Genomic DNA, 57063 nt, shown 5'->3' with positions numbered 1-57063 from the left:
GATCGACCTGCAACGGCTGCCGCTGCGCGCCATGCGCGGTGAACTCAAAGGCAATCTGTCGGCGCTGGAGATCGGCGCGGTATTGATCGACCTGGGCGAGGCCGGCAAATTCACCGGCAGCGGTACGGTGGCGCGCACCGCGGCCGACAAGGGAATCGGCACGGCCGGCTTTGCGCTGCACACCGACGGCATCGACTTGAAGCGCCTGCACAGCCGCATGAAGTCGACCAGGATCGCCGGCGACATCACCGTCGCCAACGAGGGCAGCACCCAGACCTTCACCACCAAGCTGGTGGAAGCGGGCATGCGCCTGGAAGCGAAAGCCACCCTGGCCGACAACGTGCTGAGGGTGGAGCAGGCGCGCCTGGCCGCCGGCGGCAGCAGCGTGAATGTGAACGGCAGCGCCAACCTCGGTGGCAAGCGCGAATTCAAGCTCGCCGCCAGCGCCGTCAAGTTCGATCCGTCCGCCTTCGGCGACTTGCCGAAAGCGGACATCAACGCCGACATCAACGCCGCCGGTGCTTTGTCGCCGGCGTGGAAAGTGGCGGCCGATTTTGCGCTGCGGCCAAGCCGCCTGTTCGACCAGCCGCTGTCGGGCAAAGGCAAGCTCAATGCCGACGCCACCCACATCAGCGGCGTGGCCGCCACGCTCGCACTGGGCAAGAACACGGCGGAACTGGCCGGCTCGTTCGGCGCAGCGGGCGAAAAACTCACCTGGAAGGTCAACGCCACCGACCTGGCGGCCGCGCGCAGCGATTTGTACGGTGCGCTGGCGGCCAACGGCGTCGTCACCGGCACCATGGCCGCGCCGCGCACCACTTTTGAAGTCGACGCGACCGGCCTTGGCTGGGTGGCGGCGGCGCGCAAGGCCAATAACAGCCTGCTGCACGCGACCGGCGAAGCATGGCTAGACAAAGGCGCGGTCGACCTCAAGGCGGCCGGCACGGCGCAGCGCTTCAATCCGGCCGCTTTCGGTTCGCCCCTGGCGGGCAGCATCAACGGCAGTTTTGATGTCACCGGCCGCTCCGGCCCCGACTGGCGCGGCAACCTGGATCTGGCCTTGCAGCCATCGACCCTGGCCAACTCGCCGTTCTGGGGCCACGCCAAGGTGGCGGCCGACGCAAAACACGTCTCGAACGCCGACGTCGACCTGCACGTGGGTCCGAACATCGTGGCCGCCAAGGGCAGCTTCGGCGCCGCGTCCGACAAGCTTGACTGGCGCATCGACGCGCCGCAACTGGCCGCGCTCGGCCCCGACTACGGCGGCGTGCTCAAAGGTTCCGGCACCGTCTCGGGCACGATGGCCGCGCCGGCCGTCAGCGCCGCGCTGGAAGGCCAGAACCTCAAGGTACTCGGCAAGCACCAGGTCAAGACCCTGCGCGCCAGCGCCACGCTTGGCAGCGGGCGCGGGCAGGACGATCCGCTGGTGAGCGACATTGCGATTACCGAGTACGTCAGCGGCGACACCCGCATCGACAGCGCGCACCTGCAAACGAGCGGCACGCGCGGCGCCCACGTGCTGCGCCTGGGCGCGCGCAGCGACGCGTTCGACGCCAACGGCGAGATCCGCGGCGGCTGGGCCAACAGCGCCTGGACCGGCACCGTGGCGGCGCTGCAAAACAAGGGCCGCTACGCATTCGCGCTGCAGGCGCCGGTCCCGCTGCGCATCGCGGTCGCTCCGGGCGACGGCGTGGCCGGCCTGGCCAGGCCGCAGCAGATCGGCATGAGCAACGCGGTGATCAAGCTTCCCAACGGCAGCGTGAGCGTCCAGTCGCTCGACAAGAACGGCCCGCACTGGACCAGCAAGGGCGTGGCCGCCGGCGTGCCGCTCACCTACCTGGCGCAATTCTCGCCCGGCATGCGCGACGCCATCAGCGGCAACCTGCTGCTTGGGGCCGACTGGTCGCTCGACATGCAGGCGCCGAATGGCGCCACGCCGGCCCTGAACGGCATGCTGCACGTGTTCCGCGAAAGCGGCGACGTGATCGCCGGCGCCGAAGTGCCGGTGGTGCTCGGACTGCGCACGCTCGACCTGCGCGCCGACGTCGCGAAAGGCGCGCTGCGCATGCAGGCCAGGGTCGACGGCACCCGCATCGGCCAGGCCAGCGTCGACGCCACCGCGCAAATGCTCGAAGGCCGGCTGGGTAACGCCAGCCCCCTGAAAATGACGGCCAACGCCGACATGGTCTCGATCGCGTGGCTGGCGCCGTTCACCGGGCAACCGGGGCTGGAACTGGACGGCGCGCTCAAACTCGCGCTGACCGGCGGCGGCACGGTCGGCACGCCGACCCTGAACGGCAGCGTCGATGGCGACAAGCTGGCGCTGCGCTGGGCCGAACAGGGCGTCAAGCTCAGTAACGGCCAGTTGCGCGCCAAGCTCACCGGCGACCAGCTGCTGCTGCAACGCCTCAGTTTCGACGGCGTGCAAGGCACGGCGCTGGCCGACGGCGCGGTGCGCTTTGCCGGCGGCGAAGCGACCATGCAGTTGAAACTGGTGGCCGACAAGCTCGAAATCCTGTCGCGTCCCGACCGCACCGTGGTCGTCAGCGGCCAGAGCACCCTGATCCGCGACGCCAAGCGCTTCTCGCTGGAAGGCAAATTCAAAGCCGACCGCGCGCTGATCGAACTGGCGCCGCAGGGCCGCCCCACCCTCTCGGACGACGTAATCGTGCTGGGACGGGCCGGGGTGGGCACGCCGGCGGTCAAGACCGAACCGAGCATGCCGCTGACGATGGACCTCGAAGCGGACCTGGGCAACGCCTTCCGCCTGCGCGGCATGGGCATCGACGCCGAACTGGCCGGATCGCTGCGCGTGCGCACCACCGGCGGGCGTCCGCCGCGCGCCAACGGATCGATCCGCGTGGCCAGCGGCACCTACAAGGCGTATGGGCAGAACCTGGACATCGAACGCGGCGTGCTGACCTTCAGCGGCCCGGCCGACAATCCGGCCCTGAACATCCGCGCGGTGCGGCGCCGCCCCGAGGGCGAGCAGCTCTCCGAGACCAACGTCGAAGCGGGCGTCGAAGTGCGCGGCTCGGCGCTGTCGCCGGTGGCCAAGCTGGTATCGACGCCGTCGGTGCCGGACAGCGAAAAACTGTCATGGCTGGTGCTGGGGCATGGGATGGAAGCGACGTCGGGCAACGAGGCGGGCCTGCTCAGCGCCGCCGCCGGCGCCCTGCTGGGCGGCTCGGGCAGCGGCGGCGGGTTCCAGTCGCGCCTGGCCAATTCGCTGGGCGTCGATGAACTGGGACTGTCGCAGGCCAAGGGGCTCGAAAGCACCGTGGTCACGGTCGGCAAGCGCATTTCGTCGCGCGCCTACCTCAGTTTCGAGCAGGGAGCGACGACCGCATCGAGCCTGGTCAAGATTCGCTACAAGCTCAATCCGCGCATCACCCTGCAGTTCCAGACCGGGACCAACACCGCGCTCGACGTGCTCTATTCGTGGGCCTTCGATTAAGGAGAGATGAGATGAACAAGGACTCGGCAAAGGTACGCTTTGTTTCGGACGATGAGCGGACGGCCTTGCCGCTGCCGCGCTTTGTGACCCGAACCACGCTCAAGGACCTGCTGGACGGGGAGCCGCTGGAGCCGGATGCGCCGGGCGTCGATGCGCCGGGCGTCGATGCGCCGCCCGGCGATCCGGCGGCGCCGCCAACGACGGCTTGAGGTCCCGCCGGATCAGAAAAAGGTGCTCGGCTTCGGGTCGGGCACCGGATCGTCGTCCTGCGGGTGCCTGGTGGGCGGATGATGCGGGTGGGGATTGTCGAACGGCTCGGGAGAGGGCTCGTCGACCGGCACCGGGTCCGGTGCGCGATGGGCTTCGATGGCTGCTGGGTTCATGGGGGTCGCTCCTGGTTGGTGGAGCGATGACATTATCACAAGCGTCGCGGCGGGGCCGTACGCTTGGACAGTCTACAAGGGGCCGCCATCAGCGGCCCCTTGTATCGTTTACGGCTTGGCGTTCTTGACGTACTTGTCGAGCCAGGAATTGGTCTCGTACAGCATGTGCATGATCGATTCGCGTGCGCGGTAGGCGTGGCTTTCGTTCGGCAGCATCACCAGGCGCGCCGTGCCGCCCAGGCCCTTCATGGCCTGGAACATGCGCTCGCTCTGCATCGGGAAAGTGCCCGAATTGTTATCCTGCTCGCCGTGGATCAGCAGCAGCGCATCCTTGATCTTGTCGGCGTTATTGAATGGCGACATGGCTTGATAAACGTCCCTGGCCTTCCAGAACTCGCGCTCTTCGGACTGGAAGCCGAACGGCGTGAGCGTGCGGTTGTAGGCGCCGCTGCGCGCCACGCCGGCCTTGAACAGGCGCGTATGCGCCAGCAAATTGCCGGTCATGAAAGCGCCGTACGAGTGCCCGCCGATGGCGATGCGGTGGCGCTCGGCCACGCCGCGCCGCACCACTTCCTCGACCGCCGCTTCGGCATTGGCGACCAGCTGCGGCAGGTAGCTGTCGTTCGGTTCGGCCTCGCCGGCGCCGACGATCGGCATCGACGGGTTATCGAGCACCGCATAGCCCATCGCCAGCATCGGCGCCGGCCCCCAGTAGCTGATGGCGTTGAAGCGGAATGGCGAACCGGTGGTCTGGCTGGCCGCGCTGGCGCTCTTGAAGTCTTGCGGATAGGCCCACATCAGCAGCGGCAGCGGGCCATCGCGCTTGGCTTCGTAATTCGGCGGCAGCATCAGGGTGGCGGTCAGGTCGACGCCATCGGCGCGCTTGTAGCGGATCTGCTCCTTCTGCACATCCTTTAGCTGCGGGGTCGGATGCGGGAAGTTGGTCAGCGCCGTCAGTTGCGCCGCGCCGCTGCGTTTCAGGTCGCGCACATAAAAGTTCGGGCGCTCGGTAGGCGACTCGCGCGTGGTCAACAGGCGCGAACCGTCGTCGCTGAGCACCGTGACAATGCTTTCGTAATACGGCGCCTCGCTCTGGAACAGGCGCTCCTTGGCCTTGCTGGTGAGGTTGAAGCGGTCCAGGAACGGGCGGTCGCCTTCGTTCGAGGCGCCGCTGCCGCCCAACAGGATGGTCGAATCGGCGCCGATCACGAGCCGCGGACGGCCGGCGGCGTCGGGCATGGTGACGGGCGAACCGGGATCGTTGTAGCGGTCTTCGGCGGAGTACGAAAACAGCAGCTCCGGCGCCACCGCCTGCTGTTCCGGGTGGATGCGCCAGATCTTGACGGCGCGCGTCTTGTACCAGCCCTCGCCCAGCAAGGCCACGTCGCCATTGCCCCACACGACCCGATCGTAGCGCGAACCGAGTTTGGCCAGCACGGCCGGCTCGCCAAGAAACGGCGCCGCGTGCGCATAGACGATGTCGCGCACTTCGGCGGCCTTGGCCGGGTCGCCGCCATCTTGCGCTTCGGCCCAGACCAGGGTGGCCGGGGCGTCGACGCGCCAGCTGACCTTGCGCACGCCGGCCGACACGGCGTCGTTCCCGGGCGGCAGGCCTTCTTCGAGCGGCTTGTTGACCACCAGGTGCACCTGCTTGCCGGTCAGGTCGCGCACGACGACCTGGCGCGGAAAGGCCGATGCCGGCACCACGTACGAAAAGGGGCGCTGCAGCACGGACGACAGCAGCAGCTTGCCGTTCGGCGCGACCGTGACGTCGGTGTACATGTCCGGGTTGCCGATCAGGCGCAGCTTGCCCGACAGGTCGACCAGCGCCAGTTGCGAGCTGGCGTAATGCTCGAACAGGCGCGCGTCTTCTTCATTTTTGAGCAGGTCCTGGTAGGTGCGCAGCTGGCGCGCGCCGACGCTCACCTGGCTGTCCTGCAGGATCGGCCCACCCGGTATGCCCGTCGCTTGCGGCGCCTTGCCGCGCCCGATCGGCTTGAAGTGCACCAGCAGGCCTTTGGCGTCCGGCATCCACGAAAACCCCGAGCCGGCCAGGTAGGACAGCGGCTGCGCGGTCAGGCGGCGGGCGATGCGGGTGTTGATATCGACCAGCCACAGTTCGACGCCGGAGGCGCCATCGCGGTCGGCATAGGTAACGTGGGTGAATGCCAGGTAGCGCTGGTCGGGCGACCAGGCCGTGTCGGCCAGGCGCAGCTGGCGCGGCAGGCCCATGATCTTGATTTCCTTCTGGGTCGCGATATCGAGCAGCTTGAGACCCGTGCCGAAACTGAAGCGGCTCGGCGAATAGGTGCGCGGATTGATGCGCAGGCCGGCCAGTTTGAGTTCGGGCTGCGCCACTTCGGCGATGCTGGGCAGGGCCGGAGTATCGACCATCATGGCCAGGTTACGCTGCGGGGACAGGCCCAGCGCCGGTGCGCGCGGCGCGTCGACAATGGCTTGCAATTGCGCCGGCGGCAGCTGGTACTGGGAATGCGCATTCGATGCGGCGGCGAGCAGGGACATGGTCAGCGGGACGATCGGGAGGCGGTGGCGCATGGAGGAGTCTCGGGTGTAGGCGATCCTCCATCTTGCGCACTACTGGCGGGCTTGTCAATCCGCTCTTATCCCGTATTTACGGGGCGTACGGTATGCAGGGCGGGTGGAGTCAAGGCGCTGCGACGGGCGTTTATAATGCGTGTTTCAGGACCGGATTCGCAAACGCCATGTCAATTACCACTATCGCACTGCTGGTGCTCGCCCCCTTCCTGGTGTGGCGCTTTTACCAGCGCCTCAAGGCCATGATGATGCGCCAGCGCTCGATCGTCTCGCGCCATTACACGGGCCTGGGCGTGTTCGCGGCCATGATCCTGGTGGCCGGGTCGGAGGTGATGTCGCGGCCGACGCTACTGGGATGGCTGGGAGTGGGCACGGCGGCCGGCATCGCTTACGGGATCTGGGGGCTGCGCCTGACCAAATTCGAAAACGACACCTGCTACTTCACGCCGAATGCGCGTTTGGGGATGGTCATTGCGATGCTGTTCTTCGCAAGGGTGATGTATATCGGGGTGGAGATTTATGCGAACCAGGGCAGCGGCGTGCCGACGCCGGGGTTCACCGACAGTTTCATCACCTTGCTGGCGCTGGGGCTGACGGCGGGGTATTTCGGGACCTATTCGGCGGGCTTGATCCGCTGGCGCCGGGCCTTGAAGAAGGCGATTAACGCGGCTTGAAAGCCACGTCGTTCCCGCCGAGGGCCGCCTTGGCGCGGGAACGACGGATCAACGGCTAGCGGCTAAAGAACTATACCGTCAGGCCACCACCGCCGGCGTCACGCGCCGCTGCAGCACGAAAATCGGCTGCGCCCACGGCATGTCTTTCTTCTTCTTGCTGGTAATGAGCGTCAACTCCGACGGGTCGTACACGTCCGTGTTGTGCGTCAGCGGCGTCGTCATCAGATACTGCGCCTCGGTGTTCTTGAGGAACTCACCCACCAGCTGAATGTTCCGGATATCCAGGTGGGCAAACGGTTCGTCGATGAACACGAACCCGCCCGATCCGTCTTCGGATTTGAGCAAACCAATCAGCAGCACCAGCGACTTCATCACCTGCTGCCCGCCCGACGCTTCGCCGTCGTTCATCCCGATCTGGTCCTTGCCGTCGAACTTGAAGCGCACATGCAGGCCGGCCTGCGACAGCTGCACGTCTTCGTTCTCCAGCTTGACCGGGTCTGCATGCACCTCGATCCCCGCCAGTTCCCCCAGCTCCTTGATGTTCTTGCTGTAGGTCTTGATGGTGTAGCGCAGCCGCTCGATATACGCGCCGCGCGCGTTCGCAGTCGCTTCGATCGCGCGGTTGTTCTGGTAACGGCGCTCGTCGGTCTCGGTCTGGCGGCCCTGCAACTGCTCGTTCAAGCGGTGATGCTGGTCGATGACCGTGGCATCGAGCTCCCAGTCGTCACGCGCCAGGCTGTGTTCGAGCGACGACACGCGCAGGTCGACCTGGTGCGCATTCTGATGTTCGGCCACCAGCGCGGCGCGCCGCGCCAGCCTGCGCCAGCCTTGCGGCAGATGGCGCCAGGCGCGCCGCAGTTCCAGCAGCGCGCGCGCATGGTCGGCGCGCTGTTCGATCTGGCGCTTGTGGCCGAGCCGCAGGCCGGCTTCGGCCTCCGACAGGGTCATGCGCGCGTTCTGCCACACCGTGTCGGCACGCGTGCGCGCCACCGTGGCCGCTTTGGTCAGCGCCTGCAGTTCGCCCAGGCGCGTGCCCACGTCCATGCGCTCGGCCTTGAGCGGCACGGTGCCGCGCAGGGCTTCGTCGAATTCGGCCTGGCGCGCCGCCAGTTCCTTGGCCGCGTCCACGCCGGCGATACGGGCCTTGAGCGCGCCCACTTCCGAGGCGAGTTTGCTGACGGTGATGGTGAGCGCGTCTTCCTGCGCTTCCAGCGCCGGCAGCGACTTTTGCAGCGCTTCCATACGCTGGCTGCGGCCGGCGGTGCCGAAGCGGTAGCGCGATACTTCGACGAACAGCGAACGTCCGCCGCGCCGTTCGCGGTGATACGCGTCCGGCGTGATCCACTCGGCGTCGCGGTGCAGCTTGAAGCCCTTCTCGACCGAGTCGACCCGTTCGATACGCTGCAGCTGGTCGATCAGCCATGGCGGAGCGGCGGCCGAAAAGCGCACCACCGACAGCAGGCTGTCATCTTTCGTCACGGGCGCCTTGATGCACTCGGGGACGATGAAGTGGCGATAGCGCTCCTTCTCGGCCAGCCTGTACGCGGCCGCCGCATCCTTGGGGCGTTCGAGCAGCACCACGGAGGCATACCCGCCCAGCACACCTTCGACCGCGCCCTGCCATTTGGGGTCGGTCACTTCCACGATATCGGACAGCATCGCGTGCGCAATGCCGTCGTCGCGCAGGGCGCGGCGCATGGCGCGCACGGCGTCCGGCTCGGGCATCGCGGTCTTGCCCTGCAAGGCAGAGATGGTCGACTTTTCGGTCAGGATGCGGCTGGCCAGGGCGTCGCGCGCCTGGCGCTGGCGCGTCAGTTCGGCCTCTTTCTGGTCAAGCTGGGCCGCCACTTCGGCGATGTCCGCCCCTGAATCGGCGGCCAGCTTTTGCAGGCGCTCCTTCTGTTCGAGCAGGCTGTCGAGCGGTTTGAGTTTGGCGTTCACTTGCGTGAGGCGGCTGCCCAGGGCGGTCGCTTCCTGCTCCAGCAAGGTCTCCTGCTGCTGCGCGTCCGACAGCGCCTTGGCCTGCGCGGCCAGCGCGTTGCGCTTTTCGATCAGCTGCGTGTCGGCTTGCGCCATCGGCTTGCGGGCTTCGCGCAGCGCGCGGCTGGCGTTGGCCGCCTTTTCGCGCGCTTCGTGATATTCGAGGCTCGGCAAAACTTCTTCCAGCAGATTGCGGCGCTCCTTGTGCAGGTCTTCCCACTGGTGGTAATTGGCCACGCGCAGGCGCAGGCCTTCCAGGTTGGTACGCGAGGCTTCCAACTCGGTTTCGAAGCGCTTCAGCTCCGTCTCGGTGTCGCGCTGATGGCGCTTGGCCTCGTCGTAGGCGTCCAGCACTTCCTTGTCGCCGAAGACCTGGAACACCAGGTCGAGCAGCTGGCGCGGCGCGTATTCGCACAGCTTGTCGGTTTCGCCCTGCTCCAGCGCCAGCACCTTGGCCATGGCCGGCGACAGGCCGGCGTTGTGCAGGCGCTTGCGGTAGTTCTCGACGCCGAGCCAGTCGGTGGCGTCGCTTACTTCCTCGATCTGGATATTCCCCGGACGCATAAGGTACTGGCGCTTCCAGTCGCCGCCGTTCTTTTCGATCTTGCAGAACAGGGTGACTTCATCGTCGCTGAAAAAACCGGAGCTGCGGAACGGACGGTTCGACAACTGGCGCCCCACCGCCTTGTTGTCGACCACCGAGCGAATCCAGGCGGTCTGCTGGCCGGAGTGGCGCGCGTAGTGCTTGTAGGTGCGGCCCATCGAGCAATCGAGGCCGAACAGGGTGCGCAGCGCGTCGAGCAAGGTGGTCTTGCCGGAGCCGTTCTGGCCGGCGATGGTGATGATCTTGGCGTCGAGCGGGATGTTCTTGATCCGTTGCCAGTAATCCCAGTGGACCAGTTCGAGCGATTTAATATGGAACATGGGCTAGCCTCAGGTTGGGGTATCGGCGGCGGGATCGATATCGGCCGCCGGCTCGATATGGACCGCCGAGACGGCGTCGGTAACCGCGTCGGCTACCGCGTCGGCATCGTTGGCAGCCTCGGTCACGAGCGGCTTGGGCACGGCCACCACCGGCGCGCGCTTGAAGACATCGGCCAGGGCGCCGTTGATGATGCGTTCCTTGAGCACGTCGGTATCCATCAGCAGGTCGAGCAGCGCGCCTTCGAGGATCACGTCGCCGCGCCGTTCGATGAAGCCCATGCGCGAGAGCGCGCCCAGGTTCATGTCCATGCGCGTCTTTTTACCGAGCTTGTCGCCGAAGTCCGACAGCAGCGCGGTGTACGAAATGCCGATCGAGGTGTCTTCGGCGCGTGGCAGCGGCTTGTCCTTGTCGAACAGGTCGTTCTGGTCGTCGGCGGCGTTCTGGTGGGTCTCCTGGCGTTCGCGCTTGGGCAGGATGATCTGCGCCCACAGCACCACCAGCAGCGCCACGCCGTCGCGCGTGAGGCCGAAGTTATTGTTTTGCCAGATGTCCTTGGCGCCGAAAATCTTCGGTTCCACGGCGCGGTGCAGCGCCAGCGTCACATGGTCGGCATACACGTTGTCCAGCAATTTGAGGCCCGATTCGAGCAGGCGTTTGTCGACTTCGGCGCGGAACAGTTCATCGGACAGCACGCGCTTGACCAGGCGGTCGTCGCGGCGCAGGGTCTGATGCGTCAGCAGGCGCGCAATCAGGATTTGGGAGTCGTCATTTATCATCGGCCGGGCCGCTTTCCAGATCAAGTGAGAGGGTGGCGATCGACATCGCGAATACGTGCGGGTCGTTCAGCCGCACCATCTCGTCGGTGGGCGTGAAGGTGATCGGCAGGCGCGCCAGCTGCGCCGTGGCGCCCTGCAGGCTCGCTTCGGCGGCGTCGCCCAGCAGCGGCAGCATCGAGGCGCGGTACGAGGCCACCGCAAAGCTGGCCGGCAGCAGCGAGTCCTGGATCGGCACCGTTTTCGGGCCGTGCTCCGAGAAGCTGGGGAAGTTGCCGAGGTTGGCAAAATCGGCCAGGCGCGCCAGCCAGTCATCGAGTTCGGCCTGGATCGCCGGACCGTCGTTAATCGTCAGCGGCGCGTCTTCGCCTTGCGGCAGGCCGGCCGGGCCGGTAGCCGCGCCGCGTTCGGCCAGCAGTTCGGTTTCGGCCACGTCGATCATTTCGGCCGGGGTGACGAACAGCGGCATCAGCGGACGGTCGATCGCGCCCTGCGCCAGGCTCGACAAGTCCTCGTGCGCCAGCAGCCAGCGCTTGACGTCAGTGGTCGACAGGCCGGATTGGCCCAGGTGCACGCGCTGGCGCTCGATCTGGTTCAAGGCGCGCGAGAACATGCCCTGCATGTTCAGCAGCGCGCTCTGGGCGCGGCCAATCGCTTGCGCGGCCTTGTGGGTGGCCGAATCGGCGCGTTCGTCGCTGGTGATGGCGCGCAGGATCTCGGAGCCCTTCTCGACCCAGTCGCAGGCCATGTGCCACTTCGCTTGCGAAGTACGCAGGCGGAATTCAGAACCGGAGGCGATCGCATCGCGAAATTCCTCGGTCAGTTCGACCAGGCGCCCGAGCAAGTGCTTGAGCTGGTCCACGGTGACGCCGCCCACGGCCTGGGCGCCGGCCACTTGCGAGAGCAAAAAGCCCATCTCGGCGTCGTCGTCGGCCTGGCCCATCGAGAGCAGGGTGTCGAGCGACGAGAGCACATTGCGCGCCATGGGCGTGACGCGGTACACGGCGGCCTGGGCGTCCCAGGCCAGCAGGCTGTGCGAACGCAGGCGGGTGAGCACCGTTTCCAGGCTTTCGGGCAACAGATAGGCCAGCTTCTGGTTGATGTCGGCCCGCGAAAACGCGGTAGTGCTGGTATCGGCGGCCAGTTCGCGCAGCACCAGCAGGCGGATCAATACGCCGTCGGCGCCGCCGTGGAACAGTGCGGTGAACGCTTGCAGGGTCGGTTGCGCCCGCTTCAAATGAAAGACTTGCTCGATCTCGTCAGCCGAAATGCCGGCCTGGAAATGCGCCTGCAAAGAGTCGTGGTCGTCTTGCCCTAAAGTCAGTGGTTCTGCAGCCACGCCTGCCGTTGTTTCCATCATCGTGTTCCGGTACCAGTTTCTTGCTTCCGGCTAAGGTCTGCCGTTGGGGGCGTCAGTATATCAGTTAAGCCAAGGCAATCTGTCCAAATGTACCAACCCGGTTTGCAATCTTGTTTCACAATTGCAAGAAGTATTGAAACTAAAGTAATATCACAACATTAAGAGGAGATATGTGTGAATCACGAAGAGTTGCAACGGGTAACAGCTTTGCCCGAGTATTTGCCGGCTCCGCAGGTGGAAAAGGAACTCGCTTCCCTGCTGCGCTCGTTCAGGCACGGGATGCCGGACGCGCAGGAAAAGCTGTTGATGATGGAAGCACTGGCACAACTTGCTGACAGGCAATGGCAAACCTTTGAAATTCTGCCGCATGCGGCCCGGAAGCGCCTGAGTGCGTTTGCGATTGGCGTGTGGGAGCGGCGTTCGCTGGCGTCGACCGCGCTGCTGATCAGCATTATTCGCACCTTGGGGCTGTCCGATGCGCTGGCGTTCGCCACCTCGCTCGATCCCCAGACTTTGGCACCCATCATCGCCGCCGAACTGCACGACGCGCTCGCCGAGTTCGGCGACACCGTCGACAATCCGTACACCCAGATCAAACAACGCTAACACCGCCGGTGTCAGGTCTGACATTCGGACACGACCTGAGCAATACCGCCGGTGTCAGGTCTGACATTCGGACACAAGCACGGCTGTAGCAGCCCCCGGTGTAAGGCCTGACATTCGGAGCCGGCCAGAAAAAGGCACAAGCTGAGCATTCAGGCACGAGCTGAGCGGGCAAACAGCGGCAAGGCCAGCGCCGCGCAAGCCGCTCCAACCAGCCACACGCCAGCGCATTGATGTGGGGAATCGCCGACGCGGTCGCGAAACACACCACGAACACGCTGGTATTGGCCATCCCCAACGCCGTGCCCGCCTTGTGCGCGCCCGCCAGGGTGACCAGTTCGGCATAAGCAACGCCGTGCCACGCCGACACGCACACGCCGCTGACGGCCAGCGCCACCAGCATCGCTGCGAGCACCAGCGGCCCGTCCGCCAAGGTGCGCGCGAGCAGCCAGGATAACAATCCCAGCATGACGAAGCAGAACAGGCTGATCCAGGTGGCGGCGCGCAGGAACCCGGCGCGGTTGCCGTGGCGGTCGGTCCAGCGGTCGCTCCAGACGCGCATGGCCATCGCGCCGCATTGCAGGCCGACCAGCGCGCCGGTGGTGGCGCCCACGCCGGCATGCAGCACGTCGTGCAAAAACACGGTGCCGAAGGTGAGGATGCCGAATTGCGGGGCGCACAGAATGCCGATGGCGGCCACCATCGCTCACAGCCGGGCACGGTCCGGCGACGGCGCGGCCTCGGCGGCGGCAACGGCATTCACGACGGTGGCGCTGGCCTCCGGATCGCGCAGCCAGGTCCAGGTGAGCAACAGGCTGATGGCGCAGCACGCCGACAACAGGCCGTAGACCGCCGCAAAGCCCGCCTCGCGCGCCAGGGTCGGCAGGATCAGCGCGCCGACCGCGCCGCCCAGCGGGACCGCCGTCTGGCGGATGCACATCGCCATGCCGCGCTCGGCGCTGCTGAACCAGACCATCACCGCGCGCCCGCTCGACCCGTTGACGCTGCCGCCCAGCATGCCGACCAGCAACAGGCCGGCGCCGACCAGCCCCAGCCCGGGAACGCCGTGCTCGCCTGGGGCGCCCCACAGCGCCATCAACAGCAGCGCCAGCGCGGTCGCGCCTAGTCCGGTGAGCAACACCTTGCGGTCGCCCCAGCGGTCGGTCAGCACGCCCCACGGAAATTCACTGCAGGCGATGCCCAGGCCCATCGCGCCCAACGCCAGGCCGAGCGCATCATGACGACGGCGGCGGGAATGCCGGAAAAGGCGGCGGCGAAACTGGCGTTGGCGGCAACGCCGACGCTCAATACTTTCCAGCGATGGCGATCGGGCGCGGCAGGGGTGGCGATGGCAGACAACATGGCTCCTTGAGAAATGGGAGACTTGATTGTCGGCCGGCCCGACTGTTTTGAATATCAGATAATATGGCAGCCATCGTGCCATAAAACAGGACAATCAATGCGGCTGCTGAATTTTGATTTGGATACCCTGCGCACCTTTGCCACCGGGATCGACCTCGGCAGTTACGCGAAGGCGGCGGCGCAGCTGGGACGCTCCACCTCGGCTGTCAGCGCCCAGTTGAAGAAGCTGGAAGACCAGGCGGGCGCCGTGCTGTTTCGCAAGGCGGGACGCGGCCTGGCGCTCACCGACGCCGGCACGACCCTGCTGGCCTACGCGCGCCGCCTGCTGGAAATCAACGATGAGGCCGCGCTGGCCCTGCGCAGCGCCGGCCTGGCGGGCGAAGTGCGGCTGGGTTTGCAGGAAGATGTGGGCGAAGCCTTGCTTGCGCATGTGCTTGGACAATTTATCCGCAGCCATCCCAATGCGCGGATCGAGGTATGCGTGGCGCGCAGCGCGCAATTGCAGCGGCGCGTGGCGGCCGGCCAGCTCGACCTGGCAATTACGTGGGACACGGCGCCGGCCGCGCTGGCCGGCGAACGGCTGGCCACCCTGCCGCTGCACTGGATCGGGCTGGCCGGGTCCGATCCACTGCTTGCCGCCGGAGACCAGCCGTTGCCGCTGGTACTGCTGGAAGCGCCGTGCGCGCTGCGCGACATCGCCGCCGAAGCCATGGACCGGGACGGCATCCGCTGGCGCTGTGCCTTGTCCAGCGCCAGCCTGTCTGCGCTGTGGGCGGCCTCGGCTGCGGGGCTGGGGATGACCATCCGCACGCGCATCGGGCTGCCATCGACCCTGGCGCTGCTCGATCCGGTAGCTGGCAAGCTGCCGGCGTTGCCAAGCATCAGCCTGACCATGCACCGGTTGGCGGGCGACGAGAATGCCTTGAGCACGCTGCTGGCGGAGTTGCTGCGGCAAGCGGTGCGCGAGCTGGCAGAGCCGGCCCGCCAGCAACTGCGCACGGTCTAGTCTGTACCTGTCCGGGCCGGGCCTGTACGGGCCGGGCCTGTACGGGCCGGGCCTGTACGGGCCGGGCCTGTACGGGCCGGGCCTGTCCGGGCCGGGCCTGTCCGGGCCGGGCCTGTCCGGGCCGGGCCTGTCCGTGTGTGGCCTGTCCAGCCCGTGTCCGAATGTCAGACCTGACACCGGCCAGGACAGTCGAGCCCGTGTCCGAATGTCAGACCTGACACCGGCTATTTTTTGTTGATCTTGTCGACCGTCTGCTCGATGAACTCGCCTTCTTCATCGCTGTAGCGCAATTGGACGGGATACCAGTCGTGACCCGGCGCCAGCCACAGGTCGACGGTCTGGTCCTTGTCGCCGGGGGGCGGCGCCTTGGACAGGTGCACCGCCTCGACTTCACCAAGGCCGGTGGCAATCTTCTCGCGCTTGACCACTTTGAACGACCACGGCTGCGCATCCTTGCGCCCCGCTACGAACAGGCGCCATTCCGATCCGGGCGTAAACTTCTCCGGCTGGGCCCGCGCCAGCGCCGCCAGCTGCCACTGCGCGCTCAGGCGATCCTGCTCGCCACCGAGCAAGGGGTAGGTTTCCTTGCCCGCACTGAAAGTCAAGGTCTTGGCGCCACGGTCGAAAGTCGCCGTGGTCGCTTCCTTGCGGAAGCGCTTCTCGACAAACTGCGCCGGCGCAATGCCGTAGGTGTCGACCGTACCTTCGCTGCGGGTCTCGAGGATCTTGCCCAGCATTTGCGCTTTCGTCTCGTTGACGAGGCTGTACTTGCCTTCGCCCGCGCGCCAGGTCACCTCGGCCTCGCCGCTCAGGGCCAGCCCTTTCTGGCGCGCCTTGAGCGTGTAGTGCAGGTCTGCCGATGGCGCCAGGTTGAACGGGCGCAGCGCTGCTTCATGTTCGGCGGCAAAAATGCCGGCGCAGGCGCTGGCCAGCACGGCGCCGCCCAGCAGTTGTGTCAATAATGGTCGCATATCAGTTTCCTAAATCAGTGATGAGAATCTTGCGGATGGTCTGGGTCGTGACCGAGCCGTTCGATTCGGTATTGCGGATCTGCACCGGATACCAGTTGTGCGCTGGCGCCAGCCAGATATCCAGGCGCGAGTTGTAAGCCCCCGGACGCGGCGGACGGGCAAGGTGCCAGGTCGCCAGCGGCCCCATCGGGGTGTTGATGTTGTCCTGCCCGACCAGCACGAAGCCGAACGGGTTGGCGTCTTTTTCTTCGCCGACGAACAGTTCGACGCCGCTGGCGAACTGGGCGCTGTCGGCGCGTCCGATGGCGGCCAGCTGCATCAGGAAGGTCGCCTTGTCCTGGGCGCCGGGTACCATCGGATAGCTGCGCTCGGAAGCCGAAAAGGTGATCTTGCCATCCGGTCCGCCGAAATGGGTGGCCGTCTGGCTTTTGCCGCGCCGCTTTTCGGTGGTGATGCGCGGCACGATGCCGCCTGCGCCGACCGTGCCTTCGCTGTTCAGGAGCACCAGGTTGAGGCGTGCAAGCAGTACGCTCACGCTCGCTTCCATGGACAGCTTGTAGGCGCCCGCGGCTTGCTTCCACGAAATGGTCGACAGCCCGGACCAGGTGCCACCGTCGCGGTCGGTACGGGCCACGTCGAAGTTCAGCTCGGCCGATGGCGGCAGGCTGACCTTGAGCGCGGGCTTGACCGGCTCGGGCGGCGGCACCTCGGCCACCGGTGGCGGCTCGGGCGGCTCGGGCGGCTCGGAAGCCGGTGCCACGGCGGGCGCCACCTCGGCAGCGCTCGCCTGGTTGGGCGCCGCTGCCGCATCGGCAGTCTCGCCAGCACCGTCGGCCGGGCCGGCGTCGGCCTCGGCGCTTGCCTCGGGCAGCGGCGCGGCGGGCAGCGGCAGCGCCTTGGGGGCCGGACGCGGACGCGCTGGCGCCGGCTTCGGCGGCGGCTTCGGGGGCGGAACCGGCGCGGGTGCGCGCAGCAGCGCGACGATGGTCACCGGGTCTGGCGCGGGCGCGGGCCTGTCAAGCGGCACCAGTCCGATGCGCGCGCCGACAAAGTCGATCGCCAGGACATGCAACAGGACTGTCGCCGCGCCGATCACCAGGGCGCGGCGCCGTTGGGATAGGAAGGAGGCGATCGTCATGGCCACAGTTTAACGTGTCTGGCGCTTTTCCCGCTGACACCGCCCCGTGCGCGCTTTGCACCTCGCACAACTAGCTTTGATAGGATGATAATTATCTGCTACGCTCAGGCTTCTACTTTACGGAGACTTCCATGCTGAAACCACCCATGCCCAACATCCCCGGTGTCGGCGCCGTGACCGACACGCTGGACTTCGTCAAGAATTTGTGGGGAAGCATGGCCGTGCCGGGGATGAACTTCCCCAACATGGCCATGCCGCCCGTCTCGCTCGACGAGCTGGACAAGAAAATCGCCGACCTGAAAGCCGTTGAGGCCTGGCTCAACATCAATGTATCGATGCTGCGCGGCACCATCCAAACGATGGAAGTGCAGCGCGGCACGATCGCCACCCTGAAATCGATGGGTGCGACCCTGGCGGCGGCCGTCAAGCAGCCGGGTGCGGATGAAAAATCGGTGCTGGCGGCGGCGCCATTCGCGTCGGCATTTTTCAGCCAGCCGGCCCCGGCACCCGCCAAGGCACCTGCGCCCGAGCCCGCCAAGGAACAGAAGGACGCACCGCCAGTCAACGCGCTGAACAATCCCGTGGCGTGGTGGAACATGCTGCAGGAACAGTTTAATCAGGCGGTAACGACGGCGATGACGCCGGAACCGGGCGCCGACAAGGCCGGCCAGGCGGGAGATGCTGCAGGAAAATCGGCGACGCAAGCGTCGGATGGCGCGACCAATGCGAATCCAGCCGAGCCGGAGAGTGCGACCAGGGCCGCATCGCGCCGCGCCAAGCCGAAAAGCGACGCTTAGGTTAAAGGCGCTTTCTTAAAGAAGCGTCATTATCACGAAAAACCGTCAGTCCCGTTAACCTCAAAACCGTCATTTCTGCCAGTGGCAGGAATGACGGTTTTGAGGGTATTAGCTGCGCTATCAAACCAGCGCTTGCGCCAGTGGCTCAATGCTGAAAGACAGCACTTACGCCAGCCGCTGAATCCTGATCGCGTCGATCAAGCCATCTTCCTGGCGTTTGATGGTCGAAATGGTAATCAAACCATCTTCCGCCATCTGTTTGACTTGCTCATGCACAGCCTGGAACGAGGGCACGGTATCGCCCTTGGCGGCCACTGGCCGAATCCATGCACTGCTGCCTACACGCATTTTTTCATAGACTTCATTTGCGATGTCGCGCATGTACGTCCCTTTCTTCTTGAATGCGGAAACTTCCGCGCAGTGAGCAGTTTATCACCAGCAAGCGTCGGGGCAATGGCAAACGTGCAAACGGCTCAGGCTGGATCAATGCCATCGGCCCGATCGGCCGCTCCCGGCGCCAGTGCGGCGAGCTGTTCCATGAGCTGGGCGAAGCGCTGTTGCCCGGGCAGAATTTTGTCGACGTGAAGCAACACCTCGGTCGCCTCGGCCGCCAGTTCGGCGTCGAAGCCGTGCTGTTGCATGTGCGAAATCAGGATTTGCGCCGAGTTGAACAGGATGCGCAGGTTGTTCGGCAAACTCAGGCGCGCGCTGCGCATCCAGGCCACCGCCTCGGGCAATTTGCCGGTTTTCCATAGCGACACTCCCTGATTCATCAGGTCGCTCGCTTCTTTCTTCGACGACCGGATCAGCGCCAGCCCCTCGTCGCTCATGTGGGCGCGGTCGAAGATTTTTTGCACGTCGTCGAGCAGTTGCAGGTTGTCGTGATTGTTCTTGATCACGTAACACAGCAGCTCGACCGGGGAATCGCGGTGCCCGACAGAAAACAGCAAGGTCGCCAGTTCCAGGCAGGTGGGCGTATCCGGGCGCTCGGGATTGGCGACCAGCAGCTCGTCGAGCTCGTCGCCAGCCTGGCGCGCGCGCTGGAAGTCGCCGCTCTCGTGGTGGACCATGCCTTCGGTAATCTTGCAGCGCAGCTGGACTTGCTCGCCGGCAAACTCGCGCTGGGCCAGCACCAGCAACTGCATCGCTTCCTTGGTTTCCAGCTTGAGCCCGCAGACCCGCGCCAGGCCGAGGTAGGCGTCCACCGTTTTCATGACGGAATATTCGCCGATCGAAATGCACTTGCGGAACGCCTTCTCAGCCATCGGCACATTGCCCAGCTTGAGCGATACCTGCCCCAGCGAGCGCTGGCGCATCACCGAATTGGGCGACAGCTTGGCGGCGCGCTCAAGCACGGCGCAGGCTTCTTCCATCTGCCCCATGTTCTGGTAAGTGAGCGCCAACTGATCGTAAGCGTCAATGTAGTAGCGGTTCTCCGAAATGACGCCCTGGAACATCTGGCGCGCCTGCTCGTACTCGCCATTGGCCATGCGGATCCTGGCCAGGCCCGACTTGGCCCACTGGTAATCGCGCTCTTGCAGCACGCGCTCGTAGGCTTCGCGCGCTTTTTCCGGCTCGCCACTTTTAAGCATCAGGCGCGCTTTCATGCGCAACAATTCCATTTCGTGCACCTTGTTGGCCGCGATCTGGGTATCGCACATCCTGGCGGCGCGCAGGTAATCCTTTTCGGCAAATGCCTGGTCGATCTGCTTGAACACCTGTTTCTTCTGCCACACGCGGTTCAAGCGGGTCAGCAGCACGCCCTCGGTGATCGGCTTGATCAGGTAGGCATCGGGCTGGTGCTCGGCCGCGCCCATCACGGACTCGACGCTTTTCTCGGCCGACACCATCAGCCAGACGCTGCTCGGCAGCAGCAAATTGCGCACGCGCGCCTCTTCCAGCACTTGCTGGCCGTTCTTGCCCTCGCCCAGGTTGTAGTCGCACAGCACCACATCGTAGCGGATGCGCGCCAGCATGGCGATGGCTTCGCCGCCGCTCGACGCCTGGTCGATATTCTTGGCGCCCAGGTTGCGCAAGCTTTCGCGCAGCAACTGGCGGATGCCGATGAAGTCATCCACCACCAGGTAATTCTTGCTGGCCCAGTCGACCAGGTCGATGCTGGTGGCCAGGTTGGCGGTGGGCTTGGGATCGACGATCATGGCAGGCTCAGCACAAAGCAGGCGCCGCCGTACGCGCCGCCGTTTTCCAGGCGCAGGCGGCCGCTGCGCTGGCGGTGTTTGTGCATTTTGGCGACTTCGCTGGAGAAATACAGGCCCAGGCCTGTGCTGTTGGTCAAGAAGTTCACGCCGGCGCTGGCGCCGTGCATGGCCGACACACCGGCCTCCAGCATGGCGTTTGAATAGCCGCCGCCATTGTCTTCGATGCGGATGTCCAGGTCGCCGTCGACCACCTCGATGGCGAGGCGGATCGTGTCTTTGGTGTAATGGATGGCATTGTTGATCGCATGCCCGAGCACGCCGACGATCAGGTCTTCGTCCACATGCCAGACCAGCTCGGGGTCGGCCTGCGTTTCGAGCTTGATGTGGCGCGAGTCGAGCAGCACGCGGCTCGCGCCCGCCACCTGCGCCACCAGGTCGCCCATCGCCAGCGGCTGCATGTCGAACGGATAGGCAGGTTTGCCGACCTGCTTGTACAAGGCCAGCAGCTGGATCAGGTTGTCGTTGAGGCGCTTGGTCTGGTACAGCATGTGCGCCATCTGCGGATAGGCGGCCTCGCTCGCGCTGGTGGGCGCGGCTTGCGCGAGCAGGGTTTCCAGCGTGCCGCTCAGCACGCTGACGGAGTTTTTCATATCGTGCGCGGTGGACGCAAGAAACAGAAACAGCTCGTTCGACTCGGGCGCATCGTCCATCGTGATCGGCTCCAGCCACGCTGGGCGCGGCGATTGCTTGCAAAAAGTTGCTACATACCAATTATAACCGGATGACAAGACGCCCGGTTCGCTATCCTACCTCGCCGCGGCGCCGGTCGCGCAACAGGAAGCGGGCCGGATCGAGCGCCGCGACCAGGTCGGCTTCGAGCGGCAGCGGCTCGCCATTGAGTTGCGCGGCCAGCAGTTCGGCCGCCAGCGGCGCCCAGGTCAGCCCGCGCGAGGCGTAGCCCAGCAGACCATACACGCCGTCGTGGCGCGGCACGTCGCGCAGGCGTTCGATGCGGCCGGCCGCGTCCGGGTCGGGCAAGGCGCCCACCAGCGGCATGCGGTCCGGCGCCACACAGCGAAAGCCCACGCGCCCGAGCAGCGGCGCGTCGCGCCCCAGTGCGGGGTCGCCCAGCATGGTGCGGATCTTGGCCAGGTTCTCGTCCTGGCTGGCCTGGCGCAGGGACGGGTCGGCATCGTCGTCGTAGCTGGCGCCCAGGCTGTGCAGGCCGCCGACGGCGGGGGTCAGGTAGGCTTCGCGACAGAGCACGAAGGGCAGCGCTGGCGCGCCAGCTTCGGCAAGATGGGTGACCTGGCCGCGCACGGCGGCCAGGGGCAGGCCGGCCGCCAGCGGCACGCTGGCCGCGCCGGTGCCGTTGGCCAGCACCAGCACCGGCGCTTGCGCCAGCACCTCGCCGGCGGCGTCGATGGCGCACCAGTCGGCGCCGCGTTTGCCGAGCGTGACGGTGCCGGCGCCGAAGTGCCGTACCAGTGACTCGCCGCAGGCGGTGAGCATGGCGCCGCAGGCGCTGGCGGGACGCATCCAGCCGCCCTGGCGGAACAGCCAGGCGCCATCCGGTGCGGACGCGCCAAGCAGTTCGGTTGCGGCGGGCGCTTCCAGCCATTCGGCAAAATCGGGCGGATACGCGCGGCCTGCCGCGATCGCGCGCTGTACCTCGGCGTGGGCGGCGTCGCGCGCCAGTTGCAGCACGCCGCAGCGGGCGCTGGCGATGCCGTTTTCGCCGATGCGGTCCCAGTAGGCTTGCGCATACAGGAAGGCCGCGCGCGACAGGCGCGTCATGAGGTTGTCGTCCCTGGACAGCAGCGGCATGCTGATGCCGGCCCGGTTGCCCGACGCTTCCTGTGCGGGCTGCGCGTGGCGTTCGATCAAGGTCACCTTCCAGCCGCGCGCGCACAGGCGCTCGCAGGCGGCGGCACCGGCCAGGCCGGCGCCGATCACGATGGCATGGCGCGCACGCGGCGCGGCTGCCTCGGCCTGCGGGCGGCGGCTGGCGTAGACGGCGCGCTGCACGCCGGGTTCCCAGGCAAAGCCGGCGTGCGCCAGGGATTCCATCTGCGTGTGCGTCAGGCCCTCGGCGTCGAGCAGCGCGCCGGGTGCGGCCAGCTTGCCCAGCGCGTGCGCGAAGCGGGTGCCGGCGTCACGGACGTCGTGCAGCCAGATCGCGTCGAGCCGCGCAGTCAGTTGTTCGAGCGCGCTATCGAGCGGCGCGGTGAGCAGGTCGAGCGTGACCGCGTCTTCAATCTGCGGAATGCGCCGGTAGCCGGGCAGCGCGTCATTGGCCAGCGCGATGTAATGCAGGCGCGCGGGCCGCTGCGGGTCGTTGCGCCAGGCGTGCAGCGTCTTTTGAAAGGCCGCGCCGTCGCCGTAGGCGGCATCGAAAATGACGAAATGGGCGCGTTCGCTCCAGATGGTTTGCCAGTTCATGCGCGCCGCTTCGCTTGGCGGAAGCAGTTGGCGGCATGGTCGTCGATCATACCGATGCCCTGCATGTAGGCGTACACGATGGTCGAACCGACGAACTTGAAGCCGCGCTGAAGCAGGTCTTTCGAGAGCCGGTCCGACAGCTCGGTCCTGGCCGGCGAGCGTTCGTCGGCGCTGTAGTGGTTGACGATCGGCTGGCCGTCGACAAACCCCCAAAGGTAGGCGTCGAGCGAACTGCCCTCGGCGCGCAGGCGCAGGTAGGCTTGGGCGTTGGTGATGGCGGCGGCCACTTTGAGCTTGTTGCGCACGATGCCGGGATTGGCCAGCAGCTCGGCCACCTTGGCGGCATCGTAGCGGGCGATTTTTTCGGCATCCCAGTGATCGAACGCGAGGCGGTAGCCATCGCGCTTGTTCAAGATGGTCTCCCAGCTCAGGCCCGCCTGCGCGCCTTCGAGATTGAGCATTTCGAACAGCGTGTTCTCGTCGTGGCAAGGCACGCCCCACTCGTGGTCGTGGTAATCGAGATAGCGTTGATTGGCCGTGTTGGCCCAGGAGCAGCGTTCAATAGTCATGACATCAGTATAGTTCAACGCGGCAGGCTTAGCACCTTCGCCAGCACATCGATGCCGTGCACGATCTGCGCCGGCGTCAGCGACGAAAACCCCAGCAGCAGCCCGGGCGCGAATGCGCACGCGGGCGTGGCCAGGCGGTTCGCATAATAGGCCAGCGCGCGCGTTTCGATGCCCTGCTCCAGCGCGCGCGCCACCACCGCCGCTTCATCGTGGCCGCGCAGGAAATGCACGGCCAGATCGAGGCCGGCGTCGGACGGGCCGGTCATCACCGTCTCGCCCAGCCGCGCGGCGATGGCGTCCAGCAGCGCTGCGCGCCGTTCGCCGTAGGCGTCGCGCGTGCGCCGGATATGGCGGCCAAAATGGCCGTCCGCCATGAAGTCGGCCAGCACCATCTGCGGCACGATGGCCGTGTGGCGGTCCATCACCGCCTTGGCGCGCACCACCGGCTCCACCAGCGCCGGCGGCGCCACGATGTAGCCGAGGCGCAGGCCGGGGAACAGCACCTTCGACAAGGTGCCGACGTACAGCACGCAGCCGGCGCGGTCCAGGCTTTGCAGGGAGGCCAGCGGCGGGCCGGTGTAGCGGTACTCGCTGTCGTAGTCGTCTTCGATGATCCAGGCGCGTTTGGCGGCGGCCCAGCGCAGCAGCTCCAGGCGGCGCTGCAAACTCATGGTCACGCCCAGCGGCAGCTGGTGCGAGGGCGTGGCCAGCACCATGCGCGCGTCGGGGTAATGCGCAATGCCGTAGGCGACGTCCATGCCGTCGGCCGTCACCGGCACCGTGCACACCCTGGCGCCGGCGGCGAACAGCGGCGCGCTGGCGCCCTGGTAGCCGGGCGACTCGGCCCAGACGGCGTCGCCGGGCGCGAGCAGCAGTTGCGAGAGCAGGAACAGGCCCTGTTGCGAGCCGGAGGTGATGACCACCTGTTCGGGCGTGCAGTTCACGCCGCGCGAGGCGCGCAGGTAGACGCACAGCAGCTCGCGCAGCGGCGCGTAGCCGGCCGGGTCGCTGTAGCCCATGTGGTAGTCGGGATGGCGCCAGCGCCGCCCCTCAAGCCGGCTCCATACATCGAACGGAAACAGGTCGAGCGACGGCATGCTGACGCGGAAAGGGCGCAGTTTGCCTTGATGGAAGCCGACGCTTTCCATGGCCGTGGCGTAGGCCTCGCCGCGCGCGGAGAGGGGGCGCATGGGCGCCTGCGGGGCCCCGATGGCTTGCGGGCCGGGCGCGGCCTGGGCCAGGTGCTCGCTGATGTAGGTGCCCTTGCCGACGGCGCCACTGAGGTAGCCTTCGGCGCTGAGCTGGTCGTAGGCGTTGAGCACCGTCTGGCGCGACACCGACAGCAGGCGCGCCAGTTCGCGCGTGGGCGGCAGCTGCATGCCGGCGCCGAGCGTGCCGCGCAGGATGGCGTCCTTGATCTGCGCGTAGAGCTGGCGGAACAGGGGGTCTTGCGTGCCGCGCGCGAGGGGCAAGGCGGAGAGGATGTCGGCAACGAGCATGGCGATCTCAAAATTGGTCTTCACATAATCGCGCGAATTGGATATTTGAGCAAGCCAAAGTGGCGCATAAGATGAACGCTATCCCGTCATTCCCGCGCAGGCGGGAATCCAAGGCATCTGCGATCCGCCGTGAACTTGGGTTCCCGCCTGCGCGGGAACGACGCGGCGGTTGACATGTCCCTCTGGAGAAGAAATGCAGCAATTCGAAGCACAACTGGCCTGGCAGCGCGGTGCGCAGCCATTCCTGGACAAGCGCTACAGCCGCGCCCACGCGTGGACCTTCGACGGCGGCCTGCGGGTACCCGCCTCCTCCTCGCCGCTGTCGGTCGCGCTGCCGATGTCCGACCCCGCCGCCGTCGATCCAGAAGAAGCGCTGGTCGCCGCCGTGTCGAGCTGCCACATGCTGTTCTTCCTCGCGCTGGCCGCCAGCGCCGGCCACGTGGTGGACGACTACCGTGACCACGCCCTCGGCACCATGAGCAAAAACGCCGACGGCAAGATGGCGATGACCCGCATCGTGCTGCGTCCCGCGATCGGCTTCGCCGACGGCACCGGTCCCGATTGCGCCCAGCTCGACGCCCTGCACCACGCCGCCCACGCGCAGTGCTACATCGCCAATTCGATCAAGGCCGACGTGGTGGTCGAAGGGAGCGCATAAGATGTACGGACCTTCCTGTTTCGACGAGATCCGCCCCGCCCTGCTGCATGGCCTGATCGACGCTCACCCGCTGGGCGCCGTCGTCACGCACGGCGACGCCGGCCTGGACGCCAACCACATCCCGTTCGTGATCGACCCTGCGGATGCCGGCGCGGAAGCCGACGCACCGTTCGGCATCCTGCGCGCCCACGTGGCGCGCGCCAATCCGCTCTGGCGCCACGAGGGCGAGACGCTGGTGGTGTTCCAGGGTCCGTCGGCCTACATCACGCCGGCACTGTACGAAGACAAGAAGATCAACGGCAAAGTGGTCCCGACCTACAACTACGCCGTGGTGCACGCGCACGGCACACTGCGCGCCATCGAAGACCCGGCGTGGATACTCGCGCTGCTGGCGCGCCTGACCGCGCGCCACGAAGCGGCGCAGGCGGCGCCATGGACCATGGACGACGCCCCGCCCGGCTTCATCGAACGGCTGGTGAAGATGATCGTCGGGATCGAGATTCCGGTCACGCGCATGCACGGCAAATGGAAGGTCAGCCAGAACCGCTCGCAGAACGACCATCAAACGGTCATGGCGGCCATGGATGCGCCGATGGCGCAGGCGATGCGGCGCCGCACCGAAGCCTGACAGCCCGCTAGCGCGGCGTGACTTTGTCGGACGAGAGCACCAGGCGCCGCGTCTTGGCGCCGGCGCCGACCTGCACCTCGTCGATATTGGTCACCAGGCGGGCCTCGCCATCGGTCAGCGCCTGGTCCAGATGGTGGATCAGGCGCGCGAAAACGCCCTCGTGCCGCGTGTCGGGTGTGCTGTAGATGCCGGCCCAGGCATTGCGCCCGGAGCGCTTGACCAGGTACAGGCCCTGGTCGGCCAGCTCCACCACTTCGGACCACGACAGCAGGCGTGGTTCTTCCGGCACGAACGGAAAGCACGCAAACCCGATCGAGCAGGTCTTGCGCACGGCCGTCCCGTCGGGCAGCACGAAGTCGCGGTTGGCGACAGCCTGGCGAATCCGTTCCGCCACCACTTTCGCGTCGTCGCGGTGCGTGGCGCGCGCCAGCACCAGGAATTCTTCGCCGCCCCAGCGGATCAGGTAATCGGACTCGCGGAACACTTCGCGCAGGCGCTCCTGCATCTGCACCAGCACCGCGTCGCCGGCCGCGTGGCCGTGCAGGTCGTTGACCTGCTTGAAGTGGTCCAGGTCGACCATGAAAAACACCAGGTCCTTGCCGGGCGCGTTTTCGCGCTCGACGGCGCCGTTGCGCAGCGGGTCGTCGTAGCCGCGCAGGCTCATGACGACATCCGCATCGACGTGCTGCAAGAAGAAACGGCGGTTGCGCAGGCCCGTCAGCTGGTCGGTCAGGCTCACTTCTTCCAGCGCCTTGTAGGCTTGCTCGAGTTCGAGGTTCTTCTCCAGCAGCTGGGCCTGGGTCGCGCTCAGGGCCTTGAGCGTGGCCGCCACCTGCAGATAGGCGCCGGCGTTGTCGAGGGCGATGGCGCCGTACGCGCACAGGGTACGGAAAATCAGCCGCTCCCGTTCGCGGTAGGCGTTCGCCTGCAGCGACTGCACCGTCATCACGCCCAGCACCCGGTCGCCAATCAGCAGCGGCGCAAACAGCAGGCTCAGTGTCGGCAGGGTGCCGGGGATCAGGTTCGGCATGTCGTCGCCGGCGTTCAGGTCGAGCACGATCTCGCGCCGCTCGCGCACGCAGCGCGCCGAATTGGCGTGTTCGTCGGTGAGCGAATAGCGCGTGGGCGGCAGCGCCTTGCCCGCTTCCACGCCGAACGCGCAGCGCAGCGAACTGCCGTCCGGATCGATCAGGAAGATGGAAAAGTGGGTCGCATCGAGCAGCCCGTGCACATGGCGGTCGAGCGCGCGGAACACGGCGGCGGCGTCGAGGTGGGTGGTGATCTCCTGTCCGATGGCCGACAAGTGTTCGAGCGTGGCGCTGGTCTGCTGCAGCACCTCGGCGCGCTTGGCTTCGGCGGCGGCCAGCTGGCGGTGATGCTCGCCTTCGGTCTTGGCGCGTTCGGTCTGGTACTGCACCTGCATGGCGACCGCGCGGTTGGTCGCTTCCTGGCTGTGGGTCTTGTCGCGCGCGGCGCCGGCGCGCAGCGCGATCTCGTAGGCTTGCGGGTAGTCGCCCACGCTGGCGTATTCGCGCGCCACCGCGTCATACAGGTCGCCCGGCACGGTGTAGCCGTCGATGGTGGCCGCCACCGCCATGGCCTGCCGCAGGTAATGCAGCGCGGGGCTGGGCGCCTCCAGCGGGATGGGACCGGGCAAGCGGTGGCGCGCGTGAATCTCGGCCAGCACCTTGAGCGCGGCGATCTGGTTGTACGAGTCGCCGTGTTCGCGCGCCAGCGCCAGCGCGGCGGCGGCCTTGTCGAGCGCATCGTGCGGGCGGTTCATGTGCGACAGCGCGTGCGCCTGGCCGCGCCGCGCGCCGCTTTGAAAGTCGGCCTGGTGCAGCGCTTCGCCGCGCGCTTCCAGGCGCGCGAAGCTCGCCAGCGCCGCCGCATAATCGCCGCCGTCGAGCGCCAGGTCGCCTTCGTATTCGAGCGCGATGGCGTAGGCGCGCGAGCCCGACATGGGCGCCAGCGTGGCCAGCGCTTCGTGCAGCAGTTCCAGCGCCGCTTCGCGCTGGCCCAGCTGGCGCAAGGTTTCGGCGGTCTGCATCAGGGCCAGGCCAATGCTCATCGGCCAGCCGGTGGGCCGCGCCAGGTCCAGCCCGCGCTGCATCCATTCGAGCGCGGCGTGGTGCGCATTGAGGCTGGTGAAGGCGTTGCCGATGTTGGTGGCGACGTTGATCGCGCGCCGCACCTGGCCGGTGGCCAGCGCCGCCTCGAAGGTGTTCATCAAGAGGCCGATGGCGCGCCCGAAGTCGCTGGCCTGGAAGGCGGCGGTGCCGAGGTAGTCGTTGATCCAGCCGGCGGCGGCCGGGTGCAGGCCTTTTTCGGCCGGGTCGAAGCGCTTGCCCCAGCGTTCATTGGCCGAGTGCAGGTTGCGGAACACCGCGAACAGGGCGGCGGCGGCGTCGATCACGTCGGCGCGCAAACGGTCGCCGGCGCGCCAGACGTCATGCGCGGCGCCCGCCAGTTCGGCGTCGCTGGCGGCGGCGTTGCCGCGATCGACCTCGATCCAGGCGCGCAGCCAGCGCGCGTCGGCGCTGCCGATCGAGTCGTCCTGGCGGTGGAATTCGGCCCAGGCCGTGTCGGCCAGGGCGCGCGCGGCGTCGAGCTGGCCGGCCAGCCAGGCCGCTTCGCCGTCGATCAGCTGGCAGCGCGCCTGTTCCAGGCGGCGTTCCGGTTCGGGGAGCAGCGCCAGCAGCGGTGCGGCGTCAAGCGACAGGGCGCGCGCGCGCACAGGGTCGCGCTGGCGCAGGTGCCAGGCCAGCGCCAGCATCGGCTTCAGGCGCGCGAGGCCATACTGGGAAGACAGCTCCTCTTCCAGTTGCGCCAGTTCCTGCTCCACTGCAAACATTTCTAGCAATCGAAACCCCTGAATTTGCCGCCACATCGTCGATGGACTCGCCCGTTATTATTTCACAAACAGGCTTCCAGAAGTCAGAAATGTTTCATATCAGCAACGACACGGCCGCCGAAAAGCTCAGGAAGGACAGTGCGGTCGAGACCAGGATGATGCGCGCCACCCTGCCGGTGTCGGCGCCGAAGCGCTCGGTCAGCAGCGCCACGTTGCTGGCACTGGGCAGGCAGGCGACCAGCACCAGGACCGTCAGGGCGGCCGGGTCGATGGGAACGCCCAGCTTGACGGCGGCGTGCCCGATGGCAAGCAGCAGCAGCGGGTGGATCAGCAGCTTGATCAGCGCAATCGGGACAAAATCGGCCAGCGCGGTGGCGCCGCTGGCATTCATCTGCGAGCGCGCCAGCACCGCGCCGATGGTGAACAGGGCCACCGGCGAGGCGGCGTCGGCCAGCAGGCCGATGGTGTTCGTCAACGGTTTGGGCAGCACCAGGCCAATGCCGGATGCCAGCGCCCCCAGCAGGATCGACCAGGGCATGGGGTTGCGCAGCATGCCTTTCAAGGCATTGCGCAGGGCGGCGGCACTGCTCTGCCCGCCAGACGGGCCGAGACGCGACAGGGCGATGCACAGCGAGGTCGTGATCACCAGGTCGACCACCAGCGCCACGATCACCGGCCCGGACGAGCGCGGCCCGAGCAGGGCGAGCAGGAGCGGCACACCCATGAAGCCGGTGTTGGGAAACGCCGCCACCAGCGCCCCGAAAGCGCCATCGTTCCAGCCGGCGCGGCGCACGGTGACCAGCATGGCCAGGCCCACCGTCGCCAGCGCGCACAGCAGGTAGACGCCGAACAGCCCCGCATCGAGCAGCTGCGTCAGCGGCGTGGTCGAGCCGAAGCGGTATAGCAGGCACGGCAGCGCAAAATACAGGACGAAGCTGTTCAGGCCCGGAATGGCCAGTTGCGGCAGCAGATGACGCCGCACGGCAAGGTAGCCGCACAGGACCAGTGCGAAAAACGGAAAGGTAATGGCGAGAATGGCGAGCATGAACGGTCATTGTAGCGTGACCGCTCAGCTCGTGCCCGCCGCCCCTCCGCCGCCGATACCGGCGGCGTGCCGTGCGCGCATGCCTGCCGCGTTGCATGCCTGCCGCGTTGTTTACTGGCCGGACTTCTCCGTCGCCGTGCCCGAACTGCCCATGGCCTTGTTTTTGCCGTGCAGTTCTTGCGCCGCATTCAGATGCTGCTCGACGGTCGGTGTCATGCGCGTAAGCAGCGCCTTGATATCGGGATCTTTGGCGCGGCCCTGCGCCTTGGTCAACATGCTGTGGGTTTTCTTGTGCTCGGCCACGCCGGCCTGCGCCATGTAGGCGCGGTCGAAGGCATCGCCGGACAGCGCGGCCAGCTTGTCGGCCCGGGCCTGGTGCGCGCGGTCCAGCGTGGATGGCAAGGTGACGCCCTTGGTCTGCGCCAGTTGCCGCACCTCGCCCAGCGCCTTGGTATGGTCGTCGATCATTTGCTGCGCATACTTTTTGATGTCATCGTTCTGGCTCTTGGTTTGCGCCGTGCGCGCCGATTCGATCTCGGCCATGTTGGCCATGGCAAGGTCGGTGACGATCTTGCGGTCGGCGCTGGCGAGCGCTGCCGTGCCGGTGGCGGTGGCGGTGCCGGCCTGTCCGCTGGCGCCCTGGCTGCCGGACTGCGTCGCGCCGGTCTGGGCATGGACGGCGACGCTGGCGCACAGCGCGGCGGCAGCGCACATGCCGATGAATCCTGGTTTCTTGTTGAACATGTCGATCTCCTGATGAGGTTGGGGTTGGCACCCGCGCGCGGATGCCTGTCCCTTTTGGACCGTGCCCCGCCCCCGCAAGTTCAACCAAATCCGCGTCCGCAAAAGAAAACACCGCCGGCAAGCGGCAGTGTCGGTCTGCGGCGAAACCGGATCAGCCCTGGTACATCCTGGCGTACTTGAGACCGTAATAGATGACAAACAGGTAGCAGGCGGCCGGCACCAGGAACGACAGCTGCACGCCGAACGCATCGGCCAGCACGCTTTGCGCCAGCGGCACCAGTGCGCCGCCGACGATGGCCATGCACAGGATGCTCGATCCCTGCCCCGTGAACTTGCCCAGCTTGTGCAGCGCCATGCTGAAAATGGTCGGGAACATGATCGAGTTGCACAGGCCGACCAGCAGGATCGCCCACATCGCCGTCATGCCGCTGCCGAACACGGCCACCATGATCAGCGCGATCGAGCAGGCCGCGTTGAAGGCCAGCGCCCGGCCCGGACTGACGTAGCGCATCGCCGCAAAGCCGATGAAGCGGCCCAGCATGGCGCCGCCGCCGTAGATGGTGACGTATTTGGCGGCGGTGTCGGCGCTGAAGCCGGCGATGTGTTTTTCGCCCATGAAGTTGATCAGGAAGCTGCCGATGCTCACTTCCGCCCCCACATACAAGAAGATCCCCACCGCGCCGAGCACCAGGTGGCGGTAGCCGGCGGCCGAGGTCTTGTCGTCGGTATGGGCGATGTCGGCGCCGGCCCCGGTGTCGGCAATCGCCGGCAGGCGCGCCAGCGCGAAGAACGCCGCCAGCGCCAGCAGCACCGCCGCCATCACCAGGTAAGGCACCTGCACGGTGGCCGCTTCCTGCGCGCGGTAAGCCAGCTGCCCGGCGGCCGGCAGTTTTTTCAGCGCGTCCGCACTGAGTACGGCGCTCGACAAAATCAGCAGCGCGCCCAGATACGGCGCCACGGTGGCGCCGAGCGAATTGAAGGCCTGGGTGAGCGTGAGGCGGCTCGATGCGGTGGCCGGATCGCCCAGCACCGTGACATACGGATTGGCCGCCACCTGCAGCACCGTGATGCCCGAAGCGAGCACGAACAGCGACAGCAGGAACAGAGCATAGCCGGCGTTCGAGGCCGGATAAAACATCGCGCAGCCGATGGCGGCGATCACCAGGCCGGCCACGACGCCCTTCTGGTAGCCGATTTTCTTGATCAGGATCCCGGCCGGCAGCGACACGATGAAATAGGCACCGAAGAAGCACAGCTGCACCAGCATGGCTTGCAGGTAGCTCAGTTCATACACCGACTTCAGATGGGGAATCAGCACTTCGTTCATGGAGGTCAGCAAACCCCACATGAAGAACAGGATGGTAATGATGATGAGCGGGCCGGTATGGCCCTGCTGCGCGCCGTGCGCCTGCGGCACGGGCCTGGCTGTCAATACGTGTTGCATGCTACTCCTTAATGGTGATCAAGCCCCCTTTCATCTGTTCCGACAACATCGCCGGCACACCGAGGAACGCGGGAGACTTTTGCGCGACCGGATACGTGGGTATCCAGGCCGCGCAAACGCCGGCCATGGCCTTGCGGACCGGCGCCTGTCCGCAAGCGGACAAGCGAGGTTCGGCCGGGCCGTGTACGTACGCGCGGCACCGCCGCGCAGCCGGAATGATACCCGACGCGCCGCACACGGCTGCGCGAGCGGCCACTTCTGGCGTGCGCCCGGATGGCGCCCGCCCCGACCCGATCCGCATGCGCGGGCGCCGGTTCGGGGGGACGCCGGCACTCACTTCAGGTCGGCGCACTTGAGCGCATCCTTCTCGAGCGCGGCGCCGCCGGCCACCTCGATATTGGCAAAGGCCGCGTTAAAGGCCGCGTCGCTGGCCACCGCGAACGGGGTTTGCACCTTGGCCAGGTCGGCGCCTTTGGCCGTGAAGCAGGCCAGCGGAATCCTGACGGTCTGCTTGGCCTTGCCCACCAGGCCCTTGAACACCGCCGTCAGGTCGAGCGCTGCGCCGTCCATCGACACCAGTACCTTGCCGGCCGGCGCGCTGGTGACGATGGTATCGAACTGCAGCGCCCCATCCTTCGTCGCAAACGCCGGCAAGGCAATCGCCTTGGAACCATGCGCTTCGAGGCGCGCCGGACCGCTCCAGAAGACGTTCTTGGCATCCTGCTGGGTGTTGACCTGGGAGGTCTCGATCTTCACGCCGGGCTGGGTGACGGTCTTGTTCAAGTCGGCGCCGAGCGCGCTGCGCTGCTCGCCCGCCACCACGTACAGCGGCCAGGTGGCGCGGTCCGACTGGTTGAATACCGGGTACAGGTTGGTCACGCCGCAGCCGCCGTCGGCATAGCTGGCGTCGAGCTGGCCGACCTTGTGTTTGCTGGCGTAGGTCAGGCCGTAGCCGGTCTTGAACAGCGGCGCGTAATCGGCGTCGCCCACGTTCACCGTCGCCTGGCAGATCGATTTGGGCCACGAGAACGACAGCTTGCCCTTGAAGCCATGGGTTCCCTTGAACAGCACATCGGCCACGCCCTTGCCTTCCGAGCCAGGCAGCCAGGCGGCGACAAAACTGTCGGACAGATTCATCAGGTCATTTGTATACAACGCGCGGCCCGCGACCAGCACCGTGACCACCGGCTTGCCCTTGCCGGCGACGGCTTTCAGCACGGCCAGGTCTTCCGGATGGCGTCCGCTGTGGCGCAAGGTGCCGGACGGGCCGATATCGCCGCCGAACTCCGCGTACGGGGTTTCGCCGATGACCGCCACCACGGTATCGAAGGCGGCCACGTCGACGCCCTCGCCGGTGGCGCTGTAGCTCACGTTGGCGGCGCCGGCGGCGTCCTTGATGCCGGCCAGGATGGTCTCGCCGTTGGGGAAGTCGCTGTTCTTGTTGTCGGTGCCGTGCCAGGTCAGCGACCAGCCGCCGGTTTGCAGCGACAGGTCGTCGGCGCTTTTACCGACCACCAGGATCTTCTTGCCGCGTGCGAGCGGCAGCGCGCCGCCGTCGTTCTTGAGCAGCACCAGCGACTCGCGCACCATCTGGCGCGCCAGCGCGCGCGCCTGCAGCGCGTCAAGCTTGCCGGCGTATTTGCCGGACGACGGCTTGTGTCCGAACAGGCCCGCGCGCAGCTTCACGCGCAGGATGCGGGTGACGGCGTCGTCGATGCGCGCCATCGGAATCTCGCCCGCTTCCACCTGCTTGATGGTGTTGGCGATGAAGGCTTTCCAGTCGTTCGGCACCATGACCATGTCGATGCCGGCGTTGATCGCCTGGGCGCAGCTGTCGTTGCGGCAGCCCTTGACCTGGCCGATGCCGTCCCAGTCGCTCACCACCAGGCCGTCGAAGCCCATGTTGGTCTTGAGGATATCCGTCAGCAGCACTTTGCTGCCGTGGACCTTGCCGTGATCAAGGCCGGTCGACACGTCGACCCAGCTGTTGAACGAGGCCATGACCGTCTGCGCACCGGCGTCCAGCGCGCTGTAGTAGCCGGCGCCGTGGATATTCATCATCTGCGCGGGCGTCGCCTTTGTGACGCCCTGGTCCTTGCCCTGGTCGGTGCCGCCGTCGCCCATGAAGTGCTTGGCGGTGGCGACCACGTTGGCGTCGTCGCGGAATTTGCCCTGCATGCCGCGCACGTACTCGGCGGCGTAGCTGTTGACCAGCGCCGGATCTTCCGAAAAGCTCTCGTAGGTGCGGCCCCAGCGATCGTCGCGCGTGACCGCGACCGTCGGTGCGAACACCCAGTTAATGCCGGTCGCGCGCACTGCCTTGCCGACCGCCTCGCCCATTTGCAGCGCGAGCTTCTTGTTATGCGCCGCGCCCAGGCCGATATTGTGCGGGAACAGAGTCGCGCCGTAGACGTTGCTGTTGCCGTGCATGGCGTCGATGCCCCAGATGACCGGCACCTTGACTTTCATGTCGGTGTTCATCGAAGCGTCGTAGAACTTGTCGGCCAGCGCCACCCACTCGGCCGGGGTGGCGTACTTGTTCCCGTTCGGCCAGCTGCCGCCGCCGTTCAATACGGAGCCGATGTAGAACTCGCGCACCTGGTCGGGCGTGATGGCCTTGATTTCGGGCTGGGTCATCTGGCCGACTTTTTGCGCGAGCGTCATGCCGGCCACGATGCCGGCCACTTTGGCTTCGAGCGCGGCGTCCGGGGCGACGGCGCTGCGTACGCGCGGCCAGTCGGTCAGGGTTTGGGGAGCGGCGCCGGCGTGGCTGGCGTGCAGCAGCGCGATGGCTGCGATAAGACAGGATTGCTTGATCATGGTGTCAGTGCGAAAAAGTGGAAATGCCTGGCGGTGGAAACCGGTACCAGGGTCCGTTCTGCTGCTGCCAGAAGTTGGAAACGCTCCCAACCGAAGATCAATAGTGCGATGATGAAGGAATTTTGTCAATCATAAGATTGCGTAAATCGGCGGCCAGGCCGCCCCGGCCTACTCCGCGCGGCGCTTGGCCGGCTTGCCCAGCGAGGCCCGCGCGGTGACGCTGATCGCAAACTCGCGCGCCACCGGATGCGTGCTGCCGTAGCAGCGATTGAGCAGCGCATTGAGCCCGTTCAGGGTCACGTCGCGCCATGGAATGTGCACCGACGTCAGGCGCGGCGCCGAAAACTGCGCGCTCGGCGTATCGTCGTAGCCGAGCACCGAGACGTCGCCCGGCACCGACAGCCCCGCGTCCTGGAAGTACGACAAGGCGCCGACCGCCATTTCGTCATTGGCGCAAAACAGGGCCGTGAACGTGTGCCCGGACGCGACCAGTTCGGCCGCCGCGTCCCACCCGCCCTGAGGCGAAAAGTCGCTCTCGGCCACCCACATCTTGTCGGTGGCGATGCCGTTGCGCTCCAACTCGCCCATGAAGCCGGCGATGCGCTCGACGTTGTCGGGCGAGGTCGATGGCCCGGCGATCACGGCGATCTTGCGGTGGCGGTGCTCCAGCAGCGCGCGCGCCGCCGCGATGCCGCCCTGCGTGTGGTCGGCCGAAAAGCACTGTTCGGGAATGCTCTCGTGACTGTGCCCCAGCACCACCACGCGCGACTGCTTGGGTCCGAGCGCGGCGATGTCGTCGTCGGTCAGGAGATTGGTCAGCAAGATCAGGCCGTCGCAACCGCGCTCCATCAGGAAGTCGATGCCTTCGATGGCCTGGCGCCGCGCATCGCCCGAGCCGACCCCGAACGCGACCACCATGTGCAGGCCGGCCGCGCGCAGCGCCGTGTCGATCGACTGCAGGATGGGGGTGTAGAAGGTGCCCTTGAGGACCGGAATGTACACGCCGATCATTTGCGAGGTGCCCGACAACAGCGAGCGCGCCGCGTGCGACGGCCGGAAATCGAGTTCCGCGATGGCTTTCCTGACCCGTTCGAGCGTCGCCGGCGAGACCGAGCCCTTGCCGCTGACCACGCGCGACGCGGTTCCCAGGCCTACGCCGGCAAGGCGTGCTACGTCTTTGATATTGGCCACGGCATCCTTTGCTTGTTCAATTCAAGACCATCAGTTTAGTAAATACAGCGGAAGCATACCGCAAACGGCGAATTATGCATGGCCCGCGCCCGCCTTTCCAGTCCGAATTGCAGTCCCAGTGCCAGTCCCGATCACAGGCGCTGTTCGCTGGCCTTGTCGAACAGCGACACGCGCGCCGCGTCGACCGCGAAGCGCACCGTCTCGCCCAGCGCGAACACGCGCGTGTCGTTGACGATGGCCGAAAGCTGCTGGCCGGCGGTGGCGACCCACACGATCTGGTGGTTGCCCATCGGTTCGACCAGCGCCACCTTGCCTTCGAGCGCGCCGTCGTCGGCGATGCGAATGTGTTCGGGGCGGATGCCCAGCACCAGCGCCTGGCCCGCCGCCGCCCCTGCCGCGCCGCCTTCCAGGCGAAAGCCGTTGCCGGCAAAGCAGCCATCCAGGTCGAGCGCGCCGTCGATGAAATTCATCGACGGCGAACCGAGAAAGCCGGCCACGAACAGGTTGGCCGGCCGTTCGTAGACGTCGGCCGGGGCGCCGATCTGCTGGATTTTACCGGCGCGCATGACCACGATGCGGGTGGCCAGGGTCATCGCCTCGACCTGGTCGTGGGTCACGTAGATCATGGTCGAGCGCAGGTTCTGGTGCAGCAGTTTGAGTTCGCGCCGCAGTTCGGCGCGCAGCTTGGCGTCCAGGTTCGAGAGCGGTTCGTCGAACAGGAACACGCCCGCTTCGCGCACCAGCGCGCGCCCGATCGCCACGCGCTGGCGCTGCCCGCCCGACAGCTGCGCCGGTTTGCGCGCCAGCAGCGGCCCCAGATGCAGCATGTCGGCGGCGCGCTTGACGCGGCGCGCAATCTCCGCCTTGGGCGTGCCGTTGATGCGCAGCCCGAACGACATGTTCTTTTCCACCGTCATGGTCGGATACAGCGCGTACGACTGGAACACCATGCCGATGTGGCGCTCGCTCGGGTCGGCATCGGTCATGTCTTCGCCGCCGATTTCCACCGTGCCGGCGCTGACGTCGATCAGCCCGGCGATGCTGTGCAACAGGGTCGATTTTCCGCAGCCGGAAGGCCCCAGCAGCACCAGGAATTCGCCCTCCTCCACCGCCAGGTCGAGGTCCTTGATAATCTCGTTGCCACCCAGGGTGATGCACAGCTTGCGGATACAGACATTCGACATGGATTACCCTTTTACCGCGCCGGCGGCGATTCCGCGCACGAACCAGCGCCCTGAGATGAAATAGATCGCCAGCGGCACCAGCGATGTGAGGATGGTGGCGGCCATGTTGACGTTGTACAGGCGCGTGCCGGTGGTGGTGTTGATCACGTTATTGAGCTGCACCGTCATCGGCGCGTTGTCGCGCCCCGCGAACACCAGTCCCAGGATGTAATCGTTCCACACGCCGGTGACCTGCATGATGGCGGCGACCACGATGATCGGCAGCGACATCGGCAGCATCACCCAGGCGAAGATGCGAAAGAAGCCGCCGCCGTCGATGCGCGCGGCCTGGAACAGTTCGTGCGGCACGGCCGCGTAGTAGTTCCGGAACAGCAGGGTCATCACCGGCATGGCGAAGATCATGTGCACCAGCACGATGCCCGGCAGCGACCCGAACACCCCGAACGCGGCCAGCACCCGCACCAGCGGATAGATCATCACCTGCAGCGGGATGAAGGCGCCGATCATCAGTATCCCGAACAGCAGCGAGGCGCCGCGCGGCTTCCAGAACGAGAGCGCATAGCCGTTCAAGGCGCCGAGCAGGATCGGCAGAATGGTGCTCGGCACGGTGATCGCCACCGAATTCCAGAAGCCGCCGCGGATGCCTTCGCACGAGGCGCCGGTGCAGGCGCCGCTCCAGGCGCTGCGCCACGGCTCGAAGGTGATCTGCAGCGGCAGCGCGAAGATGTTCCCGAGCCGGATTTCTTCCATCGGCTTGACCGAGGTAACCAGCATCACGTACAGCGGCAGCAGGAAGAACAGCGCGGCGGTGAGCAGAAAGGCATAGATGCCGACGCGCGCCGGGTTGACGAATTTGTACGAGGAGCGGCGCTTCATGCACGCCCCTTGCGGCTGCGCGCATACGCGTACGGCACCAGCATGGCCAGCACCGGCACCAGCAGCACCACCGCGCCGGCCGAGGCCAGGGCGATGTTGGCGCGCCCGAACAGGTGGTCCATGATGAACTTGGCCGGCACTTCGCTGGCCGTGCCGGGACCGCCCTGGGTCATGGCGACGACCGCGTCGAACAGCTTGACCACGGCGGTCGTGAGCAGCAGCAGCACGGTGGCGATGGTCGGCCACATCATCGGCAGCACGATCGACAGGTACACGCGCCAGGCGGGAATGCCGTCGAGCCGCGCGGCCTTCCAGATTTCGCCGTCGATACCGCGCAGGCCGGCCAGCATCATCGCCATCACCAGGCCGGAGGCCTGCCACACGGTGGCGATGACCACCGTGTACATGACCATGTCCTGGTCGACGATCCAGTCGAACGAAAAACCGGCGAACCCGAACTGGTGCGCGGCTTGTTCGATGCCGTTGCCGGGCGTGAGCATCCATTGCCAGACCAGGCCCGTGGCGACGAACGACATCGCGTACGGATACAGGAAGATCGTGCGCAGCACGCCTTCGCCGGTCACGTTCTGGTCGATGAACACGGCCAGCAGGAAGCCGATCACCAGGCAGGCGCCGATGAACAGCACGCCGTACAGGGCCAGGTTATTGAGCGAGAGCAGCCAGCGTTCGTTCTCGAACAGGCGCGTGTACTGCGCCATGCCGACCAAGGTATCGGACGGGAAGCTGCGCGAGTTGGTCAGCGAAATGCGCAGCGACCAGAGCACCGTGCCGAGGTAGCCGACGATGACGGTCAGCGCCATCGGCAGCAGCGCGGCGAACGGGGTGACTTGCCTGGCGAATCTGTGAACCCGGGGATGGCGGTGGCGCATGGGGTCAGCGCTTCAAGGCGGCGGCGATGTTCTTCTGCGCCTTTTCGACCGGCATGGCGGTGTTCCAGTAGGCGGTCAGCACATCGACCAGCGCGCCGTTCTGGTCGGGCGTGAGGTATACCTCGCCGTTGCCGACGTGGCGCGTGCGGTCTTTCATCACCGTCATCGCGGCCTGGGTGCAGGCGTCGAGCGCGGAGGCGTCGACATCGGTGCGCACCGGCAGCGAGCCCTTGACCCGGTTGAAGGCGGCCAGCGTGCTTGGTGCGGTCATCACGCCGCCCAGCAGCTTTTGCGCCTTGAGCGTGTCGCCGCTGGCGCTCTTCGGGAAGATGAAGGCGTCGCCCTGGATCAGGAACGGGGCCTTGGGGCCGAAGCCGGTGATGCAGCCGTATTCCTTGCCGGCGGTGAGTCTGGCGGCGTTGAATTCGCCCTTGACCCAGTCGCCCATGATCTGCACGCCGGCCTTGTTATTGACCAGCAGCGCGCTGGCGTCGTTCCAGTTGCGCCCGGGCGAACCGGGATCGACGTAGGATTTCAGGCGCTTGAAGGCGACCAGCACCTGCCTGAACGGCTCGGAGGCGATGGCGCGCTGGTCGCGCTCGCGGAACACGCTCAGGTACAGATCCTTGCCGCCCACATTGGCCAGCACCGCCATGAAGACGATGTTCTCCTGCCACGACTGGCCGCCGTGCGCCAGCGGAATCAAACCGGCCGCCTTGAGCTTGTCGAGCGCGGCGAACAGTTCGTCCATGCTGGCCGGCTCCCTGGCGATGCCGGCTTTCGCAAACGCCGCCTTCGAGTACCAGATCCAGGTCGGCATGTGGACGTTCAGCGGCACCGCGTAGTAGTGGCCCTTGACCTTGATCACGTCGCGGATCGGCGCCGGCAGGGTCGTGTCCCAGCGCTCCCTGGCGGCGATGTCGTCGACGTTATTGAGCATGCCCTGTTCGACGATGTCGAGGAACTGCATGGAGGCGTTGAACTGGGCGGCGGTGGGCGGATTGCCGCCGACGATGCGGTTGACCGCCACCGCGCGCGCCTGTTCGTTGCCGGCGACGGCGGTATCGACCCAGACCCCGCCGGCGGCGCGGTAGGCGTCGGCGATGGTCTTGACGGCGGCCGATTCGCCGCCCGAGGTCCACCAGTGAATGACCTCGGCGCGGGGCGCGCCAGCCCGGGGCGCGCCGGCCGTGGGTGCCCCCGCGTGCGCCGTGGCGCAGGCGCCCAGCGCAAGCGCTGCCGCCAACGCCAGCTTGTGTGCTCTGTGCATCCTGTCTCCTTGTGTGCGGATCTGTGTCCGCTGGCCGGGATAACGTTAAATTGGAAACGTTACCATCTCGGGCACACGAATATAACACCCATCGATTTTCAGTGTCAACGAAATAACATCGTGCCGGAAAACCAAAAGGAGCGGATGAAAAATACGCCGCCGCATCGACGCATTGTTAACGTTTTGCAACAGTCAAATGCGCCGGCGGAGGTTTAGCGGAAGGTCGGACCGGCCGAATGGATGATGTCGCGCCAGGACGACGGCGCCGCCGGCGGCGCGCCAGGCACCATCAGGGGCACGCTGACCATGTCCGATTCGGCATCGGCGTCGCGCAAGGGCGACGGCAGCGCGGGAGCGGCGGCTTGCACGGCCGGCTCCGGCGCAGGGACGGCGGCGGCGGGAGCAGGTGCGGGAGCGGGAGCAGGTGCCGGCGGCGCTGCGGGGACGGGAGCGGGAGCGGGTGCCGCTGCGCGCGCCAGCGGCGCGGCAGGCGCGCGTACTGGCGGCACCGGGGTGGCGGGCAGATTGGTATAGGCTTCGTCGCTGACCCCGGAGCGCACCATGCCGCGCCGGTACGGGGTCGTGAGGACGCGCCCGGTCACGTCGAGCGGCACGCCACCCGAGGCCAGGTAAATTGCGGCTTGGTGTACCGATACGGTGTCCTTGAGAAGGATTGCCTTCTCAACCGTCGCGGCCATTGCATGATTCTTGCGTCGCTCTTCCATTGCTGCTCCCTTTCGGCAACAATATACAGCCCGATGGAATTCAACGCAATCCTTGCCGCCGACTTCCCGGGGTCAGCTCGTCCGGCGCCGTCCTAGGCGCTTGACTTGGCGATCCACTGGCGCACGCTGTCGCGCTGCCACTGCGCCGCGCACCAGGCTGTGAGCCGTTGCGGCACCGGGTCGCCGTTCAAGATCAGGCGGTTGAGCATCAGCGCCAGCTCGGTGTCGGCGATGCTCCATTGGCCGAACAGATGCTCTCCCTTGACCAGTTGATCGGCAATCGCGATCAGGCGCTCGGCCGCAGCCTGTGCGGCCTGCGTCAGCGGCGTGACCACCGGCGCATAAAACACCACCTCGGTCGAACGCTCGGCGCGCAGGGCCATCAGGTCGCTGCGCAACCAGGCCATGACCTGGCGCGCCCTGGCGCGCTGTTCCACTCCGGCCGGCAGCACGGCCGCGTAGGCCGGCGGCGGAAAGGCTTCTTCCAGGTATTCGACGATGGCGCTCGACTCGGCCAGCGCCAGCTCGCCGTGCACCAGCAGCGGCACGCGTCCAGTCAAGCCCAGGTCGCGGAACGGGGCCTGCTTGTGCTCGCCCTTGTCCAGGTCGACCGTGCGCAGCGTGAACGGCAGCTTTTTCTCGGCCAGGGTCTGGAACGCCGACAGCGCCCACGGGCTGGTGAAACGGCTGTCGACGTACAGGGTCAATTCTTGCATGAGTGGCTCCGGGGCAAAATGGGTTGGAAAGTCAGCCGCTCATCTTATAGTAGAACTTGCAACGTTGCCGGCACCCCATCAGAAGTGGTAGGCCACCCGTACCATCGGCGTCTTGGCACGGTAGCCTTTGCCGCCCGTGGTGGCTGCGGTATTGCCGAATTTGTTGTTCCAGTACTGGTATTCGAGGCCGACGCGGAAGGTGCGCTTCTTGTAGCCCATGGCGGCGCCGGCGTCGAACATGAGCTGCATGTCGATGTTGGTTTCGGCACCGGTGTCAGCCCCGGTTTCGCTCTTGCCCTTGGAGGCGATGACGTTGGCGTAGCCTTCGAAGGCCCACAGGGTGCCGACCGGGATGCCCCAGCTGGCGGCGAGCATCGGATGCAGGTCGTAGGTAGTGCGTCCGCGCACGTTGGAGACCGGCGGAAAGGCGCCGCTCGGCGCGTTGCTCTCGCGTAGCAGCAACAGGCTGGTCGACAGAAAACCGGGCACGTCCCACATCAAGGTGGGGCCGGCCACCAGCATCTGCTTGCGCGAGTTGTAGCCGACGTCGTTCTTGGTGTTCCAGTCGAAGCCGAGCGTCGCACCAAGCCCGCTGACCGGGCCGAACTTGATGGGGGCGCCGCGCAGCTTGCCAATGTCGAGCGTGTGGCGGTAGACCACGTAGGCTTCCTGGGCGCCGTCGGTCTGCTTGAGCGAGGCCGGGTCCTTGCTGTCGGAAACGAGCATGTCGAGATTGAAGAAATTGCGGCCGTACTGGTAGCCGCTGGCGTGGGTCAGCGCGAACACGTGCTTGCCGATGTTCTGGCTGTTGAATGGTTCGCGAAAGCGCTCGCCGGTGCGCCAGCTGATCGCGGTGTCGCTCCAGTCGGCCGCCTGGGCGGCGCCGCCGGCGACACTGGCCGCCGCGAGAAAGCACGCCGCGGGCAGGCGGCGCAGGTTGGTTGCGGTCATTGTCATTCCCCGGTTGAAGTCAAAGGTTGAAGTCGAAAAGCGGGCGGCGTTCAAAACGCTTCCCAGTCGTCGCCGGCGGGGGCGGACTTGGCTGGCGCTTTGGCGGCCGGTCTGGCGGCCGGTGTGGCGAGCGGCCTGGCGCCAGGTTTGGCGGCCGGGCGCGCCGCGCCGCGGGTGGCCGGCGCCGCTCGCGCGGCGGCGGCGCGCGCGGCTGGCGCCACGCTCTCGTCGAGCTTGAACACGCTGACCACCTCGGCCAGGGTCGCGGCCTGGTCCTGCAGCGACTTGGCGGCCGCGGCCGCTTCTTCCACCAGCGCGGCGTTCTGCTGGGTGGCGTCGTCCATGGCGCTGATCGAATGGTTGATCTGGCCGATGCCCTGGCTCTGCTCGAAACTGGCGGCGGCGATTTCGCTCATCAGGTCGGCCACCTGCTGCACCGAGGTGACGATCTGGTGCATGGTGACGCCGGCTTCGTCCACCAGCCTGCTGCCGGCATCGACCTTGGCCACCGAGTCGTCGATCAGGGTCTTGATTTCCTTGGCGGCGGCGGCCGAGCGCTGGGCCAGGTTGCGCACTTCGGACGCGACCACGGCAAAGCCTCGGCCCTGCTCGCCGGCGCGCGCCGCTTCCACGGCGGCATTCAGCGCCAGGATGTTGGTCTGGAAAGCGATGCCGTCGATGACGCCGATAATGTCGACGATCTTGCGCGAACTGTCGGTAATCGATCCCATCGTGCTGACCACCTGCCCGACCACCTGGCCGCCCTTGACGGCGTGCGAGGAAGCCGACACGACCAGCTGGTTGGCCTGGCTGGCGTTTTCGGCATTCTGCTTCACGGTCGAGGTCATCTGCTCCATGGCGGCGGCGGTTTCTTCCAGGCTCGACGCTTGCGCTTCGGTGCGGCCCGACAAGTCCATATTCCCGGCCGCGATTTCGCTCGACGCGGCGGCGATGGTTTCGGTGCTGCCGCGCACCTGGCTGATGGTCAGGTTGAGCGACGAGACGAAGCGGTTGAAGGCGTCGGCCAGTTCGCCCACCTCGTCGCCGCTCTCGACCGGCATCCGCCGGCTCAGGTCGCCATTGCCGCTGGCGATATCGCTCAGCATGGCGCTAGCGCGCGCCACCGGGCCGGCGATCGCGCGGCTGATCAGGAAGATGCCGAACAGGCCGATGCCGCCGCCGACCAGGGCCGCCGCCAGGGCCGAAATGGTGGCGTCGCGCGCGACGTTGCCCAGCACTTCGGCTTGCGGCACTTCGGCCACCACATACATGTTCAGTTCCGGCACATACGACGAGGCCAGGATGCGCGCGCCGCCCGCGCCGGTGCCGGCGGCATGCGCGAAGCGCGCGCCGCCCAGCAGGGTCTTGCCCAGTTGTTCGCTATAGCCGGGCAAGTCCTTGAGGAAGTGCTTGCCGTCGGCCAGGGCGGCGTCGCGGTGCACCAGCACGGTGCCGTTGGCACTGACCAGCGACACGAACCCGGTCTGGCCGACCTTGTAGGCGCGGATGGTGTCGGCCAGCGCCGCCACCGACAGGCCGACTCCGGCCACGCCCAGCTTGCCCGGCCCGGCGTCGGCACGCACATTGATGAACAACATGATGTCGGACGCGCCTTCCTTGTTCAGCACCAGGGAGTAGGGCTTGCCTTCGGCCAGGAAGCCGTGGAACCACTGGTCGTTGCCGCCCTCCTTGTCCACGGTGCGGGTCAGGCCCTGCTCGCTCATGTACTTGCCGGTCGCCTTCGAGACCCAGAATACGGTGACGGCCTTGTTCTTGGCCTTGACGCTCCCGGCGTAGGCCTTCCAGGCATCGATGCCGGTCTCGGGCAGGCCCTCGCCTTCCCAGGCGTGAATGTAGGTGTTGTTGGCCAGCGCCAGCGAGGCGCCCAGCGGCACCGAAATCTGGCGCAGCACGTCGTTGCGGATCTCGCCCACCAGCGACGGCAGTTCCTGCCCGACGACCCGTTCGCGGATCGCGCGGCTGGTCATGGTGACGCTCAGGGTGGAGGAAATGACAACGAACAACAGCAGGCAGGCTGCCATGCTCAGCATGAGTTTTTTCTGGATCGAGAGATGGCGCAGCAAGGTCAAGGCAGTGTCCTTTCGGTGACAGGCAGTCACAACACAAGAACATATTCCTGCCTGCCTTGCGCTGGGTCAAGACCAAACGCAATCGGGCGTGCTATCGCCCCGCGGAAGTGTTGCGTGCCTGTCGCAAGCTGGACAAACACACAATCTTTCAGCCTGCGCCGAGGTAGATGAATTTGAACAGGAACAATGCCGCGATCACCCACACGGCCGCCTTGACGTCGCGCGCGCGCCCGGTCAGCAGCTTGAGCACGGCGTAGGAAATGAAACCGAAAGCCACGCCGGTGGCGATCGAATACGTGAACGGCATGGCCAGCGCGGTGATCGCGGCGGGCACGCTTTCGGTGGTGTCGTTCCAGTCGATCTCGCCCAGTTCGCGCAGCATCAGGCAGGCCACGTACAGCAGCGCCGGGGCGGTGGCGTAGGCCGGCACCACCGCCGCCAGCGGCGACAGGAACAGGCAGCCGAGGAACAGGATGGCGACCGCCACCGCGGTCAGGCCGGTGCGTCCGCCGGCCTGGACCCCGGCCGCGCTTTCGATGTAGGCCGTGGTGCTCGAGGTGCCCAGGGCGGCCCCGGCCACGATGGCGCAGCTGTCGGCCATCAGGGCCTTGTTCATGCGCGCCATCTTGCCGTCGACCAGCAGGCCGGCGCGGCTGGCCACGCCCATCAGGGTGCCGGTGGCGTCGAACAGTTCGACCAGGAAGAACACCAGCACCACGTTCAAGATCCCGACCGAGAGCGCACCCATGATGTCGAGCTTGAACAGGGTGGGCGCCAGCGACGGCGGGACCGACACCAGGCCGCCGAACTTGTTACCGGCGAAGAAAAAACTGAGCAAGGTGACCAGCAGGATGCCGATCAGGATCGCGCCTTTGACCTTGAGTTTGTCGAGCGCGACGATGGCGAAAAATCCGATGATCGCCAGCAAGGCCGGGGCCGAATGCAAGTCGCCCATGGTGACCATGGTGTCCTTGTTGGCCACCACGATGCCGGCATTGTGCAGCGCGATCAGGCCGAGGAACAGGCCGATCCCCACCGCGATGGCGATCCGGATCGAGGCCGGAATGCCGTTGATGATCATTTCGCGCAGGCGAAACAGGCTCACCAGCAAGAACAGGCAGCCGGAAATGAACACCGCGCCCAGCGCCACCTCCCACGACAAGCCCATCTGCTTGACCACGATGAAGGCGAAATAGGCGTTCAAGCCCATCCCCGGCGCCAGCGCGATCGGATAGTTGGCGTACAGGCCCATGATCAGGCTGCCGATGGCGGCGGCCAGGCAGGTGGCCACGAACACGGCATCGGTCGGCATGCCGGCGCTGCCGAGGATCGAGGGGTTGACGAAGATGATGTAGGCCATCGTCAGGAACGTGGTCAGCCCGGCCAGCAGCTCGGTGCGGACGTCGGTTCCGTGCTCCTTGAGTTTGAAATGGTTTTCAAGAAAGGACAAGATGGTCTCCTGGTGTAGTTGCATGATAAATAGTACAGCCGGTTAGTGCAGCCGGTTTACTGCCGGGGGCCATATCGTACCCGCTAGCAGCCATTCGCATGCAAAGTGCATGGCAAGCGCCGCCGTGTGTCGTGGGCTGACGCAAATACAACAGTTCAATTGTTGCATCAACGCAAATTTGCCTTAAACTAAAGCGCCCTTGCCAAGAACGCTATTAATTTGCGCAACGTTGGGCGCGCGACCATGATGCTGCGCGGCCGTATCCGGAGTCCCCCTCAGCAGTTTGCCCCTTACAGAACAGAAGGAAAAGGATCACGCATGAAACTTAGCCATATCGGATTCGCAGCGGCCACGCTGTGCCTCGCCAGCGCCACGTTCGCGGCCGACACCATCAAGATCGGCGCGCTGTTGCCGCTGACGGGCGGCTCGGCCCCGCTGGGCCTGGCGGTACGCGACGGCCAGCGCCTCGCGGTGGCCAACATCAATGCCCGGGGCGGCGTGATGGGGCGCAATCTGGAACTGGTCGAGCTGAACGACGAAAGCAAACCCGAACTGGCGGAGAAGAACATGCAGTCGCTGCTGGCCAAGGGCGTGGTGGCCTGTTCCTGCGGCGTGAACACGGGCGTGGTGCTGGCCTACCAGCCGGCGATGCAGAAAGCCAAGCTGCCGAATATCGTGCCGGCCTCGGCCGGCACCAAACTGACCAAGGCTTTCCAGAACGCGCCGGAAGGCAATTTCACCTTCCGCGTGCAAGCGTCGGACACCTTGCAGGCGCAGATGATGGTCGACTATGCGGTCAAGAAGGGCCACAAGAAAATCGCGCTGCTGCACGACACCACGCCCTACGGCACCGGCGGGCACGACGACATGGTCAAGCAGTTGCTCACCCATGATGTGAAAGCGGTGTCGGTTGGCAGCTTCAAGATCGGCGACGCCGATATGTCGGCCCAGCTGGCCAAGGCCAGGGAAGCGGGTGCGACCGTGCTCCTGGTGTACGGCATCGGCACCGAGCAGGGCCATATCGCCGCCAGCGGCGCCAAGCTGGGCATGCAGCTGCCGATCATCGGCTCATGGGCCAACGCCACCGATTCCTTCCTCAACGTGGCCGCCGCCCATGCCGAGGGAGCGATCTCGCCGCAGACCTTCGTGGAAGGCGCCACCTCGACGGCCGGGCGCGAATTCGAAGCGGCCTACCGCAGCCAGTACAAGCGCGCGCGCATGACCAACCCGACCGCCGTGGCCGGCGGGCACGACTCGATCCTGCTGCTGGCCGCCGCCATCCGCCAGGCCAACAGCACCGACGGCGCCAAGATCAAGGCCGCGCTGGAACGGCTGGGCACCACGGTGCCGGGCGCGATTGCCACCTACAACAAGCCGTTCTCGGAAGATGATCACGAAGGCATCAACCTGAGCAGCGCAGTGATGGCAATCTGGAAAAAAGGCGCGATCGTGCGCGCGCCGCTGTAACGCTGGCGAAGCGCTCAGGAGGCTGGCCGGCCCAGCTGCGCCAGCGCCTGGGCGGTGCCGTTGAACAGGTCCAGGTCGACCGCGCCGGCAATACCGTCCACCTTGCCGGTTTGCGCGTGCTGCCAGATGGCGTAGCCGCTCACGCCGTGCGGCAGGACGGGCGCGGCGGCGCTGGTGTACTCGGCGATCCAGAGCGGATAGGCGCACAGCGCGGCGCTGCCGGCCAGGTTGCTGTTCCAGAACGAGAGCGAGGAATAGATCAGCGGTGTGCAGCCGAGCGCCTGTTGGACCTCGCTCAGCCATGACAGCGCAGCGCTGTCGATGGCCGCGCATTGCATGCCGCAGGCGGTTTCGACATCGAGCATGGGTGGCAGGTCGCCTGCTTGCACCGGACCGAGCACGCTCAGGAAATGGCGCGCCTGCTCGCCCGCATCCACATCCGCATGCAGGAAGTGATACGCCCCGCGCGCGATGCCGGCGGCGCGCATGGCCGGGTAGTTGGCGCTGAACAGGGGATCGGTGACGCTGCCGCCTTCACTGGCCTTGGCGTAGGCAAACGCAATGCCCTGCTGCGCGACCGTGGGCCAGTCGATCTTGCCCTGGAAATGCGAGACGTCGATCCCCTTCAAGAAGGCGTTGCTCATGCGTGGCTTCCTTTCTGGAGCCGCGCACGGCGCCGTTGGTGAGATGGCTCGGAGAGTGCCGCAAGGTAAGGAACAGCGCGCGCAAGCGCGTGTATCGCTGATGCCTTTTTCAGATTACCACGCCTTCCACCAATGCACCAATGACGCCGATGTTCGCGCAAGCGCGTCTAGCCAGGCGTCTTGTCGTCACCAAACACAGCCGCCAGACCGGGCGCGTCGAGACTGCGCGCGAACCATAGTTCAAGCTCGTCCTTCGCGGCCTGGGAGATACGCTGCGCCGCCGGCGTCGGCAAGTCGCCGAAGCGATTGCGCAGCAGGGCGCCGATCATCTTGCGCAGGGCGATGACCTGGCCGTCAGCCATGCCTTCCTTCCTGCCTTCTTCCTTGACTGCTTCCTTCGCCTTCTCCGTGATTTTCTCAAAATGAGCCAGGGCTTTTTGATAGCCCACCTCTTGCATCTGCTCGTCCCAGGTCAATGTTGACAGGTCGACGTCCATGTCACCCTCCTCTGCAGTATCCAGGTTAAACAATTGGGTATTGTCAGTCTTACGCGCCAGCAGCGCTTTCCACCACGCCCAGACCGAGGTCCGCAGGCTGGTCAGGGGCGTGTCCCTGAACCAGGTCTTCAGCGCCGGCACATGCGTCGTTAAGACATCGGGGAACGACGAAAGTTCAATCCGGAACAGCAGCGCCAGCAAATCGCCATTCGCGTCGAGCGCCGCCCGGTCCAGGCGGCGCTGGTCGATCAGCGCGTAGCGCTGGGACGGCTGCAAGGGCGCCAGCTCGGCGGTCGGCGCGATCAGCAACCCGCTCAGATCGCGGGGCGCGTTCCAGGGCGGCGCGCCGTTGTAGAACACCAGCGGCAGCACCGGCGGCAAACGCAATTGTGGTGACAGTTCATGGCGCTTGACCAGGTCCTGGCACAGCAAGCCGACGTAGGTCTGCATGCGCAGCGCCATGCAGTGGTCCACGCCGGACTGGAATTCGAGCAGGATGACCACGTCGTGGACCTGCTCGCCGAGCCGCACGCGCCAGACGACGTCGCCCTGGCGCGCCGACGGCCGCTCGCTCACATAGTCCGCATTGACCCGTTCGAGGGCCGACAGGGCGACGCCGTCAAGCAGGGTGAAGGAAGTAAAGCCCGTGATCAGTTCGCGCACCATTTCCGGGTGGGCAAACAAGGCGCGGTAGCCGAGGTCGTGATGAGCAGTCATGGCGCATCTTAGCCAGCACCCCTGCCCCGCCTTTGCGCTGGCTCAAACGTGCGCAAGGGCGTGCCGCGCCTTGCCCAGCGCTCAGTTGGGTATTGCGGCTGCGGGCTCGGCGATCTCGCGGCGCAGCTGTTCCAGGCGCCGGATCTTCTCTTCGACCCTGGCGATCTGCGCCGCCGGAATCCCGCTGGCGCGGGCACGCTCGACGTCAGCCTGCAAGCGCGGCACTTCGCGCTGCGCGGCGCTGGCGAAGGCGGCCATGACGCGCGCATCCTGGCCCGCTTCGTAGGCCCGGTACGCGTGGCGGTCGGCCAATTGGGCGGGGCTCGGTCCCGCCCAAGCAGCCGCCGGTGGCGCCAGCGGCGGCGTGCGCGGGTCGCCATGCAGGCGCGCAGCGGCCATGCTGTCGGCTGCCGTGACGGGCGCGGCGCGCGCCACCTCGCCGAACCATCCCGGCCCCGCCGCCTGGACGGTGCGGGCGGGCTGGGCCGCGGCAGGCGGCCCGGCCGCAGCCGCGTCCGGTGGCGCAGCCGCGGACGGTGCCGCGCCAGGCGGGCGCGCCAGCAGGGAGGCGGCAGCGGCGACCACCAGCGCCGCGAGCAGGGCGCCGCCCTTCATGCCGGCCCCGCCCCTGCCATCCCGGCCCTGGTGATCTCGATGCGCGCCTTGCGCAGCAGTTCAGACCGCAGCGCCGCCAACTGCGCCGCTGCCATCTCGCGCGCCACCGCGCGGCTGGCCACGTAGCGCACCGATTCCGAATCGGCCGCCTGGTAGCCTTGCACCCGTTCCTCGACCAGCACGATTTCCCATGGCGCATCACGGCCGGGGCCGGCCGGGGTGCGCACCGGCGCCGAGACCTGGCCTGGCGCCTGGGTGAACAGCAGATGCGCCAGCCAGCCGGGTTTGCCTGCGGGTTTGCTGTCATGCTGCACCCAGCCGAGCGCTCCGCCGGCGGCGGCGTCGGGCGCGATCGAGTGGCGCCGCGCCAGGTCGGCAAAATCGGCGCCGCCGGCCAGCGCGGCCGCCACCTTGCGCGCCGCCGCTTCATCGGGCAGGCGGATATGGCGCGCTCGCACCCGTTCGATGCGCACGAAATCCTCGCGGTGGCGCGCGTAGTAGGCACGCACCTGCCCGGCGCCGACCTGCGCGGCCAGGGTATCGAGCAGGCCGCTGCCGGCATGCTGGTCGTCGCCCATGCCGTGCAGGCGCATCAGCGCCTGTACATCGGCCTGGTCGGCCAGCACCCGGCGCAGGTCGGCCACGGACGCGGCGCCGAAGCGGCGCGCGCTCCAGTCCAGCACGTACCACGAGGCGACCTGCAGCCTGGCCTGCTGCTGCATGAAGTCCCGCTGGCGCGCGAACAGCGCCACCCTGCCCTGGACGTTCTGGCGCCGCGCCACATCGGCCAGGCTGATGCTGCCTTCGCCACCGCCCGGTTTGCCGAAGCGCAGCAGCACCAGCTTGCCTGCCTGCGCCAGCTGCGCCTCGCCCAGGCTGTCGTCGAGCCGCAGCGCACCGGGCTTGCCGAATACCGCGTCGAGCTCGGCGTCGCCCAATGGCGGCGCGGGCCGCAGCAGGCTGTCGAGGCCGGCGCCGGGCAGTTGCTGCAAATCCTGTTCCATCTCCTTGCCGTACAGGCTGCGCAAGGTGCTCACCAGCTGGTCGTCGATGCTCACCTCGCGCGCGAAGCCGACCCGCTGGCCGGCCCACAGCGCCGCTTCGCCAAAGCGCTTGCGCGCCTCCCCGGCCAGCAGGCGGTTGGCGATGAGGACATCGAGCGTGGCGCTGCGCTGCGCGTCCGGATCGCCGGCGCGCGCCATGCGCCAGCTGCTCTCGACACTGAACGCGAGCAGCGGCGCACCGTCGATGCGCGCCGCCGGCACGCTGGCCGGCGCAGCCTGGAGCGGCCCTGCCTGGAGCGGGGCAGCCGCGGCGGGCCAGGCGCACGCCACCCAGGCGGCGCCGGCCAGCGCGCGCAGCAGGCGCGCAAACGGCGCCGGCTTCAAATCGCCAGCCGCTCGGCGGCGCGGTTAAGTACGTGCACCACCATGGCGATCGAATGCGGCACCATGGCGCGCGCCACCGCGCGGCGGTCGGCGTGATCGGTCGACGACAGCACGATGCCGCCGTTGGCGTACGAATAACTGCCGCCCTGGGTCAGCAGCGCGCGGATATCGGCCGCGCCCGGTGCGAGCGGGGTAAAGCTGGCCAGCGCGCCGCGCACCAGCGCGGCATCGTTCAACTGTTCGCGGTCGTAGTAGTCGCCGACCCACTGTTCCCAGCCCGAGTGGCCATTGCCGGAGGTGCCCCAGGTGTGGTGCGGCTGGACCAGGTCGGTGGTGTGCAGCACGAAGCCGAGCGACTGCGCGGTCGGACGCGCCAGGAACTGCTGCCACCAGTACTGCCCGAGGTTGTCGATCGGCTGGAACGGCATCGATTCGAAGTCGGCGTACTGCTTGCTGGTGGAGGTCCCGCCCATGCGGTAGTTCGCTTCGGTCACGCCGAAGCTGTTGTACTTGCTGCTGTCGCCGAACCAGCCTTTCAGGCCGCCGGCGCCATCGTCCAGATAGTCGCCCACCAGCCAGCCGGCGGCCAGCTTGTCGATATCGCCGCGGTGGGTCAATCTGGCGTAGTTGTAGCCGCCGAAGGCGTTGCCGTGCACATCGCGTCCACCCGTGTGGTTCTGGAAGTGCCAGTACGAGGTGTAGTTGGCCAGCGAGGAGCCCAGGCCCCATACCGGCGCCATCTGGCAACTGCCGGTGGTGGCGCCGCACAGGTAGGTGTCGGCAAAATCATCGACGTCGTAGGCGCCCTGGCCCACGGCTTGGGCGAACTGGTCCATCGTGTAGCCGGCTTTGGCGACACCGGCGGCCAGCTTGGCGTAGTTGGTGGAGGATGGATTGTTCTTCATGAAGGTGATCGCATCGAGCACGATGCGGCGGTGCGTTTCTTGTTGCCATGCCTGGGCGGGTGCGCTGGCAAACAGGGCCAGCGCGAGGCTGGCGGCGAGCAGTGTCGGTTTCATCATGACTCCAGGGTGACGCCGGCGGTGATCACCGCATGGCTGGTTCGCGAAGGAAGAAATGTAAAAATGTAACGATGAAATGTGACGATGGCATGACTGTGGCGCGCGTCCGACAATCGGCTCAGGCTGGTGCGATATGGTCTTCGATGTGGCGGGCAGCGGCCGGATCGACCTGAACCAGCAGAGGCGGGACAGGATACGCCGGGCAACCGTCGCGATTGACTTTCGCCAGCGGCGGGTACACCATCAGGATGCTTGCCGACACATGTTCCTCCCACGCTTGAAGGAGTAAGTTGATGACAATGTTGATCAAAGGTGTAATCGGCGTCGCCGCTTCCCTGGCATTCGCGGCCAATGCGCTGGCGGCGGACGCCGGAACGGCCGAGGAAGCGAGTGCGCTGGTGAAGCAGGGCGTGGCCTTCTTCAAGGCCAACGGCAAGGACAAGCTGATTGCCGAGGTGGCCAATACCAGGGGCCAGTTCGTCAGCAAGGACTTGTATCTGAGCGTGTGGGACACCAAGGCCAAGGTACTGGCGCACGGCGCCAATCCCAAGATGGCGGGCAAGAATATCATCGAGTTGAAAGATGCCGACGACAAGTACTTCATGAAGGAAATCATGACCAAAGCCGCCAATCCGGGCAACGGCTGGGTCGACTACAAATGGGTCAATCCGGTAACCAAGGAAATGCAAGCCAAGTCGGCGTATTTTGAAAAAGTCGAGGACATCGTCATTTCAGCGGGCTACTACAAAAAATAGGCGGCTGGACGGGGCTGCGCGCGGATTCCCCGAAGCGCTCGCCGCCTGAGGCTGGCGCCGCCGATCAGCGCCATCCCTGGCGCTTTTCGGCGGCAACGATCACCATGACCAGCCCCACCGCAGCGAGCACGACGGCGGATGGCCCTTGGTAATACAGCATGACCATCGTGAACCAGACCTCTTCCTCCTTGCTGATCGTGGCCGCGTGCAGCGACAGGCGCATGCCACCGGCCAGCGCCACATTGGCGATCGCGACCAGCGCCTGGCCGGCCCAGTAAAGCTTGCCCGGCGCGCTGGGCGCCATTCCCTTCCTGACCCAGATCGCCGTGAGCAGCAGGGCCACGCCCGCGCAGCCGGCCAGCGTCATCGCCGCCATGCCGCTGCGGGGAACGAGCAGCACTGAGGTCGTCGTGTTCAGAAGCCACAGCGCGAGGTAAAACGCGCAGGCGAACAACAAGGTAAATACGTTGAGATTGGCAAAAAACATCGAGGAAATCCCGGGACAAACAGCGCCACGCCGAGCAGGTTAGTCAACGTTGCAAGAATTGAAAGATGCAATTCTAGTCCTTGTGCAATCAAACCATTCTTTATTCGCCTTCGCCCCCCTCCACTCCCCGCAATGCATCATTTGCGCAACAGAAATGCTGTTGCCGTAAATGCAAATGAGATTGATTAACGTTTACGCTCCTGTGAGATTTGGCTATAATCGGCATATCTATCTGAGGAGTTAATCTTGAAGCAACAGCAATCGCAACAGCCAAAAAGTCTTCGTAGCAAGAGCGACATGACGTTCAATTCAATGAAGAAAACCAGTCTCGCCATGGGCATTTCCAGCGCCCTGCTGATGATGCCGTTTGCCGCCCATGCGCAAACCTCGCCAGCCGCGCCATCGGAAAAAGATAGCAAGACCTTGCCGGACGTCGTTGTCTACGGCAAGTATCTCGACCCGAACCCGAACGCCGAAGTCGGCGCGCCGTACAAGGCCAAGACCTCGGGCGATTCGCGCCACACCCGTCCGCTGGCTGAAACGCCGCAGACCATCTCGGTGATCACCAAGGCCGCGATCGACGATTCGGGCATGACCGAACTCAAACAAATTCTCAGCGCCCAGCCAGGCATCACCCTCGGCACCGGCGAAAACGGCAATGCCTTCGGCGACCGCTACATCATCCGCGGCCAGGAAGCGCGCAGCGACGTCTTCGTCGACGGCTTGCGCGATCCGGGCATGACCACCCGCGAAAGCTTCGCCATCGAGCAGCTCGAAATCTCGAAAGGCCCGAACTCGAGCTTCGCCGGCCGCGGCACCGCCGGCGGCGCGATCAACGCGATCACCAAGCAAGCGACCCTGGACAAGGACTTCCAGCGCGTCACCGTGGGCGTGGGCACCGACAGCCACAAACGCGTCACCGCCGATTTCAACAAAGGCTTCGGCGACAACTTCGCCCTGCGCGCCAACGTGCTGTACGGCGACGAAGACGTGCCTGACCGTAAGCCATCGAGCCGCACCCGCAAGGGCATCGCCGTTTCCGGCCTGTGGGAAGTCAACAAGGACCTGGCCGTCACGCTCGACTACTACGGCTTGCGCACCGACGATAAGCTGCCCGACCTGGGCCACTTCCTGGTCGGCGCCGTGCCGAACCGCGTCCCTGCCACCAACGTGCCGGTGTACGCCCAGTCGAACGACTTCCTGAGCTCGGACGTGGACACCATGACCGCGCGCGTCAACTGGAAACTCGCCCCCGACCTGACCCTGACCAGCCTGACCCGCTACGGCCAGTCGAACAATGCCTACGTCACCACCGGCGCGTCGAGCGGCACGCGTTATGTCGGCAACAGCGTCGCCAACACCACGTCGTTCGTCAGCGCCGCGCTCGATGGCGGCCACACCGGCTGGCAGGATGTCGAGTATTTCGCCCACCAGAGCAACCTGCGCTGGGACAAGCAGATCATGGGCATGAAGCACGAATTCATCTTCGGCGCCGAATACACCGACCATCAAGTCGTCTCGGGTAACTTCACGGTCGCCAATACCGGCGCCTTCAACTGCCGCAGCGCGGCCGCCGTCGGCCCGAACAATGCGCGCTGCTTCAACGTCAATGGCGTACCGGTGGCCGACCTGACCAACTTCGCCGGCCGCAGCAGCACCCGCAACAGCTGGAACCAGGACTGGCAAGTCAAGACCTTCTCGCTGACCGCGATGGACACGGTCGACCTGAGCGACCGCGTGACCGCCTTTGCCGGCATCCGCGCCGACCGCTTCGACCTGTCGCTGGCGCGCCGCACCCCGGCCACCAACCTGGTCACGGGCGAATACAGCTACACCGACACCCTGGTCAACGGCCACGCCGGCGTGAGCTTCAAGGTCCTGCCGAAACTGATCGTCTACGGCAGCGCGGCGAGCTCGCAGGACATCAACGGCGGCGAAGCCGATTCGGGCACCAACAGCGGCTACGGCGGCGCAGTGCTGTACCAGAACAAGATCGCCGGCGCCAAGCCGGAAACCTCGATCAACCTGGAACTGGGCACCAAGTGGAACCTGCTTGACGACAAACTGCTGGCCACCGCCGCCATCTTCCAGACCAAGAAGAAGGATGTGATGGAAGGCGCGAACTACGACACCGTCGGCACCTTCAACACCGGCAAGAACAAGGTGCAGGGTATCGAATTCGGCCTGACCGGCAACATCACCGAAGCCCTGTCAACCCAGGTCGGCGCGGCCATCATGAAGTCGAAAATCACCGGTTCGGCCTCGCCTGTGGGCATCGGCCGCGAACTGGCCAACTTCGCCGAAAAGTCGTTCTCGGCCCAGGCCAAGTACCAGCTGACCGACACCTTCTCGTTCGGCGCCGTGGCCCGTTACGAGAGCGGCCGTTGCGGCGGCCAGCCCGACACCGCTGCCGGCTACACCGCCGGCAACCAGTGCGCGCAGCCGGTGCCGTCGTTCACCGTGTATGACGCGTTTGCCACCTACCGCTTCTCGAAGAAGCTGGACCTGCGCCTGAACGTGCTCAACGTCGGCAACAAGGACTACTTCACCGCCGTGTACCGCTCGGGCGCCTTCCTGTACAAGGGTGACGCACGCGCTGTTCGCGTGGCGCTGAACTACGAACTGTAAGAACTGTCAGCGCGCGCCGCGTCAAGTCGCTTGAGCGGCACGCAAGTTCGCTACAATGCCGGGTACCCCCCGGCATTTTTCATTTGATGATGACACCACCACTCCCAGGCGCCCAGCCGCCTCTTGGCAAGATCCCCGCCGACATCGGCTGCGCCGCCGATTATGAATTGCTGGCGCAGCGCTTCATGGCCGCGCCCAGCTACGATTACGTGGCCGGCGGCAGCGGGCGCGACCTGACCGTAGCCGCCAACCTGGCCGCCTTCGCGCGCTGGGATATCTATCCGCGCCTGCTCTGCGACGTCGGCGCCGGCCACACCCGCGTTACCGTGGCCGGGCAGCAGTTCGCCCATCCGGTGTTCCTGGCGCCGGTCGCCTTCCAGAACCTGGCGCACGGCGCCGGCGAACTGCAAAGCGCGCGCGCGGCCCACGCGGTCGACAGTTGCCTGGTCAGCAGCACGCTCTCGTCCTGCACCCTGGAAGACGTGGCGCGCGGTGCCGGTCCGCAGCGCTGGTTCCAGCTGTACTTCCAATTACGCCGCGAAGACACGCAAGACCTGCTCGCGCGCGCCGCGCAGGCCGGCTACACGGCCATCGTGGTCACGCTCGACGCCCCGATCCAGGTGCCCAGCAAGCGCGCCCTGGATGCGGGTTTC

The 57063-nt window shown here is 66.3% G+C and carries 47 protein-coding genes and 1 pseudogene (2 of these 48 only partly in view); 12 read left to right on the top strand and 36 right to left on the bottom strand.

The features are described from left to right. Together F2P45_RS05200 and F2P45_RS05195 are read left to right on the top strand one after the other, a co-directional pair. Positions 1-3457, top strand: the 3' portion of a protein-coding gene (locus F2P45_RS05200) for a translocation/assembly module TamB domain-containing protein (RefSeq protein WP_166871122.1). 944 nt of this gene lie to the left of the window's left edge; only the last 3457 of its 4401 coding nucleotides appear in the window; the start codon falls outside the window, past its left edge; the stop codon is at positions 3455-3457. 11 nt (positions 3458-3468) lie between these two features. Further along, positions 3469-3666 carry a hypothetical protein gene (locus F2P45_RS05195; protein WP_166871120.1) on the top strand — a complete coding sequence of 66 codons (198 nt, stop codon included), beginning with the start codon at positions 3469-3471 and terminating at the stop codon, positions 3664-3666. 12 nt (positions 3667-3678) lie between these two features. Here the strand turns inward: F2P45_RS05195 and F2P45_RS05190 are convergent, their stop codons facing one another. Together F2P45_RS05190 and F2P45_RS05185 are read right to left on the bottom strand one after the other, a co-directional pair. After that, a complete protein-coding gene (locus tag F2P45_RS05190; RefSeq protein ID WP_166871118.1) occupies positions 3679-3840 on the bottom strand; it encodes a hypothetical protein in 162 nt (53 codons plus the stop codon). Between the two features lie 108 nt (positions 3841-3948). Continuing rightward, positions 3949-6396: a S9 family peptidase gene (locus F2P45_RS05185; protein WP_166871116.1), complete on the bottom strand. Its 2448-nt coding sequence runs from the start codon at positions 6394-6396 to the stop codon at positions 3949-3951. Between the two features lie 167 nt (positions 6397-6563). Between F2P45_RS05185 and F2P45_RS05180 the strand changes: the two genes are divergently transcribed. Further along, entirely contained in the window at positions 6564-7070 is a 507-nt protein-coding gene (locus tag F2P45_RS05180) for a CcdC protein domain-containing protein (protein ID WP_166871114.1), read from the top strand. 78 nt (positions 7071-7148) lie between these two features. Here the strand turns inward: F2P45_RS05180 and F2P45_RS05175 are convergent, their stop codons facing one another. Genes F2P45_RS05175 through F2P45_RS05165 form a run of 3 tightly spaced genes read right to left on the bottom strand, consistent with a single transcriptional unit; the run spans position 7149 to position 12108 of the window. Then, entirely contained in the window at positions 7149-9974 is a 2826-nt protein-coding gene (locus tag F2P45_RS05175) for an ATP-binding protein (protein ID WP_166871112.1), read from the bottom strand. 9 nt (positions 9975-9983) lie between these two features. Beyond that, complete coding sequence (locus tag F2P45_RS05170; protein WP_166871191.1) at positions 9984-10748, bottom strand: hypothetical protein; 765 nt, start codon at positions 10746-10748, stop codon at positions 9984-9986. Further along, entirely contained in the window at positions 10741-12108 is a 1368-nt protein-coding gene (locus F2P45_RS05165; protein WP_166871109.1) for a hypothetical protein, read from the bottom strand. The genes F2P45_RS05170 and F2P45_RS05165 overlap by 8 nt, the downstream gene beginning before the upstream one ends. A 174-nt stretch (positions 12109-12282) precedes the next feature. Here F2P45_RS05165 and F2P45_RS05160 point away from each other — a divergent pair, with 174 nt between their 5' ends. Beyond that, positions 12283-12714: a hypothetical protein gene (locus tag F2P45_RS05160; protein ID WP_166871108.1), complete on the top strand. Its 432-nt coding sequence runs from the start codon at positions 12283-12285 to the stop codon at positions 12712-12714. Between the two features lie 149 nt (positions 12715-12863). On the opposite strand, the pseudogene F2P45_RS05155 reads toward F2P45_RS05160, so the two are convergent. Next, a pseudogene (locus tag F2P45_RS05155) lies at positions 12864-14073 on the bottom strand (MFS transporter). A gap of 97 nt (positions 14074-14170) precedes the next feature. On the opposite strand from F2P45_RS05155, the gene F2P45_RS05150 reads away from it, so the two are divergent. Next, positions 14171-15079: a LysR substrate-binding domain-containing protein gene (locus F2P45_RS05150; RefSeq protein WP_166871106.1), complete on the top strand. Its 909-nt coding sequence runs from the start codon at positions 14171-14173 to the stop codon at positions 15077-15079. 224 nt (positions 15080-15303) lie between these two features. Here the strand turns inward: F2P45_RS05150 and F2P45_RS05145 are convergent, their stop codons facing one another. Both F2P45_RS05145 and F2P45_RS05140 read right to left on the bottom strand, forming a co-directional pair. Beyond that, positions 15304-16050 (bottom strand): DUF3108 domain-containing protein, encoded by a 747-nt coding sequence (locus F2P45_RS05145; RefSeq protein ID WP_166871104.1) that lies wholly within the window; start codon positions 16048-16050, stop codon positions 15304-15306. A gap of 1 nt (position 16051) precedes the next feature. Further along, entirely contained in the window at positions 16052-17188 is a 1137-nt protein-coding gene (locus F2P45_RS05140; protein WP_166871102.1) for a DUF3108 domain-containing protein, read from the bottom strand. Positions 17189-17319: 131 nt separating this feature from the next. Between F2P45_RS05140 and F2P45_RS05135 the strand changes: the two genes are divergently transcribed. Beyond that, a complete protein-coding gene (locus F2P45_RS05135) occupies positions 17320-17985 on the top strand; it encodes a PhaM family polyhydroxyalkanoate granule multifunctional regulatory protein (protein WP_229504920.1) in 666 nt (221 codons plus the stop codon). A 165-nt stretch (positions 17986-18150) separates the two neighbouring features. On the opposite strand, the gene F2P45_RS05130 is transcribed toward F2P45_RS05135, so the two are convergent. From F2P45_RS05130 to pdxR, 6 genes are all read right to left on the bottom strand, one after another. After that, positions 18151-18366 (bottom strand): hypothetical protein, encoded by a 216-nt coding sequence (locus tag F2P45_RS05130; protein ID WP_099874024.1) that lies wholly within the window; start codon positions 18364-18366, stop codon positions 18151-18153. A gap of 92 nt (positions 18367-18458) precedes the next feature. Beyond that, positions 18459-20144, bottom strand: a complete 1686-nt coding sequence (locus tag F2P45_RS05125) for a tetratricopeptide repeat-containing response regulator (protein WP_166871100.1) — start codon at positions 20142-20144, stop codon at positions 18459-18461. Continuing rightward, on the bottom strand, positions 20141-20854 hold the full coding sequence (locus tag F2P45_RS05120; RefSeq protein ID WP_166871098.1) for a sensor histidine kinase: 714 nt from the start codon (positions 20852-20854) through the stop codon (positions 20141-20143). The genes F2P45_RS05125 and F2P45_RS05120 overlap by 4 nt, the downstream gene beginning before the upstream one ends. Before the next feature lie 91 nt (positions 20855-20945). Then, positions 20946-22586 carry an FAD-dependent 5-carboxymethylaminomethyl-2-thiouridine(34) oxidoreductase MnmC1 gene (gene mnmC1, locus F2P45_RS05115; protein ID WP_166871096.1) on the bottom strand — a complete coding sequence of 547 codons (1641 nt, stop codon included), beginning with the start codon at positions 22584-22586 and terminating at the stop codon, positions 20946-20948. Continuing rightward, on the bottom strand, positions 22583-23155 hold the full coding sequence (locus F2P45_RS05110; RefSeq protein ID WP_166871094.1) for a DNA-3-methyladenine glycosylase I: 573 nt from the start codon (positions 23153-23155) through the stop codon (positions 22583-22585). The genes mnmC1 and F2P45_RS05110 overlap by 4 nt, the downstream gene beginning before the upstream one ends. A 14-nt stretch (positions 23156-23169) precedes the next feature. Further along, the gene (gene pdxR, locus F2P45_RS05105) at positions 23170-24654 is read right to left on the bottom strand and encodes a MocR-like pyridoxine biosynthesis transcription factor PdxR (RefSeq protein ID WP_166871187.1); all 1485 of its coding nucleotides are present in this window, start codon (positions 24652-24654) and stop codon (positions 23170-23172) included. Between the two features lie 193 nt (positions 24655-24847). Here pdxR and F2P45_RS05100 point away from each other — a divergent pair, with 193 nt between their 5' ends. Both F2P45_RS05100 and F2P45_RS05095 read left to right on the top strand, forming a co-directional pair. Further along, positions 24848-25312, top strand: a complete 465-nt coding sequence (locus F2P45_RS05100; protein WP_166871093.1) for an OsmC family protein — start codon at positions 24848-24850, stop codon at positions 25310-25312. 1 nt (position 25313) lies between these two features. Further along, a complete protein-coding gene (locus F2P45_RS05095; RefSeq protein ID WP_166871091.1) occupies positions 25314-25940 on the top strand; it encodes an FMN-binding negative transcriptional regulator in 627 nt (208 codons plus the stop codon). Between the two features lie 7 nt (positions 25941-25947). Here F2P45_RS05095 and F2P45_RS05090 read toward each other — a convergent pair whose 3' ends face one another. The 15 genes from F2P45_RS05090 to F2P45_RS05020 form a co-directional block, all read right to left on the bottom strand. After that, positions 25948-28794 carry a sensor domain-containing diguanylate cyclase gene (locus F2P45_RS05090; protein WP_166871089.1) on the bottom strand — a complete coding sequence of 949 codons (2847 nt, stop codon included), beginning with the start codon at positions 28792-28794 and terminating at the stop codon, positions 25948-25950. A 94-nt stretch (positions 28795-28888) separates the two neighbouring features. Further along, positions 28889-29839, bottom strand: a complete 951-nt coding sequence (locus tag F2P45_RS05085) for an AEC family transporter (RefSeq protein ID WP_166871087.1) — start codon at positions 29837-29839, stop codon at positions 28889-28891. Between the two features lie 111 nt (positions 29840-29950). Continuing rightward, positions 29951-30583, bottom strand: coding sequence for a DUF4142 domain-containing protein (locus F2P45_RS05080; protein WP_229504919.1), 633 nt, complete (start codon positions 30581-30583; stop codon positions 29951-29953). 151 nt (positions 30584-30734) lie between these two features. Continuing rightward, entirely contained in the window at positions 30735-32027 is a 1293-nt protein-coding gene (locus F2P45_RS05075) for a sugar MFS transporter (RefSeq protein ID WP_166871085.1), read from the bottom strand. A gap of 333 nt (positions 32028-32360) precedes the next feature. Further along, positions 32361-34847 carry a glycoside hydrolase family 3 protein gene (locus F2P45_RS05070; protein ID WP_166871084.1) on the bottom strand — a complete coding sequence of 829 codons (2487 nt, stop codon included), beginning with the start codon at positions 34845-34847 and terminating at the stop codon, positions 32361-32363. Between the two features lie 168 nt (positions 34848-35015). Continuing rightward, entirely contained in the window at positions 35016-36038 is a 1023-nt protein-coding gene (locus F2P45_RS05065; protein ID WP_166871082.1) for a LacI family DNA-binding transcriptional regulator, read from the bottom strand. A gap of 131 nt (positions 36039-36169) precedes the next feature. Next, on the bottom strand, positions 36170-37222 hold the full coding sequence (locus F2P45_RS05060; RefSeq protein ID WP_166871081.1) for an ABC transporter ATP-binding protein: 1053 nt from the start codon (positions 37220-37222) through the stop codon (positions 36170-36172). A 3-nt stretch (positions 37223-37225) separates the two neighbouring features. Continuing rightward, on the bottom strand, positions 37226-38098 hold the full coding sequence (locus tag F2P45_RS05055) for a carbohydrate ABC transporter permease (RefSeq protein ID WP_166871079.1): 873 nt from the start codon (positions 38096-38098) through the stop codon (positions 37226-37228). Beyond that, positions 38095-38988 (bottom strand): carbohydrate ABC transporter permease, encoded by an 894-nt coding sequence (locus tag F2P45_RS05050; protein ID WP_166871078.1) that lies wholly within the window; start codon positions 38986-38988, stop codon positions 38095-38097. The genes F2P45_RS05055 and F2P45_RS05050 overlap by 4 nt, the downstream gene beginning before the upstream one ends. 4 nt (positions 38989-38992) lie before the next feature. Further along, on the bottom strand, positions 38993-40258 hold the full coding sequence (locus F2P45_RS05045) for an ABC transporter substrate-binding protein (RefSeq protein WP_166871077.1): 1266 nt from the start codon (positions 40256-40258) through the stop codon (positions 38993-38995). Positions 40259-40470: 212 nt separating this feature from the next. Continuing rightward, on the bottom strand, positions 40471-40956 hold the full coding sequence (locus F2P45_RS35425) for a hypothetical protein (RefSeq protein WP_187367142.1): 486 nt from the start codon (positions 40954-40956) through the stop codon (positions 40471-40473). 119 nt (positions 40957-41075) lie between these two features. Continuing rightward, complete coding sequence (gene yfcF / locus F2P45_RS05035; protein WP_166871075.1) at positions 41076-41699, bottom strand: glutathione transferase; 624 nt, start codon at positions 41697-41699, stop codon at positions 41076-41078. 78 nt (positions 41700-41777) lie between these two features. Then, positions 41778-42650 (bottom strand): outer envelope protein, encoded by an 873-nt coding sequence (locus tag F2P45_RS05030; RefSeq protein WP_166871074.1) that lies wholly within the window; start codon positions 42648-42650, stop codon positions 41778-41780. 50 nt (positions 42651-42700) lie between these two features. Beyond that, positions 42701-44740, bottom strand: a complete 2040-nt coding sequence (locus F2P45_RS05025) for a methyl-accepting chemotaxis protein (protein WP_229504918.1) — start codon at positions 44738-44740, stop codon at positions 42701-42703. A gap of 148 nt (positions 44741-44888) precedes the next feature. Beyond that, positions 44889-46214 carry an NCS2 family permease gene (locus F2P45_RS05020; RefSeq protein ID WP_166871073.1) on the bottom strand — a complete coding sequence of 442 codons (1326 nt, stop codon included), beginning with the start codon at positions 46212-46214 and terminating at the stop codon, positions 44889-44891. A 294-nt stretch (positions 46215-46508) separates the two neighbouring features. Here F2P45_RS05020 and F2P45_RS05015 point away from each other — a divergent pair, with 294 nt between their 5' ends. Next, positions 46509-47657, top strand: a complete 1149-nt coding sequence (locus F2P45_RS05015) for an ABC transporter substrate-binding protein (RefSeq protein ID WP_166871071.1) — start codon at positions 46509-46511, stop codon at positions 47655-47657. Positions 47658-47671: 14 nt separating this feature from the next. On the opposite strand, the gene F2P45_RS05010 is transcribed toward F2P45_RS05015, so the two are convergent. The 6 genes from F2P45_RS05010 to F2P45_RS04985 all read right to left on the bottom strand — a co-directional run bounded on the left by F2P45_RS05010 (position 47672) and on the right by F2P45_RS04985 (position 52802). After that, positions 47672-48301, bottom strand: coding sequence for a GH25 family lysozyme (locus tag F2P45_RS05010; RefSeq protein WP_166871070.1), 630 nt, complete (start codon positions 48299-48301; stop codon positions 47672-47674). A 167-nt stretch (positions 48302-48468) separates the two neighbouring features. After that, a complete protein-coding gene (locus F2P45_RS05005) occupies positions 48469-49515 on the bottom strand; it encodes an Rpn family recombination-promoting nuclease/putative transposase (RefSeq protein WP_166871069.1) in 1047 nt (348 codons plus the stop codon). A gap of 81 nt (positions 49516-49596) precedes the next feature. Continuing rightward, positions 49597-50130 carry a hypothetical protein gene (locus F2P45_RS05000; RefSeq protein WP_166871067.1) on the bottom strand — a complete coding sequence of 178 codons (534 nt, stop codon included), beginning with the start codon at positions 50128-50130 and terminating at the stop codon, positions 49597-49599. Further along, positions 50127-51518, bottom strand: a complete 1392-nt coding sequence (locus F2P45_RS04995; protein WP_229504917.1) for a peptidylprolyl isomerase — start codon at positions 51516-51518, stop codon at positions 50127-50129. Before F2P45_RS04995 ends, F2P45_RS05000 begins: the two co-directional genes overlap by 4 nt. Next, on the bottom strand, positions 51515-52537 hold the full coding sequence (locus tag F2P45_RS04990) for a phospholipase C/P1 nuclease family protein (protein WP_166871066.1): 1023 nt from the start codon (positions 52535-52537) through the stop codon (positions 51515-51517). Before F2P45_RS04990 ends, F2P45_RS04995 begins: the two co-directional genes overlap by 4 nt. Before the next feature lie 121 nt (positions 52538-52658). Then, positions 52659-52802, bottom strand: a complete 144-nt coding sequence (locus tag F2P45_RS04985; protein WP_166871065.1) for a hypothetical protein — start codon at positions 52800-52802, stop codon at positions 52659-52661. Positions 52803-52833: 31 nt separating this feature from the next. Here F2P45_RS04985 and F2P45_RS04980 point away from each other — a divergent pair, with 31 nt between their 5' ends. Next, on the top strand, positions 52834-53295 hold the full coding sequence (locus tag F2P45_RS04980) for a cache domain-containing protein (RefSeq protein WP_166871063.1): 462 nt from the start codon (positions 52834-52836) through the stop codon (positions 53293-53295). Positions 53296-53359: 64 nt separating this feature from the next. Here the strand turns inward: F2P45_RS04980 and F2P45_RS04975 are convergent, their stop codons facing one another. Further along, positions 53360-53782: a hypothetical protein gene (locus F2P45_RS04975; protein ID WP_166871062.1), complete on the bottom strand. Its 423-nt coding sequence runs from the start codon at positions 53780-53782 to the stop codon at positions 53360-53362. A gap of 297 nt (positions 53783-54079) precedes the next feature. Between F2P45_RS04975 and F2P45_RS04970 the strand changes: the two genes are divergently transcribed. Both F2P45_RS04970 and F2P45_RS04965 read left to right on the top strand, forming a co-directional pair. Beyond that, a complete protein-coding gene (locus F2P45_RS04970; RefSeq protein ID WP_166871061.1) occupies positions 54080-56410 on the top strand; it encodes a TonB-dependent receptor in 2331 nt (776 codons plus the stop codon). Between the two features lie 89 nt (positions 56411-56499). Beyond that, positions 56500-57063, top strand: partial view of an alpha-hydroxy acid oxidase gene (locus tag F2P45_RS04965; protein WP_166871059.1) — the 5' end (the start) only. It continues 570 nt past the right edge of the window; the window shows 564 of its 1134 coding nt (coding positions 1-564); it begins with the start codon at positions 56500-56502; the stop codon falls past the right edge of the window.

The sequence above is a fragment of the Massilia mucilaginosa genome (assembly GCF_011682145.1).
GTDB lineage: Bacteria > Pseudomonadota > Gammaproteobacteria > Burkholderiales > Burkholderiaceae_D > Telluria_A > Telluria_A mucilaginosa.
This window is presented reverse-complemented; position numbering and strand designations above follow the sequence as displayed.

Excerpts from the sequence above, each read along its gene's own strand:
- F2P45_RS05195 (WP_166871120.1), top strand. The coding sequence starts at position 3,469 with ATGAACAAGGACTCGGCAAAGGTACGCTTTGTTTCGGACGATGAGCGG.
- F2P45_RS05190 (WP_166871118.1), bottom strand. The coding sequence starts at position 3,840 with ATGAACCCAGCAGCCATCGAAGCCCATCGCGCACCGGACCCGGTGCCG.
- F2P45_RS05185 (WP_166871116.1), bottom strand. The coding sequence starts at position 6,396 with ATGCGCCACCGCCTCCCGATCGTCCCGCTGACCATGTCCCTGCTCGCC.
- F2P45_RS05180 (WP_166871114.1), top strand. The coding sequence starts at position 6,564 with ATGTCAATTACCACTATCGCACTGCTGGTGCTCGCCCCCTTCCTGGTG.
- F2P45_RS05175 (WP_166871112.1), bottom strand. The coding sequence starts at position 9,974 with ATGTTCCATATTAAATCGCTCGAACTGGTCCACTGGGATTACTGGCAA.
- F2P45_RS05165 (WP_166871109.1), bottom strand. The coding sequence starts at position 12,108 with ATGATGGAAACAACGGCAGGCGTGGCTGCAGAACCACTGACTTTAGGG.
- F2P45_RS05150 (WP_166871106.1), top strand. The coding sequence starts at position 14,171 with ATGCGGCTGCTGAATTTTGATTTGGATACCCTGCGCACCTTTGCCACC.
- F2P45_RS05145 (WP_166871104.1), bottom strand. The coding sequence starts at position 16,050 with ATGCGACCATTATTGACACAACTGCTGGGCGGCGCCGTGCTGGCCAGC.
- F2P45_RS05140 (WP_166871102.1), bottom strand. The coding sequence starts at position 17,188 with ATGACGATCGCCTCCTTCCTATCCCAACGGCGCCGCGCCCTGGTGATC.
- F2P45_RS05135 (WP_229504920.1), top strand. The coding sequence starts at position 17,320 with ATGCTGAAACCACCCATGCCCAACATCCCCGGTGTCGGCGCCGTGACC.
- F2P45_RS05130 (WP_099874024.1), bottom strand. The coding sequence starts at position 18,366 with ATGCGCGACATCGCAAATGAAGTCTATGAAAAAATGCGTGTAGGCAGC.
- F2P45_RS05125 (WP_166871100.1), bottom strand. The coding sequence starts at position 20,144 with ATGATCGTCGATCCCAAGCCCACCGCCAACCTGGCCACCAGCATCGAC.
- F2P45_RS05120 (WP_166871098.1), bottom strand. The coding sequence starts at position 20,854 with ATGGACGATGCGCCCGAGTCGAACGAGCTGTTTCTGTTTCTTGCGTCC.
- mnmC1 (WP_166871096.1), bottom strand. The coding sequence starts at position 22,586 with ATGAACTGGCAAACCATCTGGAGCGAACGCGCCCATTTCGTCATTTTC.
- F2P45_RS05110 (WP_166871094.1), bottom strand. The coding sequence starts at position 23,155 with ATGACTATTGAACGCTGCTCCTGGGCCAACACGGCCAATCAACGCTAT.
- pdxR (WP_166871187.1), bottom strand. The coding sequence starts at position 24,654 with ATGCTCGTTGCCGACATCCTCTCCGCCTTGCCCCTCGCGCGCGGCACG.
- F2P45_RS05100 (WP_166871093.1), top strand. The coding sequence starts at position 24,848 with ATGCAGCAATTCGAAGCACAACTGGCCTGGCAGCGCGGTGCGCAGCCA.
- F2P45_RS05095 (WP_166871091.1), top strand. The coding sequence starts at position 25,314 with ATGTACGGACCTTCCTGTTTCGACGAGATCCGCCCCGCCCTGCTGCAT.
- F2P45_RS05090 (WP_166871089.1), bottom strand. The coding sequence starts at position 28,794 with ATGTTTGCAGTGGAGCAGGAACTGGCGCAACTGGAAGAGGAGCTGTCT.
- F2P45_RS05085 (WP_166871087.1), bottom strand. The coding sequence starts at position 29,839 with ATGCTCGCCATTCTCGCCATTACCTTTCCGTTTTTCGCACTGGTCCTG.
- F2P45_RS05080 (WP_229504919.1), bottom strand. The coding sequence starts at position 30,583 with ATGTTCAACAAGAAACCAGGATTCATCGGCATGTGCGCTGCCGCCGCG.
- F2P45_RS05075 (WP_166871085.1), bottom strand. The coding sequence starts at position 32,027 with ATGCAACACGTATTGACAGCCAGGCCCGTGCCGCAGGCGCACGGCGCG.
- F2P45_RS05070 (WP_166871084.1), bottom strand. The coding sequence starts at position 34,847 with ATGATCAAGCAATCCTGTCTTATCGCAGCCATCGCGCTGCTGCACGCC.
- F2P45_RS05060 (WP_166871081.1), bottom strand. The coding sequence starts at position 37,222 with ATGTCGAATGTCTGTATCCGCAAGCTGTGCATCACCCTGGGTGGCAAC.
- F2P45_RS05055 (WP_166871079.1), bottom strand. The coding sequence starts at position 38,098 with ATGAAGCGCCGCTCCTCGTACAAATTCGTCAACCCGGCGCGCGTCGGC.
- F2P45_RS05050 (WP_166871078.1), bottom strand. The coding sequence starts at position 38,988 with ATGCGCCACCGCCATCCCCGGGTTCACAGATTCGCCAGGCAAGTCACC.
- F2P45_RS05045 (WP_166871077.1), bottom strand. The coding sequence starts at position 40,258 with ATGCACAGAGCACACAAGCTGGCGTTGGCGGCAGCGCTTGCGCTGGGC.
- F2P45_RS35425 (WP_187367142.1), bottom strand. The coding sequence starts at position 40,956 with ATGGCCGCGACGGTTGAGAAGGCAATCCTTCTCAAGGACACCGTATCG.
- yfcF (WP_166871075.1), bottom strand. The coding sequence starts at position 41,699 with ATGCAAGAATTGACCCTGTACGTCGACAGCCGTTTCACCAGCCCGTGG.
- F2P45_RS05030 (WP_166871074.1), bottom strand. The coding sequence starts at position 42,650 with ATGACCGCAACCAACCTGCGCCGCCTGCCCGCGGCGTGCTTTCTCGCG.
- F2P45_RS05020 (WP_166871073.1), bottom strand. The coding sequence starts at position 46,214 with ATGCAACTACACCAGGAGACCATCTTGTCCTTTCTTGAAAACCATTTC.
- F2P45_RS05015 (WP_166871071.1), top strand. The coding sequence starts at position 46,509 with ATGAAACTTAGCCATATCGGATTCGCAGCGGCCACGCTGTGCCTCGCC.
- F2P45_RS05010 (WP_166871070.1), bottom strand. The coding sequence starts at position 48,301 with ATGAGCAACGCCTTCTTGAAGGGGATCGACGTCTCGCATTTCCAGGGC.
- F2P45_RS05005 (WP_166871069.1), bottom strand. The coding sequence starts at position 49,515 with ATGACTGCTCATCACGACCTCGGCTACCGCGCCTTGTTTGCCCACCCG.
- F2P45_RS05000 (WP_166871067.1), bottom strand. The coding sequence starts at position 50,130 with ATGAAGGGCGGCGCCCTGCTCGCGGCGCTGGTGGTCGCCGCTGCCGCC.
- F2P45_RS04990 (WP_166871066.1), bottom strand. The coding sequence starts at position 52,537 with ATGAAACCGACACTGCTCGCCGCCAGCCTCGCGCTGGCCCTGTTTGCC.
- F2P45_RS04980 (WP_166871063.1), top strand. The coding sequence starts at position 52,834 with ATGACAATGTTGATCAAAGGTGTAATCGGCGTCGCCGCTTCCCTGGCA.
- F2P45_RS04975 (WP_166871062.1), bottom strand. The coding sequence starts at position 53,782 with ATGTTTTTTGCCAATCTCAACGTATTTACCTTGTTGTTCGCCTGCGCG.
- F2P45_RS04970 (WP_166871061.1), top strand. The coding sequence starts at position 54,080 with ATGACGTTCAATTCAATGAAGAAAACCAGTCTCGCCATGGGCATTTCC.